General features: G+C 43.8%; 59 protein-coding genes and 2 tRNA genes. 5 read left to right on the forward strand and 56 right to left on the reverse strand.

Annotated features, from left to right (window positions below):
• Positions 1-382: 382 nt before the first annotated feature.
• From lysS to spoIIE, 19 genes are all read right to left on the reverse strand, one after another.
• Entirely contained in the window at positions 383-1,867 is a 1,485-nt protein-coding gene (gene lysS / locus J7E32_RS03780; protein WP_214903832.1) for a lysine--tRNA ligase, read from the reverse strand.
• 212 nt (positions 1,868-2,079) lie between these two features.
• Positions 2,080-3,081: a tRNA dihydrouridine synthase DusB gene (dusB, locus tag J7E32_RS03785; RefSeq protein ID WP_214903835.1), complete on the reverse strand. Its 1,002-nt coding sequence runs from the start codon at positions 3,079-3,081 to the stop codon at positions 2,080-2,082.
• A gap of 35 nt (positions 3,082-3,116) precedes the next feature.
• A complete protein-coding gene (locus tag J7E32_RS03790; RefSeq protein WP_023613284.1) occupies positions 3,117-3,320 on the reverse strand; it encodes a helix-turn-helix domain-containing protein in 204 nt (67 codons plus the stop codon).
• Positions 3,272-3,799 (reverse strand): 2-amino-4-hydroxy-6-hydroxymethyldihydropteridine diphosphokinase, encoded by a 528-nt coding sequence (gene folK, locus J7E32_RS03795; RefSeq protein WP_214903838.1) that lies wholly within the window; start codon positions 3,797-3,799, stop codon positions 3,272-3,274. The genes J7E32_RS03790 and folK overlap by 49 nt, the downstream gene beginning before the upstream one ends.
• A 2-nt stretch (positions 3,800-3,801) precedes the next feature.
• Positions 3,802-4,161: a dihydroneopterin aldolase gene (gene folB, locus J7E32_RS03800; RefSeq protein WP_214903841.1), complete on the reverse strand. Its 360-nt coding sequence runs from the start codon at positions 4,159-4,161 to the stop codon at positions 3,802-3,804.
• Entirely contained in the window at positions 4,154-4,987 is an 834-nt protein-coding gene (gene folP / locus J7E32_RS03805; RefSeq protein WP_214903844.1) for a dihydropteroate synthase, read from the reverse strand. The genes folB and folP overlap by 8 nt, the downstream gene beginning before the upstream one ends.
• Positions 4,984-5,859, reverse strand: coding sequence for an aminodeoxychorismate lyase (gene pabC / locus J7E32_RS03810; RefSeq protein WP_214903847.1), 876 nt, complete (start codon positions 5,857-5,859; stop codon positions 4,984-4,986). The genes folP and pabC overlap by 4 nt, the downstream gene beginning before the upstream one ends.
• Positions 5,859-6,449, reverse strand: a complete 591-nt coding sequence (gene pabA / locus J7E32_RS03815) for an aminodeoxychorismate/anthranilate synthase component II (protein WP_214903850.1) — start codon at positions 6,447-6,449, stop codon at positions 5,859-5,861. Before pabA ends, pabC begins: the two co-directional genes overlap by 1 nt.
• Positions 6,446-7,843, reverse strand: coding sequence for an aminodeoxychorismate synthase, component I (gene pabB / locus J7E32_RS03820; RefSeq protein ID WP_286182667.1), 1,398 nt, complete (start codon positions 7,841-7,843; stop codon positions 6,446-6,448). The genes pabA and pabB overlap by 4 nt, the downstream gene beginning before the upstream one ends.
• A 158-nt stretch (positions 7,844-8,001) precedes the next feature.
• Positions 8,002-8,928, reverse strand: coding sequence for a cysteine synthase A (gene cysK, locus J7E32_RS03825; protein WP_214903853.1), 927 nt, complete (start codon positions 8,926-8,928; stop codon positions 8,002-8,004).
• A 253-nt stretch (positions 8,929-9,181) separates the two neighbouring features.
• Positions 9,182-10,066: a peptidyl-prolyl cis-trans isomerase gene (locus J7E32_RS03830; protein ID WP_214903856.1), complete on the reverse strand. Its 885-nt coding sequence runs from the start codon at positions 10,064-10,066 to the stop codon at positions 9,182-9,184.
• Positions 10,067-10,087: 21 nt separating this feature from the next.
• Complete coding sequence (hslO, locus tag J7E32_RS03835; RefSeq protein ID WP_214903859.1) at positions 10,088-10,966, reverse strand: Hsp33 family molecular chaperone HslO; 879 nt, start codon at positions 10,964-10,966, stop codon at positions 10,088-10,090.
• Between the two features lie 53 nt (positions 10,967-11,019).
• Positions 11,020-11,796, reverse strand: a complete 777-nt coding sequence (locus tag J7E32_RS03840) for a type III pantothenate kinase (protein WP_214903976.1) — start codon at positions 11,794-11,796, stop codon at positions 11,020-11,022.
• 301 nt (positions 11,797-12,097) lie between these two features.
• Positions 12,098-14,068 (reverse strand): ATP-dependent zinc metalloprotease FtsH, encoded by a 1,971-nt coding sequence (gene ftsH / locus J7E32_RS03845; protein ID WP_214903862.1) that lies wholly within the window; start codon positions 14,066-14,068, stop codon positions 12,098-12,100.
• Positions 14,069-14,205: 137 nt separating this feature from the next.
• On the reverse strand, positions 14,206-14,748 hold the full coding sequence (gene hpt, locus J7E32_RS22755) for a hypoxanthine phosphoribosyltransferase (RefSeq protein WP_286182668.1): 543 nt from the start codon (positions 14,746-14,748) through the stop codon (positions 14,206-14,208).
• A gap of 24 nt (positions 14,749-14,772) precedes the next feature.
• A complete protein-coding gene (tilS, locus tag J7E32_RS03850) occupies positions 14,773-16,155 on the reverse strand; it encodes a tRNA lysidine(34) synthetase TilS (RefSeq protein WP_286182669.1) in 1,383 nt (460 codons plus the stop codon).
• Between the two features lie 170 nt (positions 16,156-16,325).
• Positions 16,326-17,354 carry a protein kinase domain-containing protein gene (locus J7E32_RS03855; RefSeq protein ID WP_214903865.1) on the reverse strand — a complete coding sequence of 343 codons (1,029 nt, stop codon included), beginning with the start codon at positions 17,352-17,354 and terminating at the stop codon, positions 16,326-16,328.
• A complete protein-coding gene (locus J7E32_RS03860) occupies positions 17,323-18,060 on the reverse strand; it encodes a vWA domain-containing protein (RefSeq protein ID WP_214903869.1) in 738 nt (245 codons plus the stop codon). Before J7E32_RS03860 ends, J7E32_RS03855 begins: the two co-directional genes overlap by 32 nt.
• A gap of 134 nt (positions 18,061-18,194) precedes the next feature.
• Positions 18,195-20,669 (reverse strand): stage II sporulation protein E, encoded by a 2,475-nt coding sequence (gene spoIIE, locus J7E32_RS03865; protein ID WP_214903871.1) that lies wholly within the window; start codon positions 20,667-20,669, stop codon positions 18,195-18,197.
• 275 nt (positions 20,670-20,944) lie between these two features.
• On the opposite strand from spoIIE, the gene J7E32_RS03870 reads away from it, so the two are divergent.
• A tRNA-Met gene (locus tag J7E32_RS03870) sits at positions 20,945-21,018 on the forward strand.
• A 73-nt stretch (positions 21,019-21,091) separates the two neighbouring features.
• Positions 21,092-21,163, forward strand: a tRNA-Glu gene (locus J7E32_RS03875).
• A 76-nt stretch (positions 21,164-21,239) separates the two neighbouring features.
• Here the strand turns inward: J7E32_RS03875 and J7E32_RS03880 are convergent.
• The 20 genes from J7E32_RS03880 to ispE form a co-directional block, all read right to left on the reverse strand.
• On the reverse strand, positions 21,240-21,473 hold the full coding sequence (locus J7E32_RS03880; protein ID WP_214903879.1) for a hypothetical protein: 234 nt from the start codon (positions 21,471-21,473) through the stop codon (positions 21,240-21,242).
• A gap of 264 nt (positions 21,474-21,737) precedes the next feature.
• Positions 21,738-22,193 (reverse strand): S1 domain-containing RNA-binding protein, encoded by a 456-nt coding sequence (locus J7E32_RS03885; RefSeq protein ID WP_192473394.1) that lies wholly within the window; start codon positions 22,191-22,193, stop codon positions 21,738-21,740.
• Positions 22,194-22,267: 74 nt separating this feature from the next.
• Complete coding sequence (locus tag J7E32_RS03890) at positions 22,268-22,666, reverse strand: FtsB family cell division protein (RefSeq protein ID WP_214903881.1); 399 nt, start codon at positions 22,664-22,666, stop codon at positions 22,268-22,270.
• Between the two features lie 21 nt (positions 22,667-22,687).
• Positions 22,688-23,323 carry a spore cortex biosynthesis protein YabQ gene (yabQ, locus tag J7E32_RS03895; RefSeq protein WP_214903883.1) on the reverse strand — a complete coding sequence of 212 codons (636 nt, stop codon included), beginning with the start codon at positions 23,321-23,323 and terminating at the stop codon, positions 22,688-22,690.
• A complete protein-coding gene (gene yabP, locus J7E32_RS03900; protein ID WP_214903979.1) occupies positions 23,320-23,622 on the reverse strand; it encodes a sporulation protein YabP in 303 nt (100 codons plus the stop codon). Before yabP ends, yabQ begins: the two co-directional genes overlap by 4 nt.
• 87 nt (positions 23,623-23,709) lie before the next feature.
• Entirely contained in the window at positions 23,710-23,982 is a 273-nt protein-coding gene (locus J7E32_RS03905) for an RNA-binding S4 domain-containing protein (RefSeq protein ID WP_214782149.1), read from the reverse strand.
• Between the two features lie 54 nt (positions 23,983-24,036).
• Positions 24,037-25,500 (reverse strand): bifunctional methyltransferase/pyrophosphohydrolase YabN, encoded by a 1,464-nt coding sequence (gene yabN / locus J7E32_RS03910; RefSeq protein WP_214903897.1) that lies wholly within the window; start codon positions 25,498-25,500, stop codon positions 24,037-24,039.
• A gap of 24 nt (positions 25,501-25,524) precedes the next feature.
• Positions 25,525-27,129, reverse strand: coding sequence for a putative polysaccharide biosynthesis protein (locus J7E32_RS03915; protein ID WP_214903900.1), 1,605 nt, complete (start codon positions 27,127-27,129; stop codon positions 25,525-25,527).
• A 249-nt stretch (positions 27,130-27,378) separates the two neighbouring features.
• Entirely contained in the window at positions 27,379-27,915 is a 537-nt protein-coding gene (gene spoVT, locus J7E32_RS03920) for a stage V sporulation protein T (protein ID WP_214903981.1), read from the reverse strand.
• A 342-nt stretch (positions 27,916-28,257) separates the two neighbouring features.
• The gene (mfd, locus tag J7E32_RS03925) at positions 28,258-31,794 is read right to left on the reverse strand and encodes a transcription-repair coupling factor (RefSeq protein WP_214903903.1); all 3,537 of its coding nucleotides are present in this window, start codon (positions 31,792-31,794) and stop codon (positions 28,258-28,260) included.
• A gap of 258 nt (positions 31,795-32,052) precedes the next feature.
• The gene (gene fin, locus J7E32_RS03930) at positions 32,053-32,283 is read right to left on the reverse strand and encodes an anti-sigma-F factor Fin (RefSeq protein WP_214903907.1); all 231 of its coding nucleotides are present in this window, start codon (positions 32,281-32,283) and stop codon (positions 32,053-32,055) included.
• Between the two features lie 146 nt (positions 32,284-32,429).
• Positions 32,430-32,990, reverse strand: coding sequence for an aminoacyl-tRNA hydrolase (pth, locus tag J7E32_RS03935; RefSeq protein ID WP_353654011.1), 561 nt, complete (start codon positions 32,988-32,990; stop codon positions 32,430-32,432).
• 144 nt (positions 32,991-33,134) lie between these two features.
• Positions 33,135-33,767, reverse strand: coding sequence for a 50S ribosomal protein L25/general stress protein Ctc (locus J7E32_RS03940; protein ID WP_214903913.1), 633 nt, complete (start codon positions 33,765-33,767; stop codon positions 33,135-33,137).
• A gap of 1,000 nt (positions 33,768-34,767) precedes the next feature.
• Positions 34,768-35,724 carry a ribose-phosphate diphosphokinase gene (locus tag J7E32_RS03945; RefSeq protein WP_214903916.1) on the reverse strand — a complete coding sequence of 319 codons (957 nt, stop codon included), beginning with the start codon at positions 35,722-35,724 and terminating at the stop codon, positions 34,768-34,770.
• A gap of 18 nt (positions 35,725-35,742) precedes the next feature.
• Positions 35,743-37,116: a bifunctional UDP-N-acetylglucosamine diphosphorylase/glucosamine-1-phosphate N-acetyltransferase GlmU gene (glmU, locus tag J7E32_RS03950; protein ID WP_214903919.1), complete on the reverse strand. Its 1,374-nt coding sequence runs from the start codon at positions 37,114-37,116 to the stop codon at positions 35,743-35,745.
• Positions 37,117-37,342: 226 nt separating this feature from the next.
• Complete coding sequence (spoVG, locus tag J7E32_RS03955; RefSeq protein WP_023613316.1) at positions 37,343-37,633, reverse strand: septation regulator SpoVG; 291 nt, start codon at positions 37,631-37,633, stop codon at positions 37,343-37,345.
• Positions 37,634-37,786: 153 nt separating this feature from the next.
• Positions 37,787-37,948, reverse strand: coding sequence for a hypothetical protein (locus J7E32_RS03960; protein ID WP_214903922.1), 162 nt, complete (start codon positions 37,946-37,948; stop codon positions 37,787-37,789).
• 74 nt (positions 37,949-38,022) lie between these two features.
• Positions 38,023-38,397 carry a RidA family protein gene (locus J7E32_RS03965; RefSeq protein WP_214903925.1) on the reverse strand — a complete coding sequence of 125 codons (375 nt, stop codon included), beginning with the start codon at positions 38,395-38,397 and terminating at the stop codon, positions 38,023-38,025.
• 32 nt (positions 38,398-38,429) lie between these two features.
• On the reverse strand, positions 38,430-39,254 hold the full coding sequence (purR, locus tag J7E32_RS03970) for a pur operon repressor (protein WP_214903928.1): 825 nt from the start codon (positions 39,252-39,254) through the stop codon (positions 38,430-38,432).
• Between the two features lie 55 nt (positions 39,255-39,309).
• The gene (gene ispE, locus J7E32_RS03975) at positions 39,310-40,179 is read right to left on the reverse strand and encodes a 4-(cytidine 5'-diphospho)-2-C-methyl-D-erythritol kinase (protein ID WP_041967994.1); all 870 of its coding nucleotides are present in this window, start codon (positions 40,177-40,179) and stop codon (positions 39,310-39,312) included.
• Between the two features lie 110 nt (positions 40,180-40,289).
• On the opposite strand from ispE, the gene J7E32_RS22760 reads away from it, so the two are divergent.
• A complete protein-coding gene (locus tag J7E32_RS22760; protein ID WP_286182672.1) occupies positions 40,290-40,424 on the forward strand; it encodes a hypothetical protein in 135 nt (44 codons plus the stop codon).
• A 248-nt stretch (positions 40,425-40,672) separates the two neighbouring features.
• Here the strand turns inward: J7E32_RS22760 and J7E32_RS03980 are convergent, their stop codons facing one another.
• The 8 genes from J7E32_RS03980 to metG all read right to left on the reverse strand — a co-directional run bounded on the left by J7E32_RS03980 (position 40,673) and on the right by metG (position 48,823).
• A complete protein-coding gene (locus tag J7E32_RS03980; protein WP_041967995.1) occupies positions 40,673-40,852 on the reverse strand; it encodes a small, acid-soluble spore protein, alpha/beta type in 180 nt (59 codons plus the stop codon).
• Positions 40,853-41,008: 156 nt separating this feature from the next.
• The gene (gene veg / locus J7E32_RS03985; protein WP_023613322.1) at positions 41,009-41,272 is read right to left on the reverse strand and encodes a biofilm formation stimulator Veg; all 264 of its coding nucleotides are present in this window, start codon (positions 41,270-41,272) and stop codon (positions 41,009-41,011) included.
• Between the two features lie 197 nt (positions 41,273-41,469).
• Positions 41,470-42,348, reverse strand: coding sequence for a sporulation peptidase YabG (gene yabG / locus J7E32_RS03990; protein WP_214903982.1), 879 nt, complete (start codon positions 42,346-42,348; stop codon positions 41,470-41,472).
• A 252-nt stretch (positions 42,349-42,600) separates the two neighbouring features.
• Positions 42,601-43,479: a 16S rRNA (adenine(1518)-N(6)/adenine(1519)-N(6))-dimethyltransferase RsmA gene (rsmA, locus tag J7E32_RS03995; protein WP_214903931.1), complete on the reverse strand. Its 879-nt coding sequence runs from the start codon at positions 43,477-43,479 to the stop codon at positions 42,601-42,603.
• Entirely contained in the window at positions 43,472-44,032 is a 561-nt protein-coding gene (rnmV, locus tag J7E32_RS04000) for a ribonuclease M5 (RefSeq protein ID WP_214903934.1), read from the reverse strand. Before rnmV ends, rsmA begins: the two co-directional genes overlap by 8 nt.
• Before the next feature lie 349 nt (positions 44,033-44,381).
• The gene (locus tag J7E32_RS04005) at positions 44,382-45,566 is read right to left on the reverse strand and encodes a resuscitation-promoting factor (RefSeq protein ID WP_214903985.1); all 1,185 of its coding nucleotides are present in this window, start codon (positions 45,564-45,566) and stop codon (positions 44,382-44,384) included.
• A gap of 237 nt (positions 45,567-45,803) precedes the next feature.
• Positions 45,804-46,571, reverse strand: coding sequence for a TatD family hydrolase (locus tag J7E32_RS04010; RefSeq protein ID WP_214903937.1), 768 nt, complete (start codon positions 46,569-46,571; stop codon positions 45,804-45,806).
• Between the two features lie 299 nt (positions 46,572-46,870).
• Entirely contained in the window at positions 46,871-48,823 is a 1,953-nt protein-coding gene (gene metG / locus J7E32_RS04015) for a methionine--tRNA ligase (RefSeq protein WP_214903940.1), read from the reverse strand.
• 898 nt (positions 48,824-49,721) lie between these two features.
• Between metG and J7E32_RS04020 the strand changes: the two genes are divergently transcribed.
• On the forward strand, positions 49,722-50,015 hold the full coding sequence (locus J7E32_RS04020; protein ID WP_214903988.1) for a transition state genes transcriptional regulator AbrB: 294 nt from the start codon (positions 49,722-49,724) through the stop codon (positions 50,013-50,015).
• A 58-nt stretch (positions 50,016-50,073) separates the two neighbouring features.
• On the opposite strand, the gene rsmI is transcribed toward J7E32_RS04020, so the two are convergent.
• The 9 genes from rsmI to J7E32_RS04065 form a co-directional block, all read right to left on the reverse strand.
• The gene (rsmI, locus tag J7E32_RS04025; RefSeq protein WP_214903943.1) at positions 50,074-50,955 is read right to left on the reverse strand and encodes a 16S rRNA (cytidine(1402)-2'-O)-methyltransferase; all 882 of its coding nucleotides are present in this window, start codon (positions 50,953-50,955) and stop codon (positions 50,074-50,076) included.
• Between the two features lie 23 nt (positions 50,956-50,978).
• A complete protein-coding gene (locus J7E32_RS04030; RefSeq protein ID WP_214903946.1) occupies positions 50,979-51,722 on the reverse strand; it encodes a tRNA1(Val) (adenine(37)-N6)-methyltransferase in 744 nt (247 codons plus the stop codon).
• A gap of 173 nt (positions 51,723-51,895) precedes the next feature.
• On the reverse strand, positions 51,896-52,267 hold the full coding sequence (yabA, locus tag J7E32_RS04035) for a DNA replication initiation control protein YabA (RefSeq protein ID WP_214903949.1): 372 nt from the start codon (positions 52,265-52,267) through the stop codon (positions 51,896-51,898).
• Between the two features lie 13 nt (positions 52,268-52,280).
• A complete protein-coding gene (locus J7E32_RS04040; RefSeq protein WP_214903952.1) occupies positions 52,281-53,111 on the reverse strand; it encodes a PSP1 domain-containing protein in 831 nt (276 codons plus the stop codon).
• The gene (gene holB / locus J7E32_RS04045; RefSeq protein WP_214903955.1) at positions 53,104-54,111 is read right to left on the reverse strand and encodes a DNA polymerase III subunit delta'; all 1,008 of its coding nucleotides are present in this window, start codon (positions 54,109-54,111) and stop codon (positions 53,104-53,106) included. Before holB ends, J7E32_RS04040 begins: the two co-directional genes overlap by 8 nt.
• A 13-nt stretch (positions 54,112-54,124) precedes the next feature.
• Complete coding sequence (locus J7E32_RS04050) at positions 54,125-54,565, reverse strand: YaaR family protein (protein WP_214903958.1); 441 nt, start codon at positions 54,563-54,565, stop codon at positions 54,125-54,127.
• Between the two features lie 28 nt (positions 54,566-54,593).
• Complete coding sequence (locus tag J7E32_RS04055; RefSeq protein ID WP_214903961.1) at positions 54,594-54,923, reverse strand: cyclic-di-AMP receptor; 330 nt, start codon at positions 54,921-54,923, stop codon at positions 54,594-54,596.
• 325 nt (positions 54,924-55,248) lie between these two features.
• Positions 55,249-55,881 (reverse strand): dTMP kinase, encoded by a 633-nt coding sequence (gene tmk, locus J7E32_RS04060; protein WP_214903964.1) that lies wholly within the window; start codon positions 55,879-55,881, stop codon positions 55,249-55,251.
• A 2-nt stretch (positions 55,882-55,883) separates the two neighbouring features.
• Positions 55,884-57,314, reverse strand: a complete 1,431-nt coding sequence (locus J7E32_RS04065) for an aminotransferase class I/II-fold pyridoxal phosphate-dependent enzyme (protein WP_214903967.1) — start codon at positions 57,312-57,314, stop codon at positions 55,884-55,886.
• A gap of 95 nt (positions 57,315-57,409) precedes the next feature.
• On the opposite strand from J7E32_RS04065, the gene J7E32_RS04070 reads away from it, so the two are divergent.
• Complete coding sequence (locus J7E32_RS04070) at positions 57,410-57,589, forward strand: hypothetical protein (protein ID WP_214903970.1); 180 nt, start codon at positions 57,410-57,412, stop codon at positions 57,587-57,589.
• The last annotated feature ends 82 nt before the right edge of the window (positions 57,590-57,671 follow it).

The raw sequence follows: 57,671 nt of genomic DNA on the forward strand, positions 1-57,671 counted from the left end.
CATGTTCTTCTATAATAGAAGTCATGATCATTTATTGTTTGTTGACGCTTGTTTGTTTAGTTTTCAAAGAGCAATTTGTTTTGCTGCTCCGTTAGAAGCAACTCTTATATATTATCAGGTTCAAAACCCGATGTCAATAAGTTTTTTTATTTTCTTTGTTGCTAACTAAGTAGCTCGTAGCAACAGATATAAATATAGCACCTTTATTCTGCAATAGCAATATCTTTTTACTATTTTTCTCAACGGAATTAAAAGAAAGATAATTCATATTTCTGTGTTCAAATTTCAGCAGATTGCGGGATACACATTTTTCAATATGAAGGAGTAACCAGCAATAAAAAAGGCAAAACGACCTGTGCCGTTTTGCCTTTCCTTCTATCTATTAACGGTGACGCATCAATGGGAATAATAGTACGTCCCTGATGGATGGAGAATTCGTCAGAAGCATGACCAATCGGTCGATCCCGATTCCGAGTCCGCCTGTTGGAGGCATTCCATATTCCAACGCTTCGATGAAATCATCATCCATTTCGTGCGCTTCGTCATTTCCTTGTTCTTTTTCTTTTAGCTGAGCTTCAAAACGCTCTCTTTGGTCAATCGGATCATTCAGCTCAGTAAATGCGTTCGCGTGCTCCCTTGCTACGATGAACAATTCGAAACGGTCTGTGAAGCGCTGGTCTTCGTCATTCTTTTTCGCGAGTGGAGAAATGTCAACCGGATGACCGTAAATGAATGTCGGCTGAATCAGGTGCTCTTCTACTTTTTGCTCAAAGAATTCATTGACGATGTGGCCATACTGCATATGCTCAGTGATTTCCACTCCATGCTCTTTCGCATGCGCACGTGCTTCTTCCGTGCTCATTTGCGGCCAGAAGTCCACTCCTGTATGTTCCTTGATCGCGTCTACCATGTGGACTCTCTTCCACTCTGGCTTCAAATCGATTTCATATTCGCCATACTGAATCGTTGTTGTTCCAAGAACATCCTGGGCGATGTACGCTACCATGTTCTCAGTTAGGGACATGATGTCTCTCCAGTCAGCATATGCCTCATAAAGTTCAAGCATAGTGAATTCCGGGTTATGTCTAGTCGAAACACCTTCATTACGGAATACGCGGCCGATTTCATATACTTTTTCAAGGCCGCCGACAATCAGACGCTTCAAGTGAAGCTCGATTGCGATTCGCATATATAGCTGCATATCAAGCGTGTTATGATGCGTGATGAACGGACGCGCTGAAGCTCCCCCGGCAATGGAGTGCATTAATGGAGTTTCTACTTCGAGATATCCTTGTCCATCAAGATAGCGGCGCATAGATTGGATAATGCGGCTGCGGTTGATGAAAGTTGTCTTGCTGTCATTGCTCGTTATCAGGTCAAGGTAACGCTGACGGTAGCGCTGCTCGACATCCTTTAGTCCGTGGAACTTTTCAGGCAGCGGGCGAAGTGCTTTTGTCAAGAACACAAAGTCTTGAGCTTTGATTGAAAGCTCGCCAACTTTTGTTTTGAAAAGCGTTCCTTCCACACCGATGATATCACCGAGGTCGGCTGAATCAAAAACTTCATATTGCTCGTCGCCAACTGCATCCTGGCGAACATAAATCTGGATTTGGCCAGCGAGGTCCTGGATATGAGCGAAGCCTGCTTTTCCTTTTCCGCGCTTTGTCATAATACGTCCAGCTATTTTCACCGATACATTCTTTGCTTCAATCTCTTCTTTTTCCAATTCACCGTATTCGCTAACCAACTGATCTGTAAGATGGGTGCGTTCAAATCTTTTACCGAAAGGATCCATGCCCTTTTCACGCAATGAACTCATTTTGTCTCTTCTGACTCTGAGCTGGTCATTCAATTCTTCATGACTCATATCGCTTTCACTCCAATATATATAATAGATTTATTATGTAATCCTGATCATGTTTGGTGGATACTTTTATTATTTTACACAAACAAACGTATTCAGACATTAAAAATCTCTTTTTTCATGCCTGAATAGAATAAAAACTGCCAGTTTGACCACTGGCAGTTACAATTTAAGGATAAAGGTATTATAGGAAAAGTGACGGTTAATGTCAATTTTTATCCAACCTGGTGAGCTTCTTGCTCTTTCGCTTCTACTTCATCTGCGAAGTTTTTCAGCAGACTGACGAGCTCGTCTCTTGTGTTGCACTCATTGATTCCGTTACGAACTATTGCGTTGCCCCGAATTCCCTTTAGGTACCATGCAGCATGCTTGCGCATTTCGCGTACCGCAATATGTTCATTCTTCAAAGCGATCAGGCGGTCTAGGTGCAGGATGCTGACATCAATTTTTTCGCGTGCATTAGGTTCATCCATTAATTCGCCTGTTTCCAGATATTTTACCGTACGGTAGATCATCCATGGGTTCCCTAGCGCAGCGCGACCGATCATAACTCCGTCTACGCCTGTCTCATCTAGCATTCTCTTGGCATCCTGTGGAGTCTGGACATCCCCGTTGCCGATTACAGGGATATTCACAGCCTGCTTTACGTCACGGATAATATCCCAATTTGCTGTTCCTTCATACAACTGTACACGTGTCCGGCCGTGAAGAGCAACCGCCTTACCACCGGCGCGCTCTACAGCTTGCGCATTCTCGATGGCGAAAATATGTTCCTCATCCCAGCCCATGCGCATTTTAACGGTAACTGGCTTTTCAACTGCGTCCACTACCGCTGAGACCATTTCGTAAATCTTGTTTGGGTCTAACAGCCACTTCGCACCTGCGTCACATTTCGTGATCTTTGGCACCGGGCATCCCATGTTGATATCAATGATATCCGCATTCGTATTTTGATCCACGTATTGCGCAGCCTGTACAAGCATTTCCTTTTCACCGCCAAAAATCTGAAGGCTGAGCGGCTTTTCCCGTTCATCTATATATAACATATCGAGTGTTCTATTGTTTTGAGAAACAATGCCTTTGTCACTGACCATTTCGGCACATACCAGTCCAGCGCCGAATTCTTTGACCGTCAGGCGGAATGCCGAGTTGCAAATGCCGGCCATCGGTGCGAGGACGACCTGGTTTTTCATTTCAATATCGCCAATCTTGAGCATTTCATTCCTCCTTATGGTCTATTAATATACCAAACCTACTGTGGGGTTAATTCATCTATTCCGACATCAAGGAATTCTGCGATCCTATTGATTAGTCTTTCATCAGGCATCCTGTTGCCGCGTTCGATTTCTCCCAGGATGGAGACTGAAACGCCAAGCTCTTTTGCGAAGCTTTCCTGCGTATAGCCCTTTAACTTTCGATAAGCGCGAATACGCCTTCCCCATTTTTCTGCTTCCATATTCGTACTCCTTCTCTATCCGCTATACTTAGTAAACAATTTTTCAGTGGCTCCTTCATCGTTGGGAGCGTGAGATTTGGGTCCATTTCAAGCAATGGAAGGATTACAAACGCGCGTTCGCTCATCCGAGGATGCGGAATTGTAAGCTTCTCTGTTTCAATATTTTCGTGATTATACAGTAAAATGTCAAGGTCTAACGTTCTGGGACCCCATTTTACTTCCCTTTTTCTCCCAAGTTTCAATTCAATTTTAAGGCAGGTATTCAGAAGTTCAAACGGTTCTAGGTTCGTCTTTACCTGGATTGCCATGTTTAAAAATTGATCCTGATCAGTGTACCCTACAGGGTCGGTTTCATAGACGGAAGAAGTATTTACCACCGTGATATTTTCATGGCTTTCAAGGAGGATGATTGCCTGTGTCAAATACCCGAAGCGGTCGCCCAAATTGGATCCTAGCGCAATATATGCATTGTTTTCCACTGTCATCTGCTCCTTGTGATTTCAACTGCGACTGATTTGTAATGCCCAGGTATCGGTGGGTCCGGCTTGATGACTTTTACGTGGCATGCTTCCACCAGTGAAAATCGTTCAAGGATCGTCCCGGCAATTTTTTCAGCAATTGCTTCTACAAGCTTGAAAGGCTCGCCTTCAACGATCTCCTTGCAGACCATATATAAATCTGCATAGTTAATTGACTCATTAAGATCATCGCTTTTTCCTGCTTTTGAAAGATCCAATTCCACCGTTAAATCCACCGCAAAACGCTGGCCTAACTTTGTTTCTTCAGGAAAAACACCGTGGTAGCCGTAAAACTCCATTTGGTTCACATGTATTTTATCCACTGTATTCACCCTTTCCCATCATCGCGTCCATCATTTTCGCCATCCGAGACATCTCTTTCACATCATGGATCCTGACGATCTGGCAGCCTTTCTGGATTCCGTAACACACGGTCGCTCCCGTACCTTCTGTTCTTTCTTGAACAGGCAGATCCAGCACACCGCCGATCATTGACTTTTTCGATGTGCCAAGGAGGACGGGATAGCCTAAAGACACAAGCGTATCAAGGTGACGCATCATCTCAAGATTTTCCCTAAGGTCTTTCGCAAAGCCGATTCCAGGGTCAAGGATAATTTGCTCATCGCTCACTCCTGCTTTTTTAGCGATTGTGATGCTTTCATACAAGTCATTCAGTACGTCACGAATGAAGTTTGTATAATTGCGGTCGTTCCGGTTGTGCATCAGGATAATCGGAACTCCGGTTTCTGCGGCGACATCGGCAATTTCCGGGTCTTCCTTCGCTCCCCAAATATCGTTGATGATGGCAGCTCCCGCCTCGACGGCACTTTTGGCAACCTTCGATTTATATGTATCGATGGAGATTGGTACCTGAACTTCTTTCGAGATGGCTTCAATCGCCGGTACCACCCTGTTAATTTCCTCTTCATCGGAAACCCGTTCATGTCCCGGCCTTGTTGATTCGCCTCCGATATCAAGAATATCCGCTCCGTCGACGATCATTTGTTTAGCATGTAAGACAGCATGCTCTAAGTGATTGTATTTCCCGCCGTCTGAAAAAGAATCAGGCGTGACGTTCAATATTCCCATAATCAGTGTATTATTGGTGAAGTCCATTGTGTAAGGACCGGCTTTTATCACGGTATTCATGTGTGAGCTCCTCCATCCAATTTCGTTCTGCTCCATAGTGTTTCCCGGTTAGCTGCATATTTGCCAAACAGTCTTTTCGTTAAAACACCTGATTTCCCGGGAAAGCTTTTTCCTGAGAACTCTGCGACCGGGACGATTTCCTGAATTGAATTAGTCAGGAACATTTCATCAGCTGCTTCGGCCTCTTCCTTTTTGTAAAAGCCTTCACGAACCTCGATGCCTGCGTTACGGGCAAGAGCGATGACGAACCTGCGGGTGATTCCATTCAAAATTCCCGTTTCGAGGGCAGGTGTATACAGGACATCATCCCTGTACCAGAAAATATTCGAAACAATTCCTTCGGCTAAAAAGCCATCATTTGTCAGGAAAATCCCTTCCGTATCCATCGCAGGGCCTGCCTCACGCTTGGCGAGCACATTATTAAGATAATGGTGGGATTTCAGCCGCTCTGCTCCCTCAGGTGTGTTGCGCCTCAAGTTCAGGAGAACAGCCTTTTTCTCACTCATCTCCCCAGCTGCCGGCAGCGGCTTCGCAAATACGATCACATTTGGCTCCCGGTAACTCTCAGTCTGCAAGCCTATATCACCATTCCCAGCCGAAACATTGAAGCGAATATAGGCATCCTTGAGATTGTTTTTTGCTAATAAGCCATCGAGGATCTTAACACATTCCTCCCGTGTAAAATCAGCTTCGATGTTCAAAATACGAAGACTGGCATTCAGCCGCTCGAGATGATCATCCAGCAAAAAAGGATGGCCATTGTAGATCCTGAACGTTTCGAACACGCCCAAACCGTATAGGAAGCCGTGGTCAAAAGGGGAAATGGTGATTTCATCCTTTGAGACGAACTGGCCATTGCTGTATACAACCATTATAAACTTACTTCCTTAGCAGCTTTGTAATGGGCAATGAAATTGCGCAGCAGCTGCTTTCCTGGCGTCGTTAAAATGGATTCCGGATGAAATTGGACACCTTCGACAGGCAGCTTTTTATGGCGGATTGCCATGATCTCGCCCTCTTCCGTCCATGCTGAAACCTCCAGGCAGTCAGGAAGGGTTTCTTTTTTTACGATGAGTGAATGGTAGCGTGCCGCAGGGAACGGATTTTCCAATCCTTCAAAAATCGTCTTGCCATCATGATAGACCAAAGAGGTTTTGCCATGCATGAGCCGCTCCGCACGGACCACGTCACCGCCAAATACCTGGGCGATAGACTGATGGCCGAGACAAACACCGAAAATCGGCGTCTTCCCTGAAAAATTCCTGATCGCCTCCAGGCTGATGCCTGCTTCATTCGGGCTGCACGGCCCCGGTGAGATCATCAAGAACTGCGGGTCAAGCTCATCAATGCCCTGAATGGACGTCTGATCATTGCGGATGACATTAAGCTCTTCGCCCATTTCACCCAAATACTGAACGAGATTATATGTGAATGAATCATAATTATCGATCATCAAAATCATGCTTTACCCTCCGCAAGCTCTTTCGCCTTCCAAAGAGCGATTGCTTTCTTTAATGATTCCTTGTATTCATTGGCAGGGATGGAGTCGATGACGACACCTGCTCCTGCCTGGACATGAGCCATCCCATCCTTGACCAGCATCGTCCGGATAATGATGTTCAGTTCCATATTGCCGTTAAAACCGATCCACCCAAGCGAGCCAGTATATGGCCCTCGTCTAACCGGCTCGAGTTCTTCAATGATTTCCATGGTCCTTACCTTTGGAGCACCGGTAATCGTTCCGCCAGGGAAGGTCGCATTCACAACATCGAACCAGGTCTCACCCTCTGCAAGCTCTCCCCGGACATTCGAAACGATATGCATGACATGCGAGTACTTTTCAATGACCATGAACTCATTGACTTCGACAGTACCGTATCTGCACACCCTGCCGAGGTCGTTTCTTTCCAGGTCGACAAGCATGACGTGTTCCGCGCGCTCTTTTTCATTGTTGATCAGCTCATTGGCAAGCTGCAAATCTTCTTCATCTGTCCTGCCCCTCGATCTCGTGCCGGCAATCGGCCTTGTGCTGACCTCTGAACCTTTTACTTTTGCTAAAAGTTCAGGCGACCCGCTGACGAGCTGGAAGTCTTGTGTATGCAGGTAGCCCATATATGGAGATGGGTTCAGCTTGCGCAGCTGCCGGTATACTTCCAGCGCTTCCGTCTCGATCGGCTTTGACTGCCTGACAGATAGGTTTACCTGGAAGACGTCCCCCTGCCCAATGTATTGCTGCACTTGTTCAACCGCGTCGATGAATTCAGCTTCATCCATCGATACTTGCAAATCATCACGGGCAGGCTTGGCTTCGGCAAAAACCTCCGGGACCTCAGCGTCCCACTTGTCTTTCCACTCTGAAAGCTTGTCCTCCGCCTGATACTCCTGTCCTTTTTCCGATAGAGCCATTAGCCATAGCTTCTCTGTCTGATGGTCAAAAACAAACCATTCCTTGAAGAGCTGGAAGTAGACTTCCGGTATTCCCGAATCGTCCTTAGCCAGTGCAGGGAGCTTTTCGATATAACGGGCATAATCATAGCTCAGATAGCCGATCGCACCCCCCTGAAAATCCGGCAAGCCATCTACTTCAGCCACTTGATACTTTTCCATTTGATTTTTCATTAACTCAAGAGGATTGCCCTCAAGCGTGCTTGATGAACCACCCTTTGTGATGGTCAGTTTATTATTTTTACCCGAAAAAATAATCTCAGGATTGAATGCGGCGATACTGTAGCGCCCGCCTCTCCCGCTTTCGAGGATGACATGTTCTTTATATTGTTGTGCAATATGATCATATTGATGAAAAAAACGTGAAGCTGTATAAGGAATCGTTTTCGATTGAATGCTATAGTGCGGCAAGCTGTTCACCCCTATTTTTTTCTCTTAATACATCATACATGATGAAGGGCGCGCTTTCATTTTTAAAATAATGGTTTTTTCGAGAAACTGTCAATTTTGCAGGATTATTTCTAAATATGAAAAGAGACAAGCTATTTTCAGCCTGCCTCTTCATCTATCTATTCTTCGAATTGGTAAAGTGGTGTGCTCAGGTAGCGTTCTCCGTTACTTGGGATGACTGCCAGCACTTTTTTGCCTTTGCCAAGCTTTTTCGCTGTTTCCAAAGCTGCATAGATCGCTGCACCTGAAGAGATTCCGCCGAGGATTCCTGCTTCTTTTGCTGCGCGGCGGGCATAGTCGAATGCCTGCTCATTTTCAACCTTGAAGATTTCATCGTACACGTTTGTATCAAGTACACCAGGAACGAAGCCTGCACCGATTCCCTGAATCTTGTGAGGTCCTGGTTTTCCGCCGGATAATACCGGGGAGTCTGTTGGCTCAACAGCAATAATCTTGATATTCTTGTATTTTTCACGAAGGACTTTTCCTGCTCCTGTGATCGTTCCGCCGGTGCCGATACCTGCGATGAAGGCATCCAGCTGATCACCCATCTGCTCGACAATTTCAGGTCCAGTCGTTCTTTCATGTACGGAAGGGTTCGATTCATTCTCGAACTGCTGAGGCATGAAGTAACCATTTTCCTTTGCCAGTTCCTCCGCTTTGCGGATCGCCCCGCCCATTCCTTCTGGGCCAGGAGTCAATACAAGGTCCGCTCCATAGGCACGAAGCAAATTTCTGCGCTCCATACTCATTGTCTCCGGCATGACAAGAATGGCTTTATAGCCTTTGGCTGCTGCTACCATCGCCAGTCCGATTCCAGTATTTCCGCTCGTTGGTTCTATGATTGTATCCCCTTGTTTCAGGGCCCCTTTTGCCTCAGCATCCTCAATCATCGCCAAAGCGATACGATCCTTGACGCTGCTGCCCGGGTTCATGTATTCAAGCTTCAAATAAATATCCGCACTTTGGTCATCACCAAGTCCGTTCAGCTTTACAATTGGTGTCTGGCCGATCAACTCTGTAATTGAATTTGCAATGCGTACCAAATTACCCACCCCTTAATCCGACTATTTTAATTGGTTTTATTAAAATTTACCAATACTTTAAGTCTATGTCAATCAGTATGCTTCAACATCAACAAAAATCAGTCTTTTGCCTAAAATCTTTCGTACATTGCTGCCTTCATGATTATCCTACCCGATTCAAAGGTATTATCTAAAACCCATCTTTTTTAAACTATCCTATTTTGAATTTCTCTAAACAAGAAAAGCACCGGTTAATTCACCAGTGCTTCGTTCATTACTTCTTCTCTTTGTCTCCATAAAACCAGCTTACTTCTGCATCATTCCAGAATGCCCGTGCTGAAACTGGAATGTCCATTTGTTCAAGGGCAATCTGCCGGCGAATCTGGTTCTTTACATCGCTGTAAGCATATTTCTTTCCTTCTAGTTTTTCATGAAGATATACAATAGCATATCCATTTTCTGCTTTTACAGGTCCTGTCCACTCTCCGGATTTCAGCGATTTCGCCGCATGAACGACCTCTGGGGAAACAAGTTCATCTTCTTCCGTTACAAAGCCGATGTCTCCCCCTTCATTCGCCGAAAACTCATCGATCGAACGCTCCATCGCGAGAGCAGTGAAGCTGGAACCATCTTTCAGCTCTTTCACTGTTGAGTCCGCTTCCTTTTTCGTTTCAACGACTATTTGAGACAGATGGTAGGATGCAGGAATGTCAAACAGGCTACTATTCTGTTCATAAAAGGACTTCATATCCTCTTCCGATACTTTAACATCCTTCGTTAAAAGTTCTTCAAGCAGCAGACTGTATTTAATTTGCTGCTTCCAACTTTCTTCGGTTTTCGGCTCGTTGCCGGCTGAAGAATACATAGCTTTATAAATTGTCAATTCACGCTCAACGGCCTCGTCAGATACCTTGATATTATATTCATCGGCTATTTGTTTGACAACCGCCTGGTCAATCAGGTCCCTTAGCGTTTCTTGCCCGTATCTTTCTTCAAGCTCAGTCAGCCACTCCTGGCGGGTGATTGACTCCTTGCCAATCTCCGCCACAGTTTCCTTGTTCCCCTCGAGGATAGCAGGCTTGGCTATCAGCATCACAAGAGTTATCGCGTTCAAAATGGCTAACCCGGCAATAATGTACCAAAGCTGCTTTTTCTCCACTTCTCTTCCCCCAGATATCGCTTATTTCGCTTCCTTCTCTATCTCTTCCAGTTCTTCTTTCGTGAACATGTACTTTTCGTTGCAGAAATGGCAGTGCGCTTCTGCCTGTCCCTCTTTCTCAATCATATCACGGATTTCTTCTGTGCCCAGGCTGATCAGCGCATTGCTGAATCGGTCCTTAGAGCAATTGCATTCAAAATTTACTGGCATCGTGTCAAGGACTTTAACATTCTCTTTTCCAAGTAATTCTTCCAGCAACTCTTCAGGAGATAACCCTTTTTCAATCTGCTTTGATACCGGAGGGATGGATTGCAATCGCTGTTCGATTGCTGTAATGGTTTCTTCTGTTGTCCCAGGCATCAGCTGGATGATGAATCCGCCGGCAGCTTTGATCGAGTTGTCGGGATTAACTAGAACACCGACACCAACCGAAGAATTGACCTGTTCAGAAGTTGCGAAGTAATAAGTGAAGTCTTCTCCAAGCTCTCCTGATACAATCGGGACTTGCCCTGTAAAATAGTCGCGCAGGCCTAAATCCTTCACGACCGTAAGCGTTCCGTCTGTACCGACGCCTTGTCTTACATCAAGCTTGCCGTGCTCGTTCAAATCGAAGTGGACATGAGGATTCGAAACATAGCCTCTAACCTGTCCTTTGGCATTGCTGTCCACAAGAATGAGTCCAAGCGGGCCACCGCCTTCGATCTTGATTGTCAATTTATCATCGCCCTTGAGCATCGCACCCATCATTACGCCAGCTGTCATTGTCCGGCCTAGTGCAGCAGATGCTACAGGCCATGTATAATGGCGGCGCTGTGCCTCCCCAACTGTTTCCGTTGTTTTTGCTGCGTATGCTCTGACCTGCCCGTCAAAAGCAAGTGCTCTTACTAAATAATCGCTCATTTTTCTACTCCCTTCGTGCTGTAAAGTTGTCTGCATCCTCACTTTAAGGAAGCTTAATTGTGTTTTTCGATATTGCGCTTATAGATAAGCTGCAGTCCCTTTAATGTTAAAAATGGATCTACGGCATCGATGATATTTGATTCCTGGGCAATTAAATTTGCCAGGCCGCCTGTCGCAATCACTTTAGGAGGGACCTTACTCTTATCTTTCATCCGTTTAACTATTCCCTCTACTTGTCCAACATATCCATACAGAATGCCAGCTTGCATGGCTGAAACAGTATTCTTTCCAACCACATCATCCGGTCTGCTGATTTCAATACGCGGAAGCTTGGCAGCCCTAGAATAAAGGGCCTCAGTGGAGATGCCGATTCCAGGCGCAATCGCACCACCCATATATTGATTATGCTCATTGATATAGCAGTAAGTTGTAGCTGTGCCAAAGTCGACAATGACCAGCGGACTTCCATATTCATGGATCGCCGCAACCGCATTTACAATACGGTCCGCACCGACTTCCCTTGGATTTTCATATTTTATATCCAGTCCCGTCTTAATTCCAGGGCCTACAACCAACGGCTTGCGGTGGAAGTACTTCTGGCACATTCGCTCAAGCGAGAACATGATTGGCGGAACAACAGACGATATAATGATGCCATCAATATCCGAAAGAGAGAGATCAACATGGTCAAACAGATTTTTGACAATCATGCCAAACTCATCTTCCGTTCTATGACGGTTCGTTTCTATTCTCCAATGGTGCTTCAACTCTTCTTTATCATAAACACCTAACACGATATTTGTATTCCCAACGTCAAAAACAAAAATCAAGCTACTCACCAACTTATTTATAGTTTTTCTGGATCAATACTGAAAATATCATATCATAATCGCCAGGAATTCACTAAATAAAGTCGCTAGAAAAGCGTAAGCGCCTTGGTCAGCCCCGNNCGACAAAGAAGCGCTTTTTGCTTCTGCGGGCGGAGTTGAAGTTTCGGAGTTTCTAGGAGGTGAAACTAGACAAGCGTCTCGAGGGGCTAGGCGCTGAAGCTAGCTAGACAAGAAAAGCGTAAGCGCCTTAGTCAGCGGAAAAACAAACAGGTGCCCCGCTAAGAGCACCTGCTTCTGAATTCTATTCTTTTGGATTTTCATCGATAGCCTTTGGATCTTCGATGACTGAGTCAACTTTCTTATCAGTCTCTTCGATTGCCGGCATGTCATCTTTTTTCTTATTGATCGTTACTTTCATGTCGTCACTTTCAGCAATGACTTTGCGGTCAGGAAGACGGCCATGGTCGATCAAATATTTGATTTGTTCTGCATCAAGGGTTTCAACCTCTAACAATGTGTTCGCAATTATATCAAGCTTATCACGATTTTCTGTTAGCAATTTTTTCGCTCTTGCATAACTTTCCTTAATGATTGCCTGGATTTCAAGGTCGATTTCATAGGCGATCTTGTCAGAGTAGTTCTGCTCATTGTTCAGGTCACGGCCTAAGAATACTTGGCCCTGCGCCTGGCCGAACTGCATTGGTCCGAGCTTATCACTCATACCGAATTCAGTAACCATTTTTCTCGCAATGCCTGTTGCACGCTGGAAGTCATTGTGTGCACCTGTGCTTACTTCACCAAAGACGATTTCTTCAGCTACACGGCCGCCAAGGAGTCCAGTGATTTTATCCAAAAGCTCTGGCTTTGTCATGAAGTAACGGTCTTCCTTAGGAAGCATGACGGCATAACCGCCTGCCTGTCCGCGAGGAACAATCGTTACCTTGTGGACCATTTCCGCTTCATCAAGGACAACCCCGATGACAGTATGGCCAGCTTCATGGAACGCAACGATATTTCTTTCCTTTTTGGAGATGACACGATTTTTCTTGGCAGGACCGGCTATGATGCGGTCTGTTGCTTCATCAAGATCTTCCATGTCTATCTTCTTTTTATCTCTCCTGGCTGCAACGAGCGCAGCTTCGTTCAATAAGTTTTCAAGGTCCGCTCCAGAGAAACCCGGAGTACGAGATGCAATACTTTTCAAGTTAACGGACTCATCAAGTGGCTTATTTCTAGCATGTACCTTCAATACAGCTTCACGGCCTGCAACATCAGGACGGTCTACTGTGATCTGGCGGTCAAAACGTCCTGGGCGCAGCAATGCTGGGTCAAGGATATCAGGGCGGTTGGTAGCAGCTACGATGATGATCCCTTCGTTGGCTCCGAATCCGTCCATTTCTACAAGCAACTGGTTAAGCGTCTGTTCACGCTCATCATGCCCTCCGCCAAGTCCAGCGCCACGCTGGCGGCCGACTGCATCAATTTCATCAATGAATATGATACATGGAGCATTCTTTTTAGCTGTTTCGAATAAATCACGTACACGTGATGCACCGACACCGACAAACATTTCTACGAAGTCGGAACCACTGATTGAGAAGAATGGCACTCCAGCTTCCCCTGCAACAGCACGGGCTAGCAAAGTCTTACCAGTACCCGGAGGTCCGACCAAAAGGATTCCTTTTGGAATACGTGCCCCAAGGTCAGCAAACTTGCGAGGGTCTTTCAGGAATTCAACAACCTCGACAAGTTCTTGCTTTTCTTCATCTGCGCCCGCGACATCCTTGAAGCGGACTTTCTTCTTTTCTTCGTTATAAAGCTTCGCTTTGCTCTTGCCGAAGTTCATAACACGGCTTCCGCCGCCCTGAGCCTGGTTCAGCAAGAAGAAGAACAGAATGAAAATGATGATAAACGGAATGATGGACGTAAAGAACGTCACCCACCCGCTTGTTTCCTTAGCAGGCAAAATCTCTACATTTGCAGCTTCAGCTGCTTGTTCGATTCTGTTAAGAGTCTCTGGATTGTTCCAGACATATGTGATGAAGCCTTTTCCTTCTTCCTGGCCTTCCAACTGGCCTCTTACCTCATACACACCACGTTCAGGCTGCAGCGTCAAATCACCTTCAACATTGCCTGCCTCCAGTTTCTGCATGAATTCATCGTAAGAGATTGGTTCTGTTGGCTGGTTATTGCCATTAAAGAAACTCACAACTCCGATAATGACTAAAAATATCAATAAATAAAAGATGGTATTACGGAAGATCCGATTCATCCCTTACCCTCCTCCCACGGTAGACAAACTATACTAAATAGTATCATAGCAAATTATGCTAATACAAGAAATTAACATTCAGAATATTTGCTTCTTACCCGAAATATGAAATTTCATTCACTAAATTGTAACCGTATTTAATTTGAATATACTTCTGGCTTCAGAACACCGATATATGGCAGGTTACGGTATTTTTCCGCGTAATCAAGACCATATCCGACAACAAACTCATCGGGAACGATGAATCCAACATAGTCGGCAATAATATCAGCTTTTCTTCCTGTTGGTTTATCAAGCAGTGTGACGATTTTGATTGACTTTGCCTTACGGTATTTGAATAGCTCAACTAGATAGCTGAGAGTCAAACCGCTGTCGATGATGTCCTCGATGATCAGGATGTCTCTTCCTTCTACGGAAGTATCGAGGTCCTTTAGGATTTTCACCTCACCGGAAGATACCATGGCATTTCCATAGCTGGAAACATCCATGAAGTCCATTTCAAGGTACGCATCCACGCGCTTAAGCAAGTCACCCATGAAAGGCATTGCGCCCTTTAGGACTCCAATTGCCAGCGGGAAACGGTCCTGATACTCTTCAGTTAACTGTGCCGCCAGCTGCCTTGTCTTTTCCTGGATTTCCTCTTCTGTAAACAATACCTTTTCAATATCATTTTTCATCATGATCCTTGTGCCCCCTGGAAGATATCAATACTTTATATAAGTTAATAATAATAACCTGTTTCCTTCTGTTGATTCATGGTTCGATTTTTTCAGGCCTGGAAGCCAAAGAATCCTGCCCTCCCTGTCTGTGACAATCGGCCATTCATCTCTTTTGGCTAATGGAATTTTCATATCGATGAAAATATCCTTTACCTTTTTTGAACCCGTCATTCCCTTCAATGATATCCGGTCGCCATTTTGCCTTGTCCGGATGATCAGCGGAGTACCTGTTTGCTCCAGATCAACGATAAAACAATCATTGGGAATTTCCATCTCTTGAGCACCATTGAGCAATTGAGCATCAATGACCCCACCATTTGGCAACCTCAGCTGATCAGGCCCGGATAATTCGAGGCGATAGCTTTGCCGTTCTGGCGGATTCAATTCAAAATGGCAATTTCCATACGATCGTATGATTCTTAAACCGCTGGGGAAATCAAGAGTTCCAGATGGATGGGGATTGCGAATTATTGAAAAAACCTTTTCAATATGTATAGCGGAAAGAGAAGCAGGTCGATCATTGTAAAGATAATTTAATATTAGTTTAATCCCTCTTCTTTGTAAAGGCATTGGCATTTCCTGAAAGGAACTAATACTAATAGTTATCCTGTTGTCCTCTTTCTTCATTACTTTATTCAATTCTTCGCTTGTTAATTCAAGAAGATATTCTTCATCCATCTGCATTTCCTCGCTAAAACGCTGGAAGTGCTCATGGACCGCCGGATTCTCTTCTTTTAAAAAAGGGAGAACAGATTTTCTGAAACGATTCCTGCTATAGTATGCCTTCTCATTGCTTGGGTCAATTCTTGGTTTCAAAGAATTCGTGGAGCAGTACTCATTCAATTCCTCTTTTGTCAGGCATAAAAATGGCCTGAAAATCGCAAACGGACCAAATTTCCGCGAAAAAGGCATACCTGCCCTTGCTTTCCCGGAACTTCCCCTGGTGAGTCTCATCAATACCGTTTCAACCTGGTCATCCCCATGATGACCCAGTGCAAGGTACTGAAGCTGATGCTTTTCCATAACTTGCTCGAAAAAGCTGTATCGGCACGCACGGGCAGCCTGCTGGGAGCTTAGCCCTGTCTCGCGCATATAGGCCGGCACATCGATTCTCTTCATCTCAAAAGGAATATCCCGTTTTTCACAAAAATCTTGCACAAACAGGGCATCCTGATAAGACTCATCACCACGGAACATATGGTCCACATGGACAGCTACAATCTTCAGGAAATTCCTTTCCCGCTGCTCTGATAAAAAGTGGAGCAGTGCGAGCGAGTCCGGTCCTCCAGAAACCCCAACTGCAATGGACATGTTATTCAGCTGAAAACCATGCCTTTCAAGGAAGGCTTTTACCTTTTTTTCAATCATCTTGTTCTTCCTTACTTGTATTGCCGGTTTAAGACTATACCCATGCCGGCAAACCATTAATCTTCTAAATAGGTTTATTATTTTTCAGCTTAACACTTTTAACCTTCCTTGTTCAAAAAACAGAGCTTTATCCCTTATGTACGGACAAAGCAGCAAAAAGTTTCAAAAAATCAGGTGATCTGGCTATAAATATAGAAAAAATATAATAAAGAGATAATCAGTATGATGGTGACTGTTTCAAGGGCCGAGGATTTTTTCTTTTTCTTATTGTATCCCTTCCTTGTTTGCCGGCCAGCCGAACTTGATTTTGCCCTGGATGGGCTTGGGTTTATTTGTGGTTGTGCTTGCTTTTGCGGTACAGCCTTATGCTGTACGGTACTTTTCTTAAATGCTGAACCCGGCTGATGGACCTTCAGCAGATCCGATCTCATCTCCATGGCTGATTGATAGTTACCGGCAAGAGCGTTATGGATTACCTTTTCATAAGTCTTCAATTCTCGGGCTTGTTTCACTTTTTCCATGATTTCGCCTATTCCGCCCGTCTTTTTCGTAAACCTTTTCGGATATGCCGTGTTGACCATGATCATACCGACAGCGAATAAGTCATAACCTGGTTCTGCTTTTCTGCTGCCAAGCCCCCAATAGCCCCGGTCGAAGAATTCGGTGAACTCTTTAATCGACCTGCCTTGCATCGTCGTGCCGCCGACATCTATGCATCGTATCCTTGCCGGGGGCCCAGTCACAATTAAATTATCAGGCTTCAAGTCTCCGAATACCCAGCCATTTTCATGGAGCAGCTGCAAATCGGCCAGCAGCTGGAGTATCATCACCCCAGTCCAATCCGGTCCTTTTTGCTGCAGGAAAGCAAGAAAATCTGGTCCTTTTATGAATTCCATCGCATAAAAGCTCACTCTTTTTCCTGGACGTTCCCAATCATCCACATCCAGCAAAGAAGGCCCGAGGGCAGATCCCTGGACCTTGGCAAAAGATTTCAGCACATTGACCTCGGAAGTGATTGACATTCCATTGTCACTCATTTTCAATGCTACTTGTGTATTATTGGACCTTGCCAGATAAACAATCCCATTCGCTCCAAAACCAAGCTCTTTTATGATTGTATATCGATTGTGATGCCATTTCCCTTCAATGATCGTTCCAGGAATGACCTTACACAGATTCTTCAAAGAAGGATTCATCATCACCGGATAATAGGCTCCTTAAAGATCGTTTTTTATTGAAATGGGAAAGTGCTTCGCGAATGGCAGGCCCTGTTGGCGTAATGCCCCCAGTCGTCAACTTGGCGAAAATGCTTGTGAGCGACTCAAGCTTCGGGGTCCAATCCAGCAATTTTTCGACATCATTCCTTTTCCCGGGAAATACAAATACAGCAAAACGATTATCCCCTGACCTGGCATTCAGGCTTAAACTCAGGTCCAGCAAGGCTTCTTTTACCGTAGGAAGCTTGTGCTTCATGCTTGCGCTTGTATCGACAAGAATCAACACATCCAGCTCCACCGTTTCCCCAAGCTCATCAACTACCTCCATCACTTCGCCTCGCTGCTCTGGCGGAAGATCTTCCACTGTTCGGCCGCCACCAAGGATTTGCTGGAGTTCTTTATTGACTACACCCTGCAGTGTCTGGGTCATCGCTTTCCTTGTCACCATCTGGACTGTCTGGGAAAGCTGCTGTGCGTATACAATCTGACTGACTCCGCCGCCTGACATGGCAATCCCCTCGATCTCTGTCATGCCCTGTTCATCTATAACATCCTGTTCCATCACGCCAATGACATTGACTGTAATCCCCTGCTCCTTGGCCAGTGCAGCCATCGCAATCGGATCTTCACCCTGATTTGAGCAGCCATCCGTAATGAGCAATATTTGCCTGATTGTACCTGTTTTCATGCAATCCCCTCACTTCCAGGCTCAACTTTTACAATCTAGTAAAAGAAGGAAGCCTATGATAAATTTGTTACCATTTTCGACGAAGTGGAAGGGTTTTATACATTAAGATCGAGCAGATTGAGCAAAATAAGCCGTTAAGCCCGCTTTTGATAATTGGCCGCTGGAATTGAAGCCCATTTTGGGATATTGTGATCGATTTTTGCGACAACCACAGTCATGTCATCCTCGATCGAACCTTCTCTGGAACGGATGACTTCTTCCATGATCAAGTCTGCGATTGCCTGCGGATCTTCTGTCTGAAGCTCATTGATTTTCCGTTTCATCCATAAGTCATAGTTTTCGACATGCTTAGGGCCTTCAAATACGCCATCGCTCATCATGACCAGCAGATCGCCTGCTTTCAGTTGTTCGCCGACAACATCTACTTCAAATTCCTGCAATATTCCCATCGGCAAATTGCTCGCCTGCACCTTCATTACTTTTCCGCCACGTTTGATGAAGCTTGGCGTCGAACCAATTTTCAAGAAACGCGCAGATGCGTTTTGCAGGTCGATCATGACCAAATCGAGGGTCGAGAAAATTTCATCGGTTGTCCTTAATGACAGGATTGAGTTCACTGACTTGATTGCTACTTTTTCTTCAATACCAGATTGCAGGATTTGCTGCAGCAGCAATAAAGTATCTCTGCTTTCTGAATGTGCTCTTTCACCATTGCCCATTCCGTCACTGATGGCAATCGCGTATTTTCCACCGCTCAGTTCAATGGTTGAATAACTGTCTCCTGAAATGAGGTCCCCATCCTTGGCCGCATGCGCCACTCCTGTAGACACTGTATAGGCTTTAGCAGAATGGAATGTCACATGGCAAAAGCCATTCGGGAATGTCGAACATTCTTCTGAATTGACAACGATGTTTTCTTTCAGGATATCGGAAAGCATTGGAGCGATCAGCTTTTCGCATTCACCATGTCCCTGGCAATATGGAATCGTCATGTCAATATCCACATTTCCTTGTTCAAGGCTGTAGATCTCCACATGCTCGATATGGATACCGAAATCCTGGAGGGCCTCGAGTATTTGTTCTTCTTGTTTCGAGTGGTTCTCGCGTTCACGCTGGATCTCCTTTGCGAAATCCCCCATGACTTCTGAAACACCAAGCAATTGGTCTGCCACGAGACGCCTGCTTTCCTGAACTTGTTTCTTAAGCTTTTTATTTGCCTGATAATAGGTCAGCTGCTGCTGCATGATTTCCATTACCTTTTTCGACCTGGTGCAATGCTTGTCCCATTCGCGGGAAAGTTTTTGCGGCACTGCACCAGAATTTTGATCCATCTCCTGCATAATCTCACTCATATAGTCATAGGTTGTATTAAAGTTCCTTGTCCAGCAATGGTCTTTCTTAAAGCATGTCTGGCACGTTTTCTCTGTTACATTGCTTAAGAAGTAATCCATATCGCGGTCAGTTTCAATCGTTTCATCCTGTACCTGAAGTGTAGAAAAACTTTTCGACAGCGCTTCAAAAACATTGGAGAACTGGACGACACGCTGTGCTGTCACATCTCTCATTTTTCTCATATACTGCTGCTGCTCAGCTGAATACTCCGGTGTACCCGGGATATGTTTGGCGATTTTTGACGTAAGTGATTGAGGAGTAAGAAAGAAAAGCAACACTGCCGCCGCAGATTCGGTCAGCGTCTGTCCGAGCGCGCCTCCGCCCTCGCCATACATTCCAATTAACAGTGTGGCAATAAACAATCCAAGTGCCACACCCGGTTTCCTTCCTTCTTTTAGCAAGCCGCCAAGCAAACCAGCAAAGGCCAGCAGGCTCATATGGTAAAAACTCGACACGTTCGCGAGACTGAAAATCAACCCTGTTACGACACCAACTGTGGAGCCCACTGTGGCACCGGCGACAAATGAAAATATGAGGACCAGATACCGGGACATTACGTGTTCTACCGACAAGTCATAGATTGTCCAGCCGATAGTTCCTGTCATCACTGATGCAAGCATGATGATCAAACAGACTATTTCCTCCGTTTTCAATGACTGCTTGCGCTTGCTTGCTGTCATCAATGGGATGCTTTGCATGAAGATGAATGTCAACACAAGGCCCAGGCCTGCTTCGACTCCAGTCATCATCCCTTCATACAAAGTGATATTTCCAGTCAAGATAAGAACTTTCAACATTTTGCCTATTAAAATAGTGAAAAATATATAAAACGGCAGCACTTTCATAGAATTTCGAATCCATTTTTTCGTCAACTTGTATAACAGTAAAAATAAGAATACAGACCCAAATGTGAAGGCGGCGTCAGTAAATGACAATGTTGCAGCTCCAGCAACCAACCCAAACAGCGCAATAGGTGCGCGGTCTTTCCGGATCAGATACACCGCTGCAAAAAATGGAAGGCTAAAAGGGGTCAACTGAGCCAGTATCAAGGCACGGCCAAGCAAGAATCCAATGATCAGAAAGATATAGCCTTTTTTCAGGAAAAGGGTTTCAATTTTGGATTGCAGCTTCGACATGCCTTTTGCCAACCTGAATCGTGATTCCTCGAGATGAACTTCACCGATCGGTTCCATCATGTTCCTTTCTACCTTTTGCATTTAATACACTCCCCGTTTTTTTATCGTTGCTGATTATTATAAAAGGGAGCAATCCAGAAGTTTGTCAAAAATAAGGACAAGCAATAAAGTTTCGTTCGACGCATTTCCCCGAAAATAAGCAATTACTCGAAATACCACGGAATATTTTAACCACCACTCCAAACTCCGCTAAAATTTACCTATCGATATTTTCTTCTTTTCTTTTAAAAATCCATTGACACTATTTTAATATCTATGTATTATATTTCTTGTGCCTCAAAACACATTATCAATATGGCGGTGTAGCTCAGCTGGCTAGAGCGTACGGTTCATACCCGTAAGGTCGGGGGTTCGATCCCCTCCGCCGCTACTAAGAAAAGCGGAGGCGACTGCTTAGCTCCGACAAGTGTTGAGGAGCAAGTCGCCGAAGCTTGTATTATAACGGCCCCTTGGTCAAGCGGTTAAGACACCGCCCTTTCACGGCGGTAACACGGGTTCGAATCCCGTAGGGGTCATCACACGAAAAACCTTGTTCCTTTTTAAGGAGCAAGGTTTTTTTATGTATTTCCTGGTATTGAACGGACTTTGCGTTTACCGTTTTTCTCTTTCTTGGGTGTTTTCGGGCAATGCAGACACTCTGCTTTTACCCTTTTTCTCTTTCTTGTGCATTTTGGGGTAATGCAACCGCTCTGCTTTTACCCTTTTTCTCTTTCTTGCGCATTTTGGGGCAGTGCAGCACCCCTGCTTTGACCCTTTTTCTCTTTCTTGCGCATTTTGGGGTAATGCAAACACTCTGCTTTTACCCTTTTTTTCTTTCTTGTGCATTTTCGAGCAATGCAGACTCTCTGCTTTTACCCTTTTTCTCTTTCGCTCCCATTTTGGGGCAATGCAGACACTCGCTTTTACCCAAAATTACTCTCTCGCTGTTTTTCGGGCAATGCAGCGATCCTCCTTTTACCAAAATTCACTTCCGTTCATTGCTCGGGCAATGCAACCCACCTTAAACAAAACAAAAAGACAAGTCCTTTGAAAGACTTGTCTTGGTATAGCATGATTCCTGCTATTTATCTATATTCACTTAGCAGCAAGTTACCCTCTTCTTGCTCCTCTTCCGCCGCGCTTGGATTCGGTAGCGCGTTTAAGAGTGGACAGGCGGTCTTCGCTGTCCTTCAAGAATTTCGCCATTTTTGATTCAAAATTTTCCGGACGTGCATTGCGGTTGTCGTTTCCTCTGCCACCGCCGCCGCCGCGTGGACGCTGTGAGTAAGGTCTTGATTCAGATCTTTCTGGTCGTGCAGGTCGTTCTGGTCTATCAACAGCCTTCTTGATAGATAAACCAATTTTACCGTCTTTTTCAACATTGATAACCTTTACTTCAACCTGGTCGCCCACTTTGAGGTGGTCATTAATGTCTTTTACATAGTTGTCTGCAACCTCACTGATATGAACCAGTCCAGTTGAGCCTCCCGGCAGTTCCACAAACGCCCCGAAATTTGTAATACCTGTTACCTTTCCCTGTAGCTTGCTGCCTACTTCGATTGACATAAAAAAGTTTTGCCTCCTTAAAGATATAAAAAATCAAACTTACATTATATTATACAGAATATCAAAAAAGAGTGTCAATAAGGCGAATCTTGGGAGTCCTTTTTCTCTTTAGGAAGATTGAAGATAATTTCATTCTTTTCGGACAGGAAATATTCCTTGCGGGCAAGCTTAGCTATGTATTCATCATCGTTCAATTTGACGATTTCCTCATCCAGAATCTCCTGCTTTTTTTGATGGCTTGCTAATTTTTGTTCAAGCTGTTCCTTTTCTGCCTGTTTCTTTTCGAGGGCTGCAGACTGTGAAATGTACGTTGAGATCATCAAATAAGAGATGACCGATGCGAAAAGAGCAAAGACTGCGAGGCGCCTGAAAAGCAGTTTTCGCTTTCTAGATTCTGCAATACCTGCTTTTTCACGCTGCTGTACATATTGATTTTCAATCCTGGCTATGTTCTTTTTCCTGATGACACCCATCCCCGCAGTCCTCCTTATAATTTATTTTTTAAAATTCTTTATCCATTTTATCGGCTTAGTAGAATAATTCTTTACTATAATTAGAAATCCTGCCAATTTATTATATAACTTCTCGACGCTTTTTTTAACTGTTTTCGGCAAAAGTTTCCAAAAAAGTAAGAATATAATCTTAACTGGTTTCCAAATGAAATTGTTTAACAGCCATAGTAAAACGGCAAGAAGCCATTTTACTAGAGCATAAAGGCCTCTTCCCGTCAAAAGCAATAGTGATACAGCGGTGGCAGCCAGAAACTGGAGCGGCCTTATCACAAGCAATCTGATCGCCTTCACGATAAACACATACACGTTGATTGTGATGGCAATGGCCCGCTCAAGCAACTTAAGGTACATATTTTTAAAAAGACTCTGGTACGCTGCAAAGCCGCATAACAATGCCAGGAAGATATAAAAACGCAATTCTCCCATATTCACTGAAAATAAGACATAAAATATCGACAGACCCTGGAACACCCAAAACAAGATGTCATTGATAAAGACAATCCATGACTTTCGTTTTGACCTTTTCAGAAAACGATTATGGGTATCAAGTGAAGCTCCGAATAGGGTGCCCATCCATATCATGGCGAGCATGGTCAAAAATTGAGTCGAAAGCGTCATCGAAATAACTTGCTAAAGAAGCCTTTAGCCTTCTCCCCATGCTGGTCATCAAGGTAGACCAGGTCAAAGATTTTCCCCTTGATCGATACAATGCCTTTGTCTACATCCAGGTTTTTCATCTGGAGGTTCTGGCCCTTGATCGCAAGGAATCCCATGACAGTCTCAAGTAAAAACTCTTCATTGTCAAAGCTTTCCACTTGCTTTACTCCCGTAATTTCAAGTGTCCGTCTGCCTCTCATCACTAAATCATGGTCTGGCAAATTACCTTTTGTCTGGTTCGTTTCATAATATTGGCTCATCATTACCCCTCACAATCATAATGCACTTTTGTACATGTTTATGATTGGATAAGGGAGAATAGAACAAGCCTTCACAGGAAGCTTGGCTTACTCTTCATCGTCTCCTGGGATGCGTTCTTCCCCAAGAAGGGTATACATTCCTGCCGCTTCATCCTTACGGGATGTTTCCTGTATTCGCTCGATTTTTGCAGAGACGACTTTTTGTCCGAAGCGAATTGCCAATTCATCGCCCACTTTTACATTTGTACTTGCTTTCGCAGGCACGCCATTGACTGAAATCCTTCCCTGGTCGGATACTTCCTTCGCCAATGTTCTTCTTTTAATTAATCTTGATACTTTTAAGAATTTATCCAGCCTCATCTTAATTAAACCCCTTTATCATTATTGGTTTGATTTACCTGCTCACAGTTTTGCCTATAAGCCTTCTGTTTTCGCTTCCTCCCAGAAAGCATCCAATTCATCGAGTGTGTATTCCTCGACACTTCGGCCATTCTCTGCTGCTTTTTGTTCGATAAAAGCAAAGCGGCGCATGAACTTCCGGTTGGCCTTATTCAGTGCCTCTTCAGGATTGATGTCATAATGCCTTGCGAAGTTGACGAGGGCGAATAACAGGTCCCCATACTCCAGCTGAATATCTTCCTGAATGCCATTTCCAGTGATTTCTTCGGAAAGTTCTTCGATTTCTTCCTTTACCTTATCAAGGATCGGGGCCACCGTCTTCCAGTCGAACCCTACTTTAGCAGCTTCCTTTTGCAACTCATATGCCTTAAGCAGATTCGGAAGTCCTTTGCCGGCTCCTTCCAGCATCGATTTTACGGCACCGCCTTTTTCCTGCTCCTTGATCTCCTGCCAGTTTTTCAGGACTTCAGCTTCATTTTCAGCTGTTTTGTCCCCGAACACATGAGGATGCCTGCGGACCATTTTTGCAGATAGGCCTTCAATGACATCATCGATGGTAAAATAACCCTCATCTTCACCAATCTGTGCATGCAGCATGACTTGAAGCAGCACATCCCCCAGCTCTTCAATCATATGATCGATATCATCGTTATCAATCGCCTCTAGTAATTCATACGATTCTTCAATCAAATACTTTTTTAATGTTTGATGAGTCTGCTTCTTATCCCAAGGACAGCCATTCGGACCGCGCAGTTCTGATATAATTCCACGCAGCTTCAGAAAATCCTTGTATAAAATTTGCTCATTTTCTACAGGTGGAACATAAACAGATGTCAAATTACTAAGTTCCATCTCTCTATCGAGTTCATATAATGGAACTTTTTTAATAACTTCCTCACTGCTTCCGGCAGCAGTCACGATGTATACCTCATAATCATCCGGCAATTTTTCCATAAGCGTCAGCTTGACGTCCGATGCAACGAACGCGTCATAGACCTGTCCGATAATTGTGTGGCTCTTTAGCAGTAAATCTTCTTTTGACAGCGCGGTGCCGTCAAGCAGTTGAAAACCTTCGATCGGATCAATAGCCAGTGACTGGAACATGGCATCGAGGAAGCTCTGGCCGCCGCCAATTTCAATTTCTGTATCCCGCTTTGGCCCTCGTTCGAGCAGGAGCTGCACGGTTCGCTCGGCAATTAAAGGATGTCCGGGAACCCCATAGGTTACAGGCGCTTTTTCTGCTTCTGCAAGCAAAATCTCTGTTATCTCTTCATAAACATCCGAAAACTGGTCATGTTTTTCATATACGTCATCGAAGGATTGAAACTGCAATCCTTCCTTCTCGAGCTCGGCGATTACCGGATGCTCCTTTGTCCGCAAATACAGATTTTTCTCCTGCTTCAGCTTTTTATATACACCAAGCGGCAGCTGGTCAAGGTCACCCGCTCCCAGTCCGATAATCAGTATTTTATTTGTCATATCCACACTTCCTCCTTCAAGGATCTATTTAGAGAACAACTGTACAATTCTGCTGCCAAATGGCAAAGTGACTAGTTCCTCTTCAGTCAAAGCCCTGGTTCTTATCAAAATAAAAAAGTAAACAAGTGCTCCCAGGGCTACTGAGCTTAATGCCTGGAATACAGCTCCGAGCCTGTCTGGTTCAATATATCCATATCCGAATTCCGTTATAAGTATAAATAATCGCAAAACGACGGCCATCACTGCCGAGGAAAACAATATTTTCGCTATAAAGACAAGCGATAGAACAGGCTGCCCCAGCTCACGCCTTAGTTTATAGATCAGGATAAACATGACGGCCAGCATCGCAGCCAATGTGGCAATAGCTGCCCCCATTGTTCCAGCAATAGGGATGAGCAATAGATTTAATATGTATTTCAATCCAAATCCGGCAAGAATGACCGCCGCCGGAAAAATGGACCTATCAAGCCCCTGTAAAATGCTCATGATCGTCAGGATGACAGAACCAAATAAAATCATCAAGCTGAGCACTCCAAGAACATCGGATCCATTTGCATTTTCAAACAGCATAATATTCACCGGAACGATGATGCTGTATAAGCCTACCGCCGCCGCAGCGCCGAAAATCAGGCTTGTCTGAAGCGCAAGCCTGACTTTGGGAAGGACTTTTTCCCGCCGATTGCTTGATTTGTCACCAGAAATCGCGGGTACAAGGCTTAATGACATCGAGGTGGCGACTACGGTTCCAAGCTGGATCAACGGCTGCCCCCGGTCAAAAATGCCTTTTGCCGATTTTGCTTCCTCTGCAGTCAGTCCCGTTGCCAGCAAAGAGGCATACATATTCAACGAATCTGCCAACTGAAGCAATATTAGCAGCATCCCACTGATGCTTATTGCAAATCCCTGAATGATCAGTGCTTTAACGACCCAGGCTGCGTCCATGAATAGATCCCTTATCTGAAAACGGGTGAAGGGATTAGCTCCACCTTTTTTCAGATAGAAAAAGCCCAGAATTAAAACGGAACTGACTCCGCCGGTTATTGACCCGAACACAGCACCTGCACCAGTGATATAAAGAGAGAAGCCTTGCTGTACCAGGACCGCTGACAGGATCAGAATGGTCGAAACACGGATGAATTGTTCCGAAACCTGGGATATCGCAGTCGGAACCATGTTTCCCTTTCCCTGGAAGTATCCCCTGAACACAGAGGTGAACGGGAAGATCAGGAATGGCACAGAGACGACCTTGAATAAAGGCTTGAGTTCAGGGTCACCAATTTTTTCGGCAATCCACCCTGACCCAAAAAAGAAAAACATAAAGAACAGTAGTCCAACCATGCTGAGGAAAACAAGTGAAATAGCCAAAAGCCTATCCGCCCTGCCAGTATTCCCTGCAGCCTGCTGCTCCGTATAAAGCTTGGAGATCACAACCGGAAATCCATATGTAGATAAAACCATGACAATCCCAAAAAAGGGATAAACCTGCTGATAAATATAAAAACCAATGTCCCCGACAATATTTTGAAACGGGACACGGTAAACGGCGCTTAGAATTTTTGTAACGAGGGCTGCCATCGTCAGGATCATGGCTCCCTTCATCAGTTCCTTTGAATCTGCAACGGGCTTCATCGCCCATCTCCTTCCAATTTTTCATTTTCAACCGTATTATATCACATGGGTAAAAGCATCTGCCGCAAGTGAAACAGGCAACATCAATTTGTTAGATGGATGTAACAAAGCTGTTCCCATTACAAAATTAATGATATTTCAGATGCCTGCACACCAGGAGGAGATAGCCTTCCTAAACACGAAAAGAGGCAGCTTTGTCAGCTGCCCTTTTGAGTAAGATTATAAATCGGTAAAAATCAGGAATCTTGATTATTGCTCCATCTGTCTTGCCAGGAAGCCTGCAGCTGTTTCGACAGCTTTTTGTTCCACGTCACCCAATGATCCTTCTTTAGAGAAGATAATTACTGCCCCGATTGGATCTCCGTTTGCAATGATTGGCCCGATTGTATAAGCAGATGCAGGCTCTTCGTTCCCCTCAACAAGCGAAATGTTAGTCTGCTGGTTCACAAGGGACGAAGTACGGTCTTCCATTGTCTTTTCAACCATTTCACTAATGTTTTTATTCAAGTAGTCCTTCTTGGAACCTCCAGCCAATGCGATATAAGTATCTCTATCGCAAATCAATACCGGATTGCCTAAGCTGTCATATAGCGCTTCTGCATACTCCTTCGCAAAATCGCTCAGCTCACTGATTGGTGAATACTTCTTTAAAATGACTTCACCATCACGATCCACAAAGATTTCGAGTGGATCTCCTTCACGAATACGAAGTGTTCTTCTAATTTCTTTAGGAATTACGACACGACCTAAATCATCGATTCGACGAACAATACCAGTTGCTTTCATCCAACGTTGCCTCACTTTCATCTGATGATTATTTTTTTAGATAAGGTTGTTTTCGTATTAATAGTTGTTTTTCGGAAATAATCCTTTTGTCGAAGGTTTATGAAATGCACCTTCGATAATGATATTGCCTTTATTAATCAACCTTACCAAGATTTGAACTTAGTATCTTTCATATGGAAAGTTCTATACACTTCTCATTATTATTTTCTTTGAAGTGATAAAGGTGCCAAAAACGGATAAACCTTCCAGCTAATAATTGCGTACACACAAAAATTACCCTTGTCTATCTTTTTTGAAACACCTTAATATTTTACATTTAGATTACAAATTATTTCCAAATGGTTACGATACTGTATTTTCCTGCTCTTTTTGGGAGTCATGAAGTCCCTTAATCATCTCGAAAGTAATGTCGAACCAGCGGTCGTTAGTCATGCCTTTCGTATGGACGACCATTTTCAGTTTTTTGCCATCCATTCCAAGTCCAACTGCATTCCTATATTGGCTGCTCAGCTTAAATACCTTCTGTCCATCAATTCTGCTGCTGCCATCCTCTGTTAAAAGAATCGTTACATCCTGCTTAGCCTGTTTGATTGTTTCCACACCTGCGGTGATTGCATACACCTTAAGTTCCGCTACCTTGAATAGGGTATCCACTTCTGCTGGGTAATCCCCGAACCTGTCTGTAATTTCTTCTTTCAATTCATCGATATCCTTCAATGTCTCTATACCACGGAAACGCTTATACATCTCGATTTTCTGGTGTCCATCAGAGATGTAGCTATCAGGGATATAGGCATCAAGTTCAAGATCGATTTCAATCGATGGCTTACGCACTTGATCCTTCTCAGGCTTGCGTTCCTCAATTGCTTCCTTGAGCATCTGTGAATACAGATCAAAACCGACTGAGTCGATAAAGCCATGCTGCTGGGCACCGAGCAAATTACCAGCACCACGGATTGACAGGTCCCGCATCGCGATTTTAAAACCAGAGCCCAGCTCAGTGAATTCTTTAATTGCCTGCAGGCGTTTTTCCGCAACCTCAGTCAGAATCTTATCTTTTCGGTATGTGAAGTAGGCGTAGGCCACCCTGTTCGAGCGTCCAACACGTCCCCTTAGCTGATAAAGCTGGGAAAGACCCATTTTATCTGCATCGTAAACAATCAGTGTATTTACATTCGGAATATCCACACCTGTCTCAATGATTGTTGTGCTGACCAGGACATCATATTCTCCTTCAAGGAAACCAAGCATGACAGATTCCAATTCATTTTCGGTCATGCGGCCGTGTGCAAAAGTGACACGTGCATCAGGCACAAGCATGGAAATCTCTTCAGACTTCCGTTCGATATCCTCAACCCGGTTATAAAGGAAGTATACTTGTCCGTTCCTGGCAAGCTCTCGCTCAATAGACTCGCGGACAAGTCCCCCGTTATATTCCATGACATATGTCTGGACAGGAAACCTGTTCTCAGGCGGAGTTTCGATGACTGATAAATCCCTGACGCCTAGCATCGACATGTGCAGCGTCCTTGGAATTGGCGTCGCCGTCAAAGTCAGGACATCTACATTTGTCTTAAGCTGCTTGATTTTTTCCTTATGCGTTACCCCAAAGCGTTGTTCTTCATCGATGATCAGCAGGCCAAGGTCGCTGTAGGTGATTTCCTTTGATAACAGCCTGTGGGTTCCAACAACAATATCAACACTTCCAGCCTTCAGTCCCTTGATCGTCTCTGTTTGCTGCTTGCGGGTACGGAACCTGCTCAACAGACCAATGTTAATCGGGAAGTCCTGAAACCTTTCCCTTAGGGTCTCATAGTGCTGCTGCGCAAGGATCGTCGTTGGCACAAGGAAGGCTACCTGCTTTCCATCAGCAATCGCCTTGAAGGCAGCCCTGATTGCAACCTCTGTTTTACCATAGCCGACATCTCCGCACAGCAGGCGATCCATCGGGCGCTCACGTTCCATATCAAGCTTGATTTCATGGATTGACCGAACCTGGTCTTCCGTTTCCTGATATGGGAACGAAGATTCAAAGTCGCGCTGCATCTCGCCATCGGGAGAGAAAGCGTGCCCGATGCTTGCCTCACGTTCTGCGTATAGCTTGATCAAATCATCCGCAATATCCTGGACAGAGGATTGAACCTTGCTCTTGACACGCTTCCAATCACTGCCGCCGAGCTTATAGACTTTAGGTTCTTTGCCTTCCGATCCGACGTACTTCTGAACAAGATCAATCTGCTCGACCGGGACGTACAGCTTATCCGTTCCCTGATAGCGGATATGCAGATAATCCTTGTGGACACCATTGATCACGAGCGTTTCGATGCCCAGGTATTTTCCGATCCCGTGGTTGACATGGACGACATAATCGCCAATTTTAAGCTCGGAATAACTCTTGATTCGCTCTGCATTAGAAAGCTTTTGTCTTCTCGCAGGCTTCTTTGTTTTTTTATTGAAGAGTTCCTCTTCCGTAATCACAGCGATCTTCTGAATTGGGAATTCAAAGCCCGTATTCAGGCTGCCCTGGATAATCTGAACTTTTCCCGGCAGCAATTCCTGCTTGCCATTCATTTTTACTGCATCGATTTCATAGTCTTCAAGAACCCGCTCGAGCTTTTTGACTCTTTCGGCGTCCGGCCCAAGGAAAATAACCGCATAGTTTCCTTTGCGCCAGCGATCGACTTCACCTTTTAGCACATGCATCTGACCATGGAAATTCTGCATCTGCTTGCATGAAATATTGATGATGTTTTGCGGACTCGTGTTTGGAACATGCCTTAAAAATAACGAGAGATACACAATTGGTTTTCCTGCTTTACTCATCAAGTCAGGCAGCTGGTGTGAAATCTTCAGGTCATGGATAATTTGCCCTTCACCGAGGAGACTCGTGTACCATTCCGCCTCTTCCTTGCTAAGAGACTCATTCATCTCCTGAACCCTGCTTATTTCGTCGACGAACAGGAAACCATTAGACGGCAAGTAATCTATTAAACTTTGAGGCTTTTCGTACGCTATGGATAAGTACTTGAAAACTTGATCAGGTTTTTGGCCATTTCGGAGCTGTTCCAATTCATAGCCAATGTTTTGTGACATCAGTGTTTTCGCTTTATTATCCTTAAGCTTCTTCAAACTGCCTGAGAGCCCGGTTTCCAGCCCTGTAATCAGGCGGTCCAGCTGTTCATTTTCGATTGGGTTTTCTGTAGCCGGCCCAATTGCTACTGTCTTCATTTTTTCCTTCGAGCGCTGGTCCTCAAGAGAGAAAGTCCGGATTGAGTCAACCTCTGCATCAAACAGCTCAATCCTGATTGGATCTGTCGATGTCAGCGGGTAAATGTCGATAATTCCGCCGCGGAGGCTGAATTCACCAGGAGCTGAAACCATTTCTGCCCTGACATAGCCCATGCTGACAAACCGGTTAAGAACAGATTCGAGATCAATCTCTTCACCAAGCTTGAATGTCATCTGGAATTTTGACCATAAATCCTTTGGCGGCAGCATCTTCCTAAGGCCAGCCATCGGGACAATCACAATACCTGTCTTCTTTTTGCTCCAATGATTCAGAGCCTCTATCCTCTGTGCCTTCAGCTCGGGGCTTGAAATACTTATTTCAGCGGCAATCAATTCATTTGCCGGGTAAAGGTAAACATCATTTTCCCCTATTAAATTAACAAGATCATCATATAGTTTTTGTGCTTGCAATAAATTATGTGTGACAATCAGGACGGGGCGCTTCGTCTGTTCGTAAATCGCGGCTAGAAAGACCGTCCTCGCCGAACCAGACAGGCCTGCGACGAGCTGTTCCCTAAGCCCCGCATCCATTCCGGATATAACAGATTGGACATCATCCTGATGACTAAATAGAGCTTTCAGCCCCTGCATCCAAACCTCTCCCTCTCTATAAAAAATGCTAATCTTTACTTTTAAAAAACTCTTTTCTCAAACTTTGTTGCTATTGTTCACAAAATTAAAAAATATTAAGAGAAAAGAGCTTGCACACTTAATACCGAACTGCAAAATAGATTTTTTTACGTTAAAATCGACTTTAGGATTTTAACAACAATCTTTACGAAAACAGCATTTAATAATGATGCCAATATACAAACAGAAAAATGCTTTGGATGAGGAATCCAAAGCTTGTCAGTGAATTAGGTAGTCATGCTGGTGGTAGTCTGGGTTGCGTTCCAGGGCTTCTTGACAGTCTTCACAGATTGATTTTATATTGATATCACCATTACCTGCGTAAGAAACCATCTCCAGGCGCTCTTCCTCGGTCAGCTTATGCAGCCCTAAACTTTCACTGTGGACAGACAAACTGTCCAGTGAGCCCATCTTCGTGCCGCAATGACGGCAATGATAATGTATAGCCATGCCCGTCCCTCCCAAATTAAGTCATTATCATTATTGACCCTTTGGCAGGAACTTATGCACTTAGCCTATTGTATGATTCTTTTTTTACATTATATTACTTGATCAAAAGATTGGCATGTTTAATTCGCCATCTTTAATAAAATCTTCTATTGATTAAATGTATTCATAACTTCTAAGAAAGGCTTTTTCATCCATTCTTCACAAGCATCTGCAGACTTCATTACAGCTTCAGCCATCTGTTCGTTTTCTTCCGCTGTAAAACGTCCAAGAACCCAATCCGTGATCGCCATTCCATTTGTAGGCCGGCTGATGCCTACCCTGATTCGCTTGAATTCCTGTGTTCCAGTATGGGCAATCGTCGACTTTATTCCATTATGGCCGCCTGCGCTGCCTTTTTGCCGCAATCGGATCCTGCCAGTCGGCATATCGAGGTCATCATAGATCACGACTAGATCCTCCACATCGATATCGTAAAAATCCATGACGGCCCTGATGGATTCACCAGAAAGGTTCATATAGGTTAAAGGTTTAAGCAGGATTACTTTTTCGCCGTCAACAAATCCCTTTCCATATAAGCCTTTATGTTTTGCCTGATCTAATGGGATATTCCACCGTTTGGATAACTCATCAATAACTTCAAAGCCGATATTGTGCCTTGTTTTATCATATTGTCTTCCTGGATTCCCAAGTCCAACAAATAACTTCACTTTCCACACCCCTAACCAAACGCATATCATCTCTTCTAATCGCTAATTCCCCTTGATTCAGGGAAGCCAGAAAAAATTTCTATTTCTAATGTACACGAAAACCGCAAAAGACGTAACCCTTTTCAGGCTACGTCTATTGCTGCTTTATTCTCCGCTCGCTTCAGTTTCTCTTCCTTCTTCATTTTCAGGCTCTCCTGGTTCTTGTTCTTCTCCAGAATTGATTTCTTCTTCCACTTTAGGAGGAAGGATTGAAACGACGACCGTGTTTTCGTCATCATTGATTTCGTAACTTCCTGTTTTGATATCTGCAAGTGTCAGGTTTTCATTCACTTGCAGGTTTGTGATATCTACATCAATTGACTCGGGGATATTGCCTGGAGTCGATGTAATGTTCACTTCGTGGATCGGCTGCTGAAGTACGCCGCCATCCTTGACACCTGCAGCATCGCCGACGAGGTTTACTCGGACGCTTGCATGTACCTTCGAGCTTTTATCGACAACAAGGAAATCAGCATGGAGAATCTCTTTCTTGATGTGATCTTCCTGATAATCTGTCAGCATGACGCTATGCTGGCTACCGCCCAAATCAAGAGAAATGACGCCATTTCGCCCATTTTCGCGGATAGTCTTCACAAACTCAATGCTGTCTACATAAATCGACTTACTATCGGTAGTCCTCCCATAGACAACTGCTGGAATATTGCCCTCCTGGCGTAATTTCCTCAAAGTAGAACGTTGAGTACCTGTGCGCTCATTTGCTTTCAATACTGCACTCATGATTTTTATCCCCTTCCTATTTCGTAAGTACTTGTCTATATAAAAAATGCCCCAAAACAGGAAGGTCTAAACGTTTTACTTTTTTTAGAGGCTCTATTAAACATGGCCGTTAGCGTTTCATTCCAGGCACTTTCACTCTCCGTGGGAAACTGCTATAAATTCTTGACAGCTTTGACCCGGGGTCCTTGAAACCTGTCACAATAATGAGCTTTTCTTGACAGCTTTGACCCTGTTTCCTTGAAACCTGTCACAATAATGAGCTTTTTTTGACAGCTTTGACCCCGTTTCCTTGAAACCTGTCACAATAACCAGCTTTTCTTGACAGCTTTGGCCCGGTTTCCTTGAAACCTGTCACAATTACGAGCTTTTCTTGACAGCTTTGACCCCGTTTCCTTGAAACCTGTCACAATAAACAGCTTTTCTTGACAGCTTTGGCCCTGTTTCCTTGAAACCTGTCACAATAATGAGCTTTTTTTGACAGCTTCGACCCTGTTTCCTTGAAACCTGTCACAATAATGAGCTTTTTTTGACAGCTTTGACCCCGTTTCCTTGAAACCTGTCACAATAAACACCTTTTCTTGACAGCTTTGGCCCTGTTTCCTTGAAACCTGTCACAATTACGAGCTTTTCTTGACAGCTTTGGCCCTGTTTTCTTGAAACCTGTCACAATAAACACCTTTTCTTGACAGCTTTGGCCCTGTTTCCTTGAAACCTGTCACAATTACCAGCTTTTCTTGACAGCTTTGGCCTCGTATCCTCAAAACCTGTCACAATAACCAGCTTTTCTTGACAGCTTTGGTCCTTTTTTCTTGAAACCTGTCACGATAACTAGCTTTTTTTGACAGCTTTGGCCCGGTATCCATGAAACCTGTCACAATAACGCTTTCAGATGGCATGAAAAAAGTGCAAGCGCCTTGACCAGCCCAGGCAGGCCGTATGTAAAAGCAATCAGAAACAAGAGTAGGCTTGCCGCTTGGCAAGCCTGAATTCTCTTATAAAATCAATCAAACAAAGTGCTGACAGACTGCTCTTCGTGGACGCGGATAATCGCTTCCCCAATCAATGGAGCAACAGACAGCTGATGGATTTTTTCAACGCGCTTTTCTTCTGCAAGCGCGATTGAGTTTGTCACAACCAGTTCTTTAATCTTGGAGTTTTCGATACGCTCAATTGCAGGACCTGATAATACAGGGTGTGTACAGCAAGCGTATACTTCAAGTGCTCCATTTTCAACTAATGCATTCGCAGCCAATGTAATCGTACCAGCTGTATCAATGATATCGTCAATCAAGATTGCAATCTTGCCTTCGATATTACCAACGATATTCATGACTTCTGCAACATTCGGCTTCGGACGGCGCTTATCAATGATGGCGATTGGCGCTTTCAGTCTTTCAGCCATCTTTCTTGCACGAGTAACACCGCCATGGTCTGGGGATACGATGACGACATCTCCATTCAGTTCCTTGCTGTTAAAGTGGTCAGCAAGGATTGGCACGCCCATCAAGTGATCGATTGGAATATCAAAGAATCCCTGGATTTGCGGAGCGTGCAGGTCAAGCGTGATCACGCGAGTTGCGCCCGCCGTCTCGAGCAGGTTCGCCACAAGCTTCGCAGTGATTGGCTCACGAGCGCGTGCTTTACGGTCCTGTCTTGCATATCCGTAATAAGGCATAACAATATTGATTGTTTTAGCTGATGCACGCTTCAAGGCATCAATCATGATCAACAATTCCATGATGTTCTCATTTACTGGAGAGCTAGTTGACTGGATGACATATACATCGCAGCCACGGATGCTTTCTTCAATGTTGATCTGGATTTCTCCGTCGCTGAACTGGGATACAGAGCATTTACCTAGCTCTACCCCAATTACTTTCGCAATTTCCTGTGCAAGTTCAACATTTGAGTTAAGTGAAAAAACCTTCAAATTTGGGTCAAGATACTGGTTTGACATTATGGACCTCCAAGACTCTTATTTCTTTACGTTCATTTTCCCTACATAATCTTCTTTGTTGACTTGACGAGCACGCGCAAGCGCTAGTGCTTCACCTGGAACATCTTCAGTGATCGTGGAACCAGCTGCTACATAAGCACCTTTCCCAATCGTCACTGGTGCAACAAGATTGGAATTACAGCCAATGAATACGCCATCTTCAATCTTGGTCAAAAACTTGTTTTTGCCATCATAATTCACTGTGATTGAGCCGCAGCCGATATTCACATCAGCACCGACTTCTGCGTCACCGATATAGCTAAGGTGTGAAGCTTTGCTTCCTTTGCCGAATACCGCTTTCTTAATTTCGACAAAATTGCCGATTTTCACTTCATCATCGATATCAGAATCTGGCCTGATATGCGCGAAAGGTCCGATATTGACTTCGGAGCCAATTTTGCTGTCAAAGGCAGCTGATTGGCGGATAACTGTATTGTTTCCAATTTGGCAGTTGCTGATTTCAGTATTAGGTCCAATCTGGCATTCAGAGCCGATGACGGTGCTGCCAGATAGTGTCGTACCCGGGAAAATAACCGTATCCTGTCCAACCTTCACATCAGGTCCAATATACGTGTTATCAGGATCTATAAGCGATACGCCATTGCGCATATGATATTCGTTAATCCGCTTTTTCATCGTGCGTTCGGCTTCAGCAAGAGCAACCCGGTCATTGACACCAAGCGTCTCCGCGAAGTTATCAGTCACATAGGCAGATACGATTTCGCCCTGATTTTTCAGGATCTCGATGACATCCGGAAGATAGTATTCTCCCTGAACATTATCGTTTGATACATTCTGGATCGCCTCGAATAACATTTTGTTGTCGAAACAATATGTACCAGTGTTGATTTCATTGATGCTTCTTTCCTGCTCGCTGGCATCCTTATGCTCGACGATTTTTTCAACAAAACCTTCCGCATTCCTGACAATCCTGCCATAGCCTGTTGGATTCTCAGCCCTCGCAGTCAGGATGGTTGCTTTGGCGTTTGTCTCTTCATGGTGCTTGAAAAGAGCTTCCATTGTTTCACCCTTGATCAGCGGAGTATCACCGCAGACCACGATTGTGACTCCCTCTTTGTCTGCAAGCATGTCCCCTGCCTGCTGTACAGCATGAGCAGTTCCGAGCTGTTCTGCCTGAAGGGCATACTGGCTATCCTCACCGAGCTGATCCTTTACTTTTTCTGCTCCATGACCGACAATGGTCACGATTTCGTTTATATCAAGACTTTTCACCTGGTCAATTACATGCTGTACCATTGGCTTTCCGCATACAGGGTGAAGAACTTTATACAATTTAGACTTCATTCTTGTTCCCTGACCGGCAGCTAAAATGATTGCATAACGATTAGACATTAGCAGGCCTCCAATTTACCTTTTTATCCATTACGAATATATCTTAAATAGCCGTCCATTTCAAGAATAGATGAACAAGTACAATTATTTGTCAGTTTAGGGGGGAAGGTATACTTCGAAAAAATAGGGAAATTTTCATCATAATAGGTTTAACCGAGGGATAAGCTGGGGAAATAAAAAAGAGCCTTACTTATGCAGCAGGCTCTTGATGTTATACACTTATATTCTAGGAAGCGCCAGCTTCTTCGAATTCAACTTCCAATTCACCTAAACGGTGGTACTCTGCCAATACAGCATCCTGGATCTTTCCGCGTGTACCCGAATTGATCGGATGCGCGATATCACGGAACTCGCCATCAGGAGTGCGTTTACTTGGCATTGCAACAAATAGGCCGTTGTTTCCATCAATCACCCTGATATCATGGACAACAAACTCGTTGTCAAGCGTGATGGAAGCGATCGCTCTCATCCGTCCATCTGTATTAACGCGGCGTAATCTTACGTCAGTTACTTCCATTCTGTTCACCACCTTTACAAATAGATAAAATTCTAGTTAAATAATTCCACGTTGAAATCAAATCTCCTTCTTTTACAAGAAAATTTTTTCGAAAAAATAGGGCGAATTTATGAACATTTCCATTTCGAAAGCCTTTTCATGAATAAAAAACCTTTAAAATAGGCTTTTTTGGCTATTGACGCGTAAAAAAAGATTTCCTACAAAGTTATTATTTTTTATTTCTTTTTGAGATCTTATTATAGAAAAAACATTTATTTTAAAAGGTGTTTCCCCTTCTTGTGACTGAAACTCCTGTTCCATTCCTTTTTCGTGCACATAGACTCCTTTTGTAAACCCTTTTCCTTCCCAAACAATATCTCATGCTTTTTGAACATAAAAAAAACGCCCGTTTATTTAACGAGCGCTACTACTTCGATTTCCACCAGGGCATCCTTTGGCAGTCTTGCCACTTCTACTGTTGAGCGAGCTGGCTTATGCACACTGAAATACTCTGCATATACTTCATTCAACTGAGCGAATTCATCCATATTTTTGATGAAGACAGTTGCTTTTACGACTGTTTCAAGTGAAGCACCTGCAGCCTCAAGTACTGCTTTCAAGTTTTTGAATACCTGATGCGTCTGGGCCTGGATGTCCCATTCGACCATGACACCCTCTGGAGTCAATGGAATCTGGCCAGAGCTGTAGAAGAGATTGTTCACAACCACCCCTTGCGAATATGGGCCGATTGCTGCAGGCGCGTTTGAAGTTTGTACAATATTCATATTGTCACCTCGTCAATTTGTTATATGAACAACTATTCTCTGCGTGCGAAGTAATTTCCTTCACTCACGGTAATATTTCGTTCTTTTACATCTACATCTGAAAGGCGGACGAGTGAAAGATACTCATCGACAAGCCTTTCTTCAATATTCTCCGATTCAACCAGAACCGCTATTCCCGCTAACTTAGCATTAAACTCTTCAAGCAGGTTGATCATGCCATTAACGGTACCGCCTGCTTTCATGAAGTCATCGACAATCAGAACCTTCGAACCCTCTGCTAGACTGCGCTTTGACAGCACCATCGTCTGAATTCTTTTTGAAGAGCCTGAAACATAGTTTATGCTTACAGTCGACCCTTCAGTTACTTTGCTATCCCTTCTGACAATCACAACAGGTACATTCAATTGGCTTGCGACTGCATACGCAATTGGTATTCCTTTTGTCGCCACGGTCATGACAACCTCAATATCCTTTTCAGCAAAAGCAGAAGCGAGCAGCCTCCCCACTTCCTGCACAATCGCTGGATTTCCGAGGATATCGTTCATGAAAAGGTAGCCGCCTGGCAGCAACCTGTCAGGACTTGCCATAATGGTACACAGTTCATCGATTACCTTCCTGGCTTTTTCTTCACTGACATGAACATGGAACTTGACTCCGCCGGCTGCGCCTGGCACGGTCTGCAGGACACCGATTCCCCGCTGTTCAAATGTTTCTTTGATGATTCCGAGATCTTCACTGATTGAGGACTTTGCTGAACCATACTTCTCGGCAAAATAGGTTAACGGTACCAATTGGCGCGGATGTTCCAGTAAATAAGTCGTCATATCGATCAAACGCTCGCTGCGTCGAAATTTCATTCAAGAACCTCCAAAATCCGAATATTTAAGGTTAATATACCATCAATATACGGATTTAATCAAGAGTGTGTCGCTCTCCAAGCATTCTCACTGCAAACACTTGGTCACAGAACCCTCGCAGGCCGTTATAAATGCGATGCATCCGCGAATCATGAGCCACAAGGCTAAATACTGTCGGTCCGCTTCCGCTCATCAAAACAGCGTCAGCACCAAACCTCTTCATTTGGTCTTTGATCTGCGCTACCTCAGGATAAAGCGAAAGCGTCACATCTTCCAAAACATTTCCGACACTGTTGCAGACTCCATTGAAATCTCCATTTTCAATTGCGGATATCATTTGCTTTGTAGGCGGATGCTGAACCTTCTCTACATTAAGGCGGCGATATACTTCTGCGGTCGATACACCGATAAACGGCTTCGCCAAAACAATCCAACATGTTGGCGGTGCCGGAAGTTGTTCAATAATTTCCCCTCTGCCCGTTGCAAGCGCAGTTCCTCCGTAAACACAGAAAGAAACGTCTGAACCAATTTCAGCGCCAAGCACAGCCAGCTCGTCCAATGACAGACCAAGCTTCCATAGCTTATTCAAACCTCTTAATGTTGCCGCTGCATCACTGCTGCCGCCAGCAAGACCCGCTGCCACCGGAATCGTCTTCTCAATTCCAATAATAACACCTTGCTTAACCTGGAATCTCTCCTTCAACAGATGCGCTGCCTGGTAAGCTAGATTCCGCTGATCATCCGGAACAAACCGGTTATGGGAATGGATCACAATCCTGTCTTCTTCTAGTAAACTAAGTTCAATGCGATCAGCCAAATCAATCGTCGTCATGACCATTTCCACCTCATGGTAACCGTCCGGACGTTTGTGCAAAACATCAAGTGACAAATTGATTTTTGCTGGCGCCTTCACTAAAACCTTCACAACCTCCACCTACTTTAAACGAATTCCACATTTTGTCCTATTTTACCACAAAAAGAAAATAAAAGCGCAAGCGCCTTGGTCAGCCCCGAAAAGCGCTGGAGGGCCGACCATTGAAGTCGCTCTTTGACTTCATTGGGCGGACCGAAGCGTCTCGAGGGGCTAGGCGCTGGAGCTGGACAAATAAAAGCGCAAGCGCCTTGGTCAGCCCTGAAAACTCGATGGAACTGGACAATTGCCTACTTTAAAACCATACTCTCTGAGTAAAATAAGTAAGACTCCTCTTTAATAAACATTCCTTTATTTTATCATTAGCGTAATCGCGAATACAGTAATTTCACAAAGAATTGGAATGGCAGATGATCCATGGATGTTGCCCTCGTTTTTAGGCATGCAAAAAGCCGGAGCAATAGCCCCGGCACCGCGATGGATCTGAATTTTATTGGCAACTGCAAGTAACAGCTGTGTGGCAGTCTCTAAAGAATTTTTATCTGGGTCAGCGGTTTTGGTTCGCAAGCTGCTGTTCGGCAAGCTCGATGGCTCGCTTAACCATGTTACCAGCGTCCTTGGCCTTTATGCCGCCCCATCCTTCATTCTGGACGACATCATAGAAGCCTAGCTCCTTTGCAAGCTCTTCCTTCAACCTTTCAGACATAATCCCTCTTCTTCTGCCCATTACTACCATCTCCTTTCACCACCGCGGTTACCTTAGTATTTTTGAAAGGAGGGGTTTTCATGTGCTCCTTATTTATCCTTAAATTAAGTAAATTTGGGCAAAATAAAAAGCAGCTAACCCGAGAGTTGACTGCCTGTACTGCATTGAGCCAAAAAATTAGCTCAAAGCTATTGATCCTGTTGTATCTTCAAAGAAGGTAATCTCCACTGTTTCAGTTAAAACATCTGCGTAGCTGTACGAAACACGTTCAAAAGCATTTTCATCCTGGTCAAGCTCGATGACGAAAACAGAAGGATAAGTTTCCGCTAACACGCCAGAACGTTCAATCGTCTTTCTCCGTCCTCCGTTGGCCTTTAGCATGAGTCTTTTTCCTAAGTTTGAATCAAGCGCTTTTTTGATATCCGATAATGTTTTTGGCATTCGGTCCACCTCACTGTGTAAAGTATAACACGCTGACACTAATTAGTCAAACAAAAACATAAATTATAACAGTACTTAAATTTAAAAGTCAATATATTTCGGTCTTCTTTTTCTTCTAATTTTCAACAATTTTAGCGTAGCCTTTAATGCGATAAAATATGTACTGAAATAATAAAAAACGCCGGACCGTATTTTATTCAGTCCGACGAATTTTTATTATATGGCATTCCTGTCCTTAATACTCCCTTGGTTTCAATTCCCCCAAGGCCCTTATCTCCCGTCAATGTATTTCGCAATACATCCCAAACATTTATGCGCTCCATGAATGGTGTAAAGCTGATTTTAGCAACAATATAGACTGGGTCAAGAGCATGGATATTGACTCTTGAAGGGGAACTGGCAAAATTGGCTCCAGCATGGATCAATGATTCAAAATGAGATTGGCACGCTCCAGCAAATATGACCAGCTGGTCCAGATGCGGAACTTTCCTCCTGGCCTCTCTTACTGTCTGGACAAAATGCTTAGAATGTCGATATGCATTCAGGTCGTCCATCGTTCCCTTAGACTTTGAATAAGCATCATGTCCTGTAATGACCAATATATCGGGCCGATAGTAATCAATCAGCGATCCGACTTTATCCGGCATTTCCTTTTCATTGCAATGGAATCCATAAACAGGAACTCCTACTTTCTCATATAGTGTCAGGCACTTTTTTAAATAATTTGGATCTCCATCAATATGGAGCACCTTCCCAGGCATCTGAAAGTAGTTATATGATTTGCTGTAACCTTCAGTGGCTTCATATTCCTGTTTTTGCTGCAGTAAATCTACATCCTGCCGGAATAGCTTATATGACTGTTCTTCAAGTGAGCGGAATTCCTTTGTCAGCCTCATGCGCATACTCGGATCTATTTTAATCAAATCTTCATAGGGCGCATCCGCAATCAACCGGAATTCCTCACCATATAATATCGCGATTTTTTTGCCATGTTTCTCTCTGATATCGATTACCCGGAACATAATATCGCATTGATGCGAAACCCTGCCGACGATATCCATGAGGTTAATATTCATCATCCTCACTCCAATTGCCCCGCACACAGGCTGCGCTAAGTGGTATTCTTACATAAATTATGCAGATACCCATAGACATGTGCCTTTCGGGACTCTGGACGATTGATATATTGGTTCTTGGAATAGGATTATCTTGAGTTTACTGGTTATTTTTCTGAAGTCAGATAATATTTTCCTTGAATCCATGATATATTCCTTCATCACCCGAATTAATTCCTAAATGTAAAAAAAAGCCCGAAAAAATATCCGGACTTAGTGAAAATATGGATACAGCGCATTGCTTAATTGAGCAAATTCTTCTATGGAAAGGGTTTCTCCCCTGCGCGACTCTTCGACTCCTGCCTGCTGGAGCGCAGCTTGGATATTTTCTTTCTTCTGCTTTCCATCCGGCAGCTGGCTTGTCAGGTTATTCAAGATTGTCTTCCTTCGCTGGGCAAAACTTGACCTGGTGACGCGGAAGAAGAATTCTTCATCCTTAACCTGCACAGGCGGTTCTTCATGCAATGTCAATCTGATGACGGCTGAATCTACATTCGGCTGCGGCATAAACACTGTTTTAGGAACAATCATCACTGTTTCAGCCTTTGTGTAATACTGGACTGCAATTGACAAAGAACCATATTCCTTCGTTCCGGGTTTGGCAGAGATTCTATCGCCAACCTCCTTTTGAAGCATACAGACGATTCCTCTAATCGGCAGCCTTTCCTCCAGCAGCTTCATCAGGATCGGTGTTGTAACGTAATATGGCAGGTTGGCAACGACCATAACATCCTCTTGCTCTTTAAATTCCTGCTCCATCACAGCTCGAACATCTGCTTTCAATACATCACTATGGATGACATTTACGTTTGGATATGGGGACAGTGTGTCCTCCAGGATCGGAAGCAGACGCTGATCAATTTCAAATGCAACAACTTTTTCCGCTCTTTTAGCCAATTGCTCGGTCAACGCTCCGATTCCAGGGCCAACTTCTATCGCACCGCTATGGTCCGTTAACTCCGCATGGTCGACGATGCGGTTCAGGATATTCGTATCGATCAAAAAGTTCTGTCCAAGGCTCTTTTTAAAAGAAAAACCGTATTTATCCAGTATTTCCTTCGTTCTCATCGGGGTCGCAATATCTTTATGCATTTTGTTCCTCCTTAAGGATTTCTGCCAGTGCAGCTGCGAAATCCTGTCTTTTCACCTGAAACATCATCAGACGCTTATGCAGCTGTTTCCCATTTGTATAACCAATACGCAGCATTCTCCCGAGCTTTTCACGCCTCTCCCTGGAACCCGGTCCGCCGATCAGACCCGCAACAACCAAGTCTTCTTGGGTAATCTCCTCAACCGCCTCAGCGTCCATTACCTGAGCATCCTTCAGAGCTTCACGGATCACCTCGGGTGTTGCATGTTCCACTCCAAGGCCCCTCCCGGATTTGGGCTTGGCCAATTCTTTTGGGATAAAAGCATGCTTGCACCCTGCAACCTGCTCTGAAATAATTTTACGGATTTTCTCACCTGGAAAATCAGGATCGGTAAAAACAATGACTCCCCGCTTTTCGTGGGCATTCCGAATCCGTTCAATGGTATCCGCATTAATCGCCGATCCATTCGTTTCAATTGTATCAGCGTCAACAGCACGTTTGATCGCCGTCGTATCATCCTTACCCTCAACTACAATGATTTCTTTTAATTTCATGGTACCTCCAATTGAAAGCGCAAGCGCCTTGATCAGCCCCGACAAGCGCTGGAGGGCCGACCGGTGAAGTCGTTCTTTGACTTCATTGGGCGGACCGAAGCGACTCGAGGGGCTAGGCGCTGGAGCTGGACATTTCTCGAAGTGTGATGGTTAAAATTCTTTTCTTTAATCAAAAAGCTTAAGCAAATTAAAAAAGAAAAAAATTTTTCTTTGAAATAAATGAAACAGTTATGAAATATAATCGTCTATATAGGTGTAAAGTTTTTAAGCGATTACGCTTTTCTTATTATACCTTAAACGTAAAATGAAAAAACAAAAATGCAGAGGAAGGTTCCCCTGCATCCATGAATTAATTTAGGATTTTGATTTTGACTTTCTTTCGGCCCCAGCGGTATGCATCCGACTTTGAGGCAAAGAATACATCAATCTTATTGCCTTTGATAGCTGACCCTTTGTCGGCAGCTATTGCATAGCCATATCCTTCAACATATACTTTTGTTCCTAAAGGAATAACTCTAGGATCTACTGCGATGACCTTGATGTTAGGATTCGCCCTAAGATTGATGCCAGTGGCCGTGTAGCCTGAGCAGCCGTTACAGTTAGCAGTATAGGCTGTGGAAGAAACATAGAATTCCTTCCCGGCAGGTTCACTTGAGCCACGTGATACTTGAGCTACGATGACCTTCGTTCCCATTGCCACGACTTTATCCTGTTTTTCTTTCATTTTCTTTTCACTGACCAGTTTTCTTGATACTTCTTTGCCGTTTTCAAGGATGACTTCATATTCCTTTGAAAGCAAGCCTTCCTGGCCTTCTGTTACGACTTTCTGTTTCCCTTTTTCCAGTTTGCTGTCATTTTTCGTAATGACTGCATAGCTAATTGGTTCTTCCACTACATCGGTGACTTTTTCAACTCGAATGACATTAATCACGGCATCTTTAGTGACGTTCTGCTTTAATGCAGGCTCAACACGGTCCATTTCGTTCAGTGTGATTCCTTGCTGTGATAAAAAGTCAGCGACCGTAGTCGAAGTCGACCATACTTCTTGCTCTTTTCCGCCTACTACAACCTTAAGCGGGAAAGCTCTTTGAATGGCAATCTTCATATCTTGCTTTAATTTAGCGTCTGGGTTTGGGTTTAACTTGTCGTGTTCATTTATAGCGACATTCTGTTCTTTCAGGAATTCCTCTACAGTATCGGCTGCTGTCCAATACGTTTTCTTTTCCTGATCTTGTATTAGCTCTACCTGTCTTGCCGGCTTCCACACGATCGATAGGTTGTTTTTAACCTCCGTGTTTGCCGCCAGCGATAAATAATCCTCTGAGCGCAATGAAATATTGAGATCATTAAATATATCTTGGATAGTATTCGCGTGTGTTTTAATGACTCTTTCTTCGCCATCCAGCGTCAATGCGACTGTCTTTTTGGTCCCTTCGTACATGAAGAACCCGAGAGCAGCGGCAAAAACTAGGAAACTAGCAGAAAAAATCACTAGTTTCTTCTTACTCAAAGTCTTGGAAAACAGGTTTTTCATACTATTAATCACGATGAAAAACGCCTCCTCTTCTCGGAGTGATTATAAAGATATTGTTGCCGACTTGTCAACCCAGACACCCTTGCCAAGCGTAGTCCCTATTATGCAAGATGCTCCATAAAAAGAAAAGCAAGAGTTATCGACACGGTTATCCTATGTCGCAAGTGAGACATGTAGAACTTTTTAGAAACATAAAAAGTTTGGACAACCTTGTTGAAAAATCGACAACATTCTTTATCACTTTATGCCGAATAATTTTTTTGCATTTCTGGCTGTTTCTTCAGCCACTTCCTCAAGAGTTAAACCTTTCAGTTCTGCAATTTGTTCGGCTACCAATTTTACATAGGCTGGTTCATTTCTTTTTCCGCGATATGGATGCGGAGTCAAGTATGGGCAGTCTGTTTCGACCAACAGACGGTCCAATGGAATCGCCTCTGCTACTTCCTTCGGTTTTTTTGCATTTTTAAAAGTAACAGGTCCGCCAAGTGAAATTAAGAAATTCATTTCAATGCATTCAAGAGCTGTTTCGACGCTGCCGCTGAAACAGTGCATGATCCCGCCTACTTCCCCTGCATTCTCTTCCTTTAAAATCTCTACTATGTCTGCTGTTGCATCACGATTATGTATGATAATAGGAAGTTGGACTTCTTTTGCCAGTCTGATTTGTTTGCGGAAGACTTCTTTCTGGATTTCCTTCGGTGACTTGTCCCAATAATAATCAAGGCCCATTTCACCAAGTGCCACCACCTTCGGATGATCTGCCAGTTCTCTCAGCCATTCCAGATGCTCCTGGGTCATATCGATCGCATCGACTGGATGCCACCCTACACTCGCATAAAGAAAGTCATAGCTTTCGGCGAGCTCCAGTGCCTTTTTAATCGTTATTTCATCGAACCCGACAACCACCATATTCGTAACACCTTCAGCAATTGCGCGGTCAATGACCTCCTGGAGATCTTCGTTGAATTGTTCTGCATTTAAGTGCACGTGTGTATCAAAAAGCATGTCAAAACTCCTTTGCAGCATTACCCTGCAGTTTCATTCTAATCGGACCTGACAAAAGGTTGCATAGAATTCCTGCGATGTTCTTATTATTGTGATAAAGATGTGTCGATATCATAACTTTTTTTCAATGTAAAGGTCAAATTTTTGAAACTGTTTTCATAAAAAACCGGTAAGTGTCGGGAGTGCTAGCTAAATAACTCTCTTACTATCATAAAACACTCTTTTAAAAAAATTGCTTTTTTAACACAAAAAACCTGAAAATGTTACACATGAAACATTTCCAGGTTTTCATTCTGTACTTATTTAACTTTAGCGCCGACTGAAAGTGCATCGTCTACTGTTGCCAACGACATGATACCGTCTTTTTCCCCTGCAAGGATCATCCCCTCGGAAAGCTCTCCGCGGAGTTTTACCGGCTTGAGGTTGGTCACGCAAATCACCTTTTTGCCGACAAGGTCTTCCGGTTTATAGTACTTCGCAATGCCAGAAACAACCTGGCGCTTTTCATAGCCAAGATCCAATTGAAGCTTCAGAAGCTTATCAGCCTTTTTGACAGGCTCGGCATGGATGACTTGTGCTACACGAAGCTCAACCTTCATAAAGTCATCTATCGTAATTTCATCCTGAGTTTCAGGCTTTTCTTCCACCACAGGTGCCGCCGGAGCAGATCCCTGCATTTTTTCCTTGATGAACTCAACTTCTTCCTTCAGTTCAAGACGAGGGAAGATTGGCTCTCCTTGAACAACCTTTGTAGCCGCAGGAATCTGGCCGAATTCCTCGAGGCTTTCCCATGATTGAAGCACTTCGGAACCAATGTTCAGCTGAGCAAAGATTTTATCAGGAGTTCTTGTAAGGAATGGCTTCAATAGAACAGCGACTCTTCTCAATGATTCAGCAAGATGGACCATCACATCCGCAAGGGCTGCTTTCTTTTCTTCATCCTTCGCAAGCACCCAAGGCTGTGTCTCATCGATGAACTTATTGCAGCGGCTGATTAATTGCCACACAGAAGTAAGCGCCACGGAAAATTCCATTTTTTCCATTGCTTCTTCGTACTTCTGAACTGTTTCCTTGTTCACATTAAGCAGCTGCTTCTCAAATTCCCCTTCGGAACCATTGTAGGCAGGGATTTCACCATCAAAATACTTATTGATCATCGCTACCGTTCTGTTCAACAGGTTTCCAAGGTCATTCGCAAGGTCAAAGTTGATTCTTTCGACAAATCCTTCAGGAGTGAATACACCGTCAGAACCGAATGGAACTTCTCGGAGCAGGTAGTAGCGAAGCGCATCAAGACCATATCGGTCAATCAGTGTAACCGGATCGACTACGTTCCCTTTGGATTTCGACATTTTTCCGTCCTTCATCAAAAGCCAGCCATGGGCGAAAACCTTTTTAGGAAGCGGAAGGTCAAGGGCCATCAGCATGATTGGCCAATAAATTGTATGGAAGCGGACGATTTCTTTACCAACAAGATGGACATCCGCTGGCCAGTAATTCAAGTACTTGGAATCATCATCCGTTCCATAGCCAAGAGCAGTGATATAGTTCGACAACGCATCGATCCATACATAAATGACATGCTTCGGATCACCAGGAACCTTTACACCCCAATCAAACGTTGTCCGGGATACAGCGAGATCCTCAAGACCGGGTTTAATAAAGTTATTGATCATTTCATTTTTACGCGATTCTGGCTGGATGAAGTCAGGATTCTCTTCATAATACTTCAGCAGCCTGTCTGCGTATTTGCTCATTTTGAAGAAGTATGACTCTTCTTTTACTTTTTCAACAGGACGGCCGCAATCCGGGCAGTTTCCATCTTCAAGCTGTCTGTCTGTGTAGAAAGATTCGCATGGAGTACAGTACCAGCCTTCATATTGATCAAGATAGATATCACCCTGCTCAAGCAGCTGGGCGAAAATCTTTTCGACAATCTGCTTATGGCGATCCTGAGTCGTACGGATAAAATCATTGTAGGAAATATCCAGCTTGCCCCAAAGTTCCTGGATCCCTTCGACGATTTCATCTACATATTGCTGCGGAGTGATGTCCTTTGCCTCAGCATTACGCTGGATTTTTTGACCGTGCTCATCCGTGCCTGTCAGATACATGACATCATAGCCGCGCAGTCTCTTATAGCGAGCCATTGCATCACCAGCTACGGTCGTATAAGCATGGCCAATATGTAAATTGCCGCTCGGATAATAAATCGGGGTTGTAAGATAAAAGGTTTTCAGTTTCTCTTCCATGAAGATCCTCCTTAACTAAAACTGCTAGTTCATTCTAATAGTAGTTATTATACCAGCTAATGCCCTATGATTCATAACACTTTAATGTAGGCTCTTTTCTTATACTTTGTTGCTATTGAATACGAAATTGGATTGAACTTCTTAAATTGCTTCGTAAAGTTGACGCTTCTTATGAGAAAAGAGCATGCAAACTTAATACCGACCTGCAAACCGGGAATATATTCCGTTAAAATCGGCTTTATGATTTTAACAACAATCCTTACGAAAACAGCCTTAATGCAAAACAAAGCCCCATTATTAATGGTTTCGACAATCTCATTTTACTCAATTAGGAAAATCATAGTTATTTATAAAAAAAATCTTTCACTACGGACATTCTCCCTATATAGTTTACGAATTTTGTCAGTAGAGAATTTCATTGGGATTTATCCATAACAGAACTTTATCAAAAAAGCCCCGCCTCAGTTTATTGGCAGGAGCTCAACAGACAATTTAAAGTGAAAATTTAATATTCTGCATAATAAAATCATAACCAAATCCGTTAAGAGAATATACCTGTTTACAAAATAATGTACATGGCATCTAGAGTTTGTCGAATTTGTGACATTTTGTCGAAGTTTTTTGTAGAAATTTGTCGAATCGCGCACCGTTTACTATTCCACGAATAATGTTTTCCTTCTATTCTCAATTCGAAAAAACTGCACCATTCCTTATTCCCTCTTGTCTTTCCTATTCAAAACCCTTGATATGAAAAGGTTTTCTCCATGTGTTAAAATTTGTTAAAGGAAGAAAAATAAAATAATTGACGGTTATTGGAATCGCTGGTATTATAAAACCAATAAGAGAAAAATGTCGAATAATGACGAAATTAATAGATGGGAAAATGAGAGGAGAACAAATAATTATGAAATCTACTGGTATCGTACGTAAAGTTGATGAGCTTGGCCGTGTGGTAATTCCAATCGAACTTAGAAGGACTCTTGGCATCGCAGAAAAGGATGCTTTGGAAATTTATGTTGATGATGATCGCATCATCCTTAAGAAGTACAAGCCAAACATGACTTGCCACATCACTGGTGAAGTTTCTGACAACAACATCACATTGGCAGGCGGCAAGCTGATCCTTAGCCGTGAAGGTGCTGAACAGCTTCTTCAAGAAATCCAGGGAAGCTTCGAACCTGCAAAAGCATAAATCTAATACTCAAGGCCGTGGACAACTCCACGGCCTTTTTTATTTGTGCTGTTTCCGCCTATTCTTTAATATGATACGCCTGGTATACCTCTCGCTTTTGCATACCTCTATCTTTGGCTGTTTGCTTGATTGCTTCCTTAGAGTTCATTTGTTCACTGGAAATATAATGTTCGACATGGTCTTCCATGCTTAAATTTCCCCACCAATGGTTCTCTTCTTCGACAATGGAATCCGGTGAAGCACCTTCAATGACTAACACAAATTCCCCGCGGACTTCTTCTGCCTCTGCCCATGCCAACGCTTCAGAAATCTTTCCTCTCAGGAACTCCTCATATTTCTTCGTCAGTTCACGGCAAAGGACGATTTTTCGATTTCCAAGTCCTTCAAGCATCAACGACAGTGTCTCCTTCAGACGGTGAGGGGACTCATAGAGAACTATAGTTGCCGTCTGCTTCGCCAGGAGCTCAAGTTCCTTCTTCTTATCCTTTTTTCCTCTCTGGAGGAATCCATAATAATAGAAAGGCTGAGGAAGTATGCCAGAGGCAATCAAGGCTGTCAGGGCAGCGTTCGCCCCTGGAAGCGGTACGTCAGTCAATCCCTCAGCGATTGCTTCGGCCACCAGTTCTGTACCTGGATCAGAAATGGTCGGCATGCCGGCATCGCTGACAAGCGCGATTTTTGCACCCTCCTTGATCTTTTCGAGCAATTTATATCCGCTGCTTTCTTTATTATGTTCATGATAACTGGTAACAGGCGTTTCAATCTCAAAATAATTACATAGCTTTTTCGTGTTCCTTGTATCCTCAGCCGCAATCATATCGGCTTCCTTCATGATCCTGATCGCCCTGAAGGTCATGTCCTCAAGGTTCCCAATTGGAGTTGGCACAAGATAAAGAATCCCTTTTTCATGCTCCCGTTCAAAGCTTTTCTGCTGTTGCATGGATATCACCCGTTTCTCTGCGCTTATTTGCTTCCATATAACATCTCTTTAATCACTGGGGTATATTCATTATTTTCATCATACACCGTCAAAGGCTCAAGAATTTTAAGATCAGGGCTTCCATCCTTAATCGCCTCAACCAAAAGCGTGTTCGCTTCCTTCCCGGCCTTTGGATAGACAAACTGGATTCTCTTGGGCTCAAGGCGGTATTTTCTCATAATCTCGATGATATCGATCAACCTGCCTGGACGGTGGACAAAGGCAACCTTCCCGCCCTGCTTTACAAGCTGGCTCGATGATTTAATCGCATCCTCAAGTGTGCAGAGTATCTCGTGGCGCGCAATCGCCAAATGTTCATTCAAATTTATTTCTTCCTTTGAAGGTGTGGGAAAATAAGGAGGATTGCACGTTACGACATCATACTTCTCGTAGCCAAGCTCTTTTGGCGCATCCTTCAGGTCACCATGAATCATATGTAATCGATCTTCAAGATGATTATAATCAATACTGCGGACAGCCATATCGTACAGCCGCTCCTGAATTTCCACACCCGTAATATTTCCCTTTGTCCTCGCGCTTAAAAATAGTGGAATCACACCATTGCCGCTGCAAAGGTCGACAATCCTGCCTTTTTGGATTGGTACCCAGACAAACCTCGCAAGCAGGACAGCATCCAGCGAAAATGAAAATACATTCGGACTCTGGATGATCCTTAAATCCTCTGCCAACAAATAATCCAATCGTTCATCTTCCCGTAAATTAACCATTCTAGCTAGTTCCTCCATATACATGTTGAATCGCCCTGATCAGTTTCGATAAATGTCCTGACTTTTAATAATATGACTCCGTTACCAAGGCAGGTGATTTTCAAAATCAACATTAAGCTATTACAAAATCAATCTTATAAAAATAGCCTTCCCTAATGAAGGAAGGCTGCCAATTATTTTTTATTAAGAAAGGATAGACAGAACAGACAATCTTCTTTACGCGGGCTTCCGAAATGCAGATTGCAGATATGGAAGCCTTCCTGGTACAGACGGGCAAGGTTATCGTAGCCTTCACCGATGTCGACTACGTTTTTATCACCCTGGGCCTGATTGCTGTTTTCCTTACCGCTTTTCTTAATGGTTGGATCTTTTTTACCTATGGTTTGATCCAGACGGCGTCTTATATGCTCATTTTCCAGCTTTAATGCATTATTCTCTTCCAGAACTTCTGCCAAATGCTGTTTTAACTCACCAAGCTGACGGTATAAATCACCGATCTGCGATTCCATATTACTTACTGAGTCAAAGATATCTTTTTTATCCACCTGTTCCACCTCATTAATCTGTGGATGATTGCAACGATACAGCTCCTGCTTCCTGTATTTCCTCAAGTGTATATTCCAGCACACGTTCCTGGCCAGGTATATCGACTTGCATGACTCGTTCCAGGATGTTCAACCCGACTACCTTACCAGTACCATCAGGTGTAATAATCATTTCACCCAGGTCAGGCAGCTGCTCTTTCGCTGATTCATATTCGTCGTTCTCATATTTCAAACAGCACATGAGCCTGCCGCAAAGGCCGGAAATTTTCGTTGGGTTAAGCGAGAGGTTTTGATCCTTGGCCATCTTGATTGAAACTGGATCAAAGTCCCCCAGGAACGTTGAACAGCAAAGCATTCTGCCGCATGGTCCTATCCCGCCAAGCATTTTCGCTTCATCCCTGACACCAATTTGGCGCAGTTCAATCCTTGTCCGGAAAATCGAGGCCAAGTCCTTGACCAGTTCCCGGAAATCGACGCGGCCATCAGCCGTGAAGTAGAAAATGACTTTATTGCGGTCAAATGTATATTCAACATCAACAAGCTTCATATCAAGCTGATGTTCATTCACTTTATCACTGCAAACATCGTACGCTTCCTTTGCAGCTGTTTTGTTCTCCTCGACAATAAGACGATCCTTCTGATCTGCAATTCTGACTACCTTTTTCAGAGGCAGGACAACATCCTTCTCGCCGACCTGCTTACGGGGAGTTACCACTCTTCCGTACTCAACACCCCTTACAGTTTCGACAATGACGAATTCGTCCTTTTGAATTGAGAGATCGCCGGGATCAAAATAATAAATCTTCCCCGCTTTCTTGAAGCGGACACCTACTACATCATACAAGTGTAGATCCCTCCTGCAATTTTAACACCAGCTCTTCCATTAGAAGCTGGGGATTCATATTGGCATGCAGCTTCCTCTTCGCCTCCAGAATGGCTGCCATTTGTTCGGTAAGACGCCGTCCGGATGTCTGTAGTGCAAACTGTTCTAAACGTGAGCTTTCGTTTAGATATACAACCTGGTCTTTCTTGCCAAGCTGAATGTATAGTAAATCCTTAAAAATAAGAAGTAATAAATCCAAACCACGATCGATTTGTTCTTTCTCTTTAAAGTGCATAAACCAGTTCTCTTGAAGCGCGACCATAGCTTCCAGTGAATTCTTTTTCAGCACTTCATATAATTTTAACACTATTTTTTGTGCTTGTGCAAACCAATCATCATTACTTATCTCTAAAGCTTCTTCCAAATTATTGGTTAGCTGAGCCAATAGCGGTGCCATTTGCGGCTGTATCCCAATCGCTATCAATTGTTCTGCCATATTTTTAGGAGATAACGGGGTAAAATTAATCAATTGGCATCTTGATAAAATCGTCGGCAGCATTTGCTGTGCCTGCTCGGTGATCAATACGGCAACAGTTCCGGCATGCGGTTCCTCAAGGAATTTCAGCAGGCTGTTCGCCGCATTTTTCGTCATCCGATCGGCATGCACAATACTGTAAAGTTTATTCTTTGACTCTACACCTGTTTTCGAAAACTCCTCCTGCAGCAGCTGGATTTGCCCCTTCTTGATCGACAGGCCATCCGGCTCGACAAGATGGATATCAGGATGGTTGCCATGGTTGATCCTTTTGCAGTTCAAGCAGCTTTCACAAGGCTTATAGCCATCGACCGGAGCCTGGCAATTGATGCTCTTGGCAAGAAGTATACTAATCTCCTTTTTGCCGGTACCCCTCATTCCTTCAAACAAATACGCATGGGCTATTCGATTTTTCAGGATGCTGTTTTTAATCATTTTCAAAACATTCGGCTGAATTCTCTCCAGCTCGTCCCATGTCTTTGCCAATGCGATCACTCACTTACGTATATAAATTGATCAACAGGCCTTTGATTTCTCCAATTTTACCGAGAATATCAATCTGTTCATCTTTATTATCCATTAACTCTTCTGTCAACTCCACGAGCTTTTCGTCGATTGTTTCTACAAGTTTCAGTGACCTGCCTTCGCCATATTGGTTCCAGCTATGCGAGTGCTTGAGCTCCATTCCAAAGTTGACGGTTTCTTTTACAAATTCCTTAACCAGTGTCTTGAACTTGGCCAGGTCCTTGAACGTCCTCGACCGGGCAAGCCTCTCACCAGCAGACTCGACTTCCTTCATTAATTGCTGCAGCTGTCCAAGTTGCATTTTATGTTCCTGTTTCTGCACAAGTTCATTGAACTTGATTCCGCCTCCAGGCTGCTGCTTTTGATCCTGTCGGACTTTATCTATGTTAAGGCGCATATCCTGATTAATCTTCATCTCTTGCTAAACCTCCGGGTACTTCCCGCTAAAATTGATGAAACTGCTCAACAGGCAATACGAATACAGTCGCTCCGCCAACCTCGACTTCAACCGGGTAAGGAACATAAGAATCCGCATTCCCTCCCATCGGCGAAACAGGTGCTACAAGCTGGTCACGCGATTTACAGTTATCCCTGATGATCTCCAATGCCTTTTCTACCCTGATGTCTTCAGTTCCTATGATAAAAGTGGTGTTACCTGACTTCAGGAAGCCACCAGTACTGGCCATCTTTGTTGCACGGAAATTATGATCTACCAATGCATTGGACAGACGATTGCTATCCTGGTCCTGGACCACAGCTAAAATTAACTTCATTCATTATCCCCCTAGGTTAATTCGCAGGCGTGCCGCTTTCGTGACCAAAATGAAATTTGGTTCTAAAAAGCAACAACCAGACGAAAAAGTGTTTTTTCATTCCGTTGCATTTGTATGTTTATTATAACAGGATTCATGGGACAAGACATGATATAAACATAAAATTCCATTGCCTTCCAGCTGAAATTCACTTATCTGTAAATCGAATGGTTTTATTCGCAAATTCTAGTGCTTTAGTCGTGAAAGTAACCTTTTATTCACAAACCGGAATCAATACTATGTAAAAAACAAGCCTGATGAAAATCATGGCTTGTTTTTCTGGATATTAACTATTTAATAGCTCTTTAATTTTACTTTCAGCTTGTTTATAAACTGCTTCTAATTCCTTTGAAGCATCGATTTTTGCAATCCTGTCCGGGAATCTCTCGGCGATGATCATATAGCCCTCTCGAACCTTTTGATGAAATTCCAGCTTCTCCATGTCCAGTCGATTGACCTCGCGTCCCTTGTTTTTATTGATTCTTTCCAGCCCAATCTCTGGCGCAACATCAAAGTACAGGGTCATCGTTGGCATCATATTTTCAATCGCAAACTCATTGATTGAGTATACCTCATCAATACCGAGTCCACGAGCATGTCCCTGGTAGGCAAGGGAACTGTCTACAAACCGGTCACATAAAACGACTTTTCCTGCATTTAAAGCAGGATTCACCTTTTCAGCAAGATGCTGCCTTCTCGCCGCGGCGTATAAAAGTGCTTCCGTACGTGGATCCATCGCAGTATTTTCCGGATCCAGGATGACTTTCCTGATTTGTTCGGCAATCTCGATGCCGCCAGGCTCACGTGTGGCCACCACTGCGTGTCCTTCCTTTTCAAGATTTTCAGCTAGCATTTGAAGGATTGTCGTCTTTCCAGAACCATCCGGACCTTCTATCGTAATGAATATTCCCTTTTTCAATTTTAAAGCCTCCAACTCTTAAACACTTTTATTTTACCAGTATGCAAATATTCTCCGCCCTGGATTTTTGCTTTTTTATCTGTTAAAAAAGCGATTGTTTCAATTTCAGCTTCTGTTACAACTTCCCCCGGCAGACAAAGCGGAATTCCCGGCGGGTAAGGAATGATCTGCTCCGCACTTACCCTTCCTGTAGCGTCCTTCAATAGGACATACTCTGTCTGTTGCAGCTCCATCTCTTTATAACTGACCTCTAAAGTTGAAATAGTTTTATGGACAACCTTTGATTCAGGTTTATTTTTCCCAACAGGCATAGCACTTACAACCTCGGCAATCTTTTCAGCCGCTTCTTTCAAGCGGTGCTTCATGCCATACTTCAATAAAGGAAGAACGAGCAGCACATTATAAGGGTCTGCAAGCTCCGTGAAGATCCCTACCGATTCGAGTTTTGATTGCAGCTCGAAACCAGACCAGGCACCCTTTGACTGAATGGTTAACTTCAATGGGTCATCATGCTGCAAAATACGAATAACTTCTAATGTCTGCAGGTTTTCTTTGAACTTCTCTGTTTCCTCCTTGAGGTATGAAAGATCCTCCTTGCTATAAGTACCCAGATAAAGGCGTGCCAAATCAAGGGAAGCCATCAATGGATACGAAGGACTGCTTGACTGCAGAGCCTGTAAATAGAATTTAAGCTTGCTGAGTGATACACGATCCGTTTGATAATGAAGGAAAGCTCCCATTGTCATCGCTGGCAATGTCTTATGCGCAGATTGCACGACAATATCGGCCCCAAGTTCAACAGCAGAAGCCGGAAAATAATCCCCTGCGATAAAGTGGACTCCATGAGCCTCATCCACCAATACAGGAATGCCATGCTCATGAGCTAAATCTATAATGGTTTTAAGGTCATATGTCAGTCCGTAATAATTAGGGTACGTTAGGATAAGTGTCTTAGCATTCGGATACTGACTGATTGCTGATTTAACTCCTTCAATACTTAACCCTGCAGCCACTCCGTATTCTCCGTTGAATTCCGGACTAATGAATACAGGCTTTGCTTTTGCAAGTCTTATAGCATTCATGATGGATTTATGCGAATTGCGCTGGACAAGGACCAGATCATCTTCATTAATCGCAGCCATGATCATTGCCAGATTCCCGACAGTTGATCCATTTATTAAAAAAAAGCTTTTCTCCGTTTTATATAAATCCCTAAGTAATTCTTCCGCTTCAAAAATAACTCCCTCTGGCGAATGAAGGTCATCCAATCCGGTTATTTCTGTTGCATCCATTTTTAAAATTTGATTAAAAAAGGCTTGTCCTTCTTCAGGAAAAAAAGCCCCATTTTTGTGTCCTGGTACATGAAATGAGAGCGGGTTTCCGTTTATATGCCTAACCAATTGAGAGTACAAGGGTGTTTTGGATTGATCCATAGTCTCACCTATATATATAAATTCACACCTATCTATTCTAACATTGTTCTTTAGGAACAAAAAGAGCAAGCGGCTCGTTCAGCCCCGACAAGCGCTTGAAGTCGTTCTTTGACTTCAATGGGCGGACTGAAACCGAAAAGTATAGCCGACTGTCCAGAAACGCAGAAACTGGAGACTTCGACAAAGAAGCGCTTTTTGCTTCTGCCGGCGGAGTTGAAGTTTCGGAGTTTCTAAGAGGCGACACTAGACAAGCGACTCGAGGGGCTAGGCGCTGAAGCTAGACAATTCTCGAAGGGGAAATCTACACTTCAATATATTGTAAGAAAAGCATCGACTACGATGCTTTTTAATCTAGAT

This window comes from Bacillus sp. ISL-55, from assembly GCF_018613155.1.
In the GTDB taxonomy this organism is placed as follows: domain Bacteria; phylum Bacillota; class Bacilli; order Bacillales; family Cytobacillaceae; genus Mesobacillus.

Excerpts from the sequence above, each read along its gene's own strand:
- lysS (WP_214903832.1), bottom strand. The coding sequence starts at position 1,867 with ATGAGTCATGAAGAATTGAATGACCAGCTCAGAGTCAGAAGAGACAAA.
- dusB (WP_214903835.1), bottom strand. The coding sequence starts at position 3,081 with ATGCTCAAGATTGGCGATATTGAAATGAAAAACCAGGTCGTCCTCGCA.
- J7E32_RS03790 (WP_023613284.1), bottom strand. The coding sequence starts at position 3,320 with ATGGAAGCAGAAAAATGGGGAAGGCGTATTCGCGCTTATCGAAAGTTA.
- folP (WP_214903844.1), bottom strand. The coding sequence starts at position 4,987 with ATGAATACCGTGATAAAAGCCGGTCCTTACACAATGGACTTCACCAAT.
- pabC (WP_214903847.1), bottom strand. The coding sequence starts at position 5,859 with ATGGTTGTATACAGCAATGGCCAGTTCGTCTCAAAGGATGAAATCACC.
- pabA (WP_214903850.1), bottom strand. The coding sequence starts at position 6,449 with ATGATTTTGATGATCGATAATTATGATTCATTCACATATAATCTCGTT.
- hslO (WP_214903859.1), bottom strand. The coding sequence starts at position 10,966 with ATGAGCGATTATTTAGTAAGAGCACTTGCTTTTGACGGGCAGGTCAGA.
- ftsH (WP_214903862.1), bottom strand. The coding sequence starts at position 14,068 with ATGAATCGGATCTTCCGTAATACCATCTTTTATTTATTGATATTTTTA.
- hpt (WP_286182668.1), bottom strand. The coding sequence starts at position 14,748 with ATGATGAAAAATGATATTGAAAAGGTATTGTTTACAGAAGAGGAAATC.
- tilS (WP_286182669.1), bottom strand. The coding sequence starts at position 16,155 with ATGATTGAAAAAAAGGTAAAAGCCTTCCTTGAAAGGCATGGTTTTCAG.
- J7E32_RS03855 (WP_214903865.1), bottom strand. The coding sequence starts at position 17,354 with ATGATGAATCCTTCTTTGAAGAATCTGTGTAAGGTCATTCCTGGAACG.
- J7E32_RS03860 (WP_214903869.1), bottom strand. The coding sequence starts at position 18,060 with ATGAAAACAGGTACAATCAGGCAAATATTGCTCATTACGGATGGCTGC.
- spoIIE (WP_214903871.1), bottom strand. The coding sequence starts at position 20,669 with ATGCAAAAGGTAGAAAGGAACATGATGGAACCGATCGGTGAAGTTCAT.
- J7E32_RS03880 (WP_214903879.1), bottom strand. The coding sequence starts at position 21,473 with ATGCACAAGAAAGAAAAAAAGGGTAAAAGCAGAGTGTTTGCATTACCC.
- J7E32_RS03885 (WP_192473394.1), bottom strand. The coding sequence starts at position 22,193 with ATGTCAATCGAAGTAGGCAGCAAGCTACAGGGAAAGGTAACAGGTATT.
- J7E32_RS03890 (WP_214903881.1), bottom strand. The coding sequence starts at position 22,666 with ATGGGTGTCATCAGGAAAAAGAACATAGCCAGGATTGAAAATCAATAT.
- yabQ (WP_214903883.1), bottom strand. The coding sequence starts at position 23,323 with ATGACGCTTTCGACTCAATTTTTGACCATGCTCGCCATGATATGGATG.
- yabP (WP_214903979.1), bottom strand. The coding sequence starts at position 23,622 with ATGAGCCAATATTATGAAACGAACCAGACAAAAGGTAATTTGCCAGAC.
- J7E32_RS03905 (WP_214782149.1), bottom strand. The coding sequence starts at position 23,982 with ATGAGGCTGGATAAATTCTTAAAAGTATCAAGATTAATTAAAAGAAGA.
- yabN (WP_214903897.1), bottom strand. The coding sequence starts at position 25,500 with ATGACAAATAAAATACTGATTATCGGACTGGGAGCGGGTGACCTTGAC.
- J7E32_RS03915 (WP_214903900.1), bottom strand. The coding sequence starts at position 27,129 with ATGAAGCCCGTTGCAGATTCAAAGGAACTGATGAAGGGAGCCATGATC.
- spoVT (WP_214903981.1), bottom strand. The coding sequence starts at position 27,915 with ATGAAAGCAACTGGTATTGTTCGTCGAATCGATGATTTAGGTCGTGTC.
- mfd (WP_214903903.1), bottom strand. The coding sequence starts at position 31,794 with ATGCAGGGGCTGAAAGCTCTATTTAGTCATCAGGATGATGTCCAATCT.
- fin (WP_214903907.1), bottom strand. The coding sequence starts at position 32,283 with ATGGCTATACATTATCATTGCCGTCATTGCGGCACGAAGATGGGCTCA.
- J7E32_RS03940 (WP_214903913.1), bottom strand. The coding sequence starts at position 33,767 with ATGAGTGCAGTATTGAAAGCAAATGAGCGCACAGGTACTCAACGTTCT.
- J7E32_RS03945 (WP_214903916.1), bottom strand. The coding sequence starts at position 35,724 with ATGTCAAACCAGTATCTTGACCCAAATTTGAAGGTTTTTTCACTTAAC.
- glmU (WP_214903919.1), bottom strand. The coding sequence starts at position 37,116 with ATGTCTAATCGTTATGCAATCATTTTAGCTGCCGGTCAGGGAACAAGA.
- spoVG (WP_023613316.1), bottom strand. The coding sequence starts at position 37,633 with ATGGAAGTAACTGACGTAAGATTACGCCGCGTTAATACAGATGGACGG.
- J7E32_RS03965 (WP_214903925.1), bottom strand. The coding sequence starts at position 38,397 with ATGAATATTGTACAAACTTCAAACGCGCCTGCAGCAATCGGCCCATAT.
- purR (WP_214903928.1), bottom strand. The coding sequence starts at position 39,254 with ATGAAATTTCGACGCAGCGAGCGTTTGATCGATATGACGACTTATTTA.
- J7E32_RS03980 (WP_041967995.1), bottom strand. The coding sequence starts at position 40,852 with ATGGGCAGAAGAAGAGGGATTATGTCTGAAAGGTTGAAGGAAGAGCTT.
- veg (WP_023613322.1), bottom strand. The coding sequence starts at position 41,272 with ATGCCAAAAACATTATCGGATATCAAAAAAGCGCTTGATTCAAACTTA.
- yabG (WP_214903982.1), bottom strand. The coding sequence starts at position 42,348 with ATGAATATTAACCTCATGGATATCGTCGGCAGGGTTTCGCATCAATGC.
- rsmA (WP_214903931.1), bottom strand. The coding sequence starts at position 43,479 with ATGCATAAAGATATTGCGACCCCGATGAGAACGAAGGAAATACTGGAT.
- rnmV (WP_214903934.1), bottom strand. The coding sequence starts at position 44,032 with ATGAAATTAAAAGAAATCATTGTAGTTGAGGGTAAGGATGATACGACG.
- J7E32_RS04005 (WP_214903985.1), bottom strand. The coding sequence starts at position 45,566 with ATGAAAAACCTGTTTTCCAAGACTTTGAGTAAGAAGAAACTAGTGATT.
- J7E32_RS04010 (WP_214903937.1), bottom strand. The coding sequence starts at position 46,571 with ATGCTTTTTGATACACACGTGCACTTAAATGCAGAACAATTCAACGAA.
- metG (WP_214903940.1), bottom strand. The coding sequence starts at position 48,823 with ATGGAAGAGAAACTGAAAACCTTTTATCTTACAACCCCGATTTATTAT.
- rsmI (WP_214903943.1), bottom strand. The coding sequence starts at position 50,955 with ATGCAACAGCAGAAAAGCTTTGAACGGGAGCATGAAAAAGGGATTCTT.
- J7E32_RS04030 (WP_214903946.1), bottom strand. The coding sequence starts at position 51,722 with ATGGTTAATTTACGGGAAGATGAACGATTGGATTATTTGTTGGCAGAG.
- J7E32_RS04050 (WP_214903958.1), bottom strand. The coding sequence starts at position 54,565 with ATGAAGATTAATCAGGATATGCGCCTTAACATAGATAAAGTCCGACAG.
- J7E32_RS04055 (WP_214903961.1), bottom strand. The coding sequence starts at position 54,923 with ATGAAGTTAATTTTAGCTGTGGTCCAGGACCAGGATAGCAATCGTCTG.
- J7E32_RS04065 (WP_214903967.1), bottom strand. The coding sequence starts at position 57,314 with ATGGATCAATCCAAAACACCCTTGTACTCTCAATTGGTTAGGCATATA.